At 70.5% G+C, this 57,462-nt stretch carries 47 protein-coding genes and 1 tRNA gene (2 of these 48 only partly in view); 23 read left to right on the top strand and 25 right to left on the bottom strand.

The annotated features are described in order from the left end of the window. A protein-coding gene (locus tag ACFQVD_RS37790) for a class I SAM-dependent methyltransferase (protein WP_343977859.1) crosses the window boundary here: on the top strand, positions 1-669 show its 3' portion. It extends 60 nt beyond the left edge of the window; only the last 669 of its 729 coding nucleotides appear in the window; its start codon lies beyond the left edge, outside the window; its stop codon occupies positions 667-669. Positions 670-769: 100 nt separating this feature from the next. Then, positions 770-1,999, top strand: coding sequence for an adenylyl-sulfate kinase (gene cysC / locus ACFQVD_RS37785; protein ID WP_343977862.1), 1,230 nt, complete (start codon positions 770-772; stop codon positions 1,997-1,999). Between the two features lie 30 nt (positions 2,000-2,029). Here cysC and ACFQVD_RS37780 read toward each other — a convergent pair whose 3' ends face one another. Continuing rightward, positions 2,030-3,205, bottom strand: coding sequence for a glycoside hydrolase family 26 protein (locus tag ACFQVD_RS37780; RefSeq protein ID WP_343977865.1), 1,176 nt, complete (start codon positions 3,203-3,205; stop codon positions 2,030-2,032). A gap of 310 nt (positions 3,206-3,515) precedes the next feature. Here ACFQVD_RS37780 and ACFQVD_RS37775 point away from each other — a divergent pair, with 310 nt between their 5' ends. The 7 genes from ACFQVD_RS37775 (at position 3,516) to ACFQVD_RS37745 (ending at position 11,865) form a co-directional block, all read left to right on the top strand. Then, entirely contained in the window at positions 3,516-4,736 is a 1,221-nt protein-coding gene (locus ACFQVD_RS37775; RefSeq protein ID WP_343977868.1) for a YveK family protein, read from the top strand. After that, positions 4,733-6,037 (top strand): O-antigen ligase family protein, encoded by a 1,305-nt coding sequence (locus ACFQVD_RS37770; RefSeq protein WP_343977871.1) that lies wholly within the window; start codon positions 4,733-4,735, stop codon positions 6,035-6,037. The genes ACFQVD_RS37775 and ACFQVD_RS37770 overlap by 4 nt, the downstream gene beginning before the upstream one ends. Before the next feature lie 313 nt (positions 6,038-6,350). After that, a complete protein-coding gene (iscB, locus tag ACFQVD_RS37765) occupies positions 6,351-7,709 on the top strand; it encodes an RNA-guided endonuclease IscB (protein WP_343977874.1) in 1,359 nt (452 codons plus the stop codon). Then, positions 7,706-8,719, top strand: coding sequence for a hypothetical protein (locus ACFQVD_RS37760; protein WP_343977877.1), 1,014 nt, complete (start codon positions 7,706-7,708; stop codon positions 8,717-8,719). The genes iscB (ACFQVD_RS37765) and ACFQVD_RS37760 overlap by 4 nt, the downstream gene beginning before the upstream one ends. A gap of 82 nt (positions 8,720-8,801) precedes the next feature. Further along, positions 8,802-9,659, top strand: coding sequence for a sulfotransferase (locus ACFQVD_RS37755; protein WP_343977880.1), 858 nt, complete (start codon positions 8,802-8,804; stop codon positions 9,657-9,659). Next, positions 9,647-10,945: a lipopolysaccharide biosynthesis protein gene (locus ACFQVD_RS37750; protein WP_343977883.1), complete on the top strand. Its 1,299-nt coding sequence runs from the start codon at positions 9,647-9,649 to the stop codon at positions 10,943-10,945. The genes ACFQVD_RS37755 and ACFQVD_RS37750 overlap by 13 nt, the downstream gene beginning before the upstream one ends. 17 nt (positions 10,946-10,962) lie before the next feature. Then, a complete protein-coding gene (locus tag ACFQVD_RS37745; protein ID WP_343977900.1) occupies positions 10,963-11,865 on the top strand; it encodes a sulfotransferase in 903 nt (300 codons plus the stop codon). Between the two features lie 27 nt (positions 11,866-11,892). Here the strand turns inward: ACFQVD_RS37745 and ACFQVD_RS37740 are convergent, their stop codons facing one another. From ACFQVD_RS37740 to ACFQVD_RS37720, 5 genes are all read right to left on the bottom strand, one after another. Continuing rightward, complete coding sequence (locus ACFQVD_RS37740) at positions 11,893-13,149, bottom strand: WecB/TagA/CpsF family glycosyltransferase (protein WP_386368787.1); 1,257 nt, start codon at positions 13,147-13,149, stop codon at positions 11,893-11,895. A gap of 26 nt (positions 13,150-13,175) precedes the next feature. Continuing rightward, a complete protein-coding gene (locus ACFQVD_RS37735; RefSeq protein WP_343962563.1) occupies positions 13,176-14,117 on the bottom strand; it encodes a glycosyltransferase family 2 protein in 942 nt (313 codons plus the stop codon). After that, positions 14,114-15,046 (bottom strand): sulfotransferase, encoded by a 933-nt coding sequence (locus ACFQVD_RS37730; protein ID WP_364223656.1) that lies wholly within the window; start codon positions 15,044-15,046, stop codon positions 14,114-14,116. Before ACFQVD_RS37730 ends, ACFQVD_RS37735 begins: the two co-directional genes overlap by 4 nt. Positions 15,047-15,264: 218 nt before the next feature. Then, complete coding sequence (locus tag ACFQVD_RS37725) at positions 15,265-16,353, bottom strand: Vgb family protein (RefSeq protein ID WP_343962567.1); 1,089 nt, start codon at positions 16,351-16,353, stop codon at positions 15,265-15,267. Positions 16,354-16,802: 449 nt separating this feature from the next. Beyond that, complete coding sequence (locus ACFQVD_RS37720; RefSeq protein ID WP_343962570.1) at positions 16,803-17,372, bottom strand: hypothetical protein; 570 nt, start codon at positions 17,370-17,372, stop codon at positions 16,803-16,805. A 496-nt stretch (positions 17,373-17,868) separates the two neighbouring features. On the opposite strand from ACFQVD_RS37720, the gene ACFQVD_RS37715 reads away from it, so the two are divergent. Together ACFQVD_RS37715 and ACFQVD_RS37710 are read left to right on the top strand one after the other, a co-directional pair. After that, entirely contained in the window at positions 17,869-18,393 is a 525-nt protein-coding gene (locus tag ACFQVD_RS37715; RefSeq protein ID WP_343962572.1) for a hypothetical protein, read from the top strand. Next, on the top strand, positions 18,386-19,447 hold the full coding sequence (locus tag ACFQVD_RS37710) for a hypothetical protein (RefSeq protein WP_343962574.1): 1,062 nt from the start codon (positions 18,386-18,388) through the stop codon (positions 19,445-19,447). The genes ACFQVD_RS37715 and ACFQVD_RS37710 overlap by 8 nt, the downstream gene beginning before the upstream one ends. A gap of 137 nt (positions 19,448-19,584) precedes the next feature. Here the strand turns inward: ACFQVD_RS37710 and cysN are convergent, their stop codons facing one another. The 4 genes from cysN to ACFQVD_RS37690 all read right to left on the bottom strand — a co-directional run bounded on the left by cysN (position 19,585) and on the right by ACFQVD_RS37690 (position 24,013). Continuing rightward, positions 19,585-20,847, bottom strand: coding sequence for a sulfate adenylyltransferase subunit CysN (gene cysN / locus ACFQVD_RS37705; protein WP_386368784.1), 1,263 nt, complete (start codon positions 20,845-20,847; stop codon positions 19,585-19,587). A gap of 79 nt (positions 20,848-20,926) precedes the next feature. Further along, the gene (gene cysD / locus ACFQVD_RS37700; RefSeq protein WP_343962578.1) at positions 20,927-21,841 is read right to left on the bottom strand and encodes a sulfate adenylyltransferase subunit CysD; all 915 of its coding nucleotides are present in this window, start codon (positions 21,839-21,841) and stop codon (positions 20,927-20,929) included. 19 nt (positions 21,842-21,860) lie between these two features. Next, entirely contained in the window at positions 21,861-22,628 is a 768-nt protein-coding gene (locus ACFQVD_RS37695; protein WP_343962580.1) for a 3'(2'),5'-bisphosphate nucleotidase CysQ, read from the bottom strand. Then, a complete protein-coding gene (locus ACFQVD_RS37690) occupies positions 22,628-24,013 on the bottom strand; it encodes a sugar transferase (protein ID WP_343962632.1) in 1,386 nt (461 codons plus the stop codon). The genes ACFQVD_RS37695 and ACFQVD_RS37690 overlap by 1 nt, the downstream gene beginning before the upstream one ends. A 198-nt stretch (positions 24,014-24,211) precedes the next feature. Here ACFQVD_RS37690 and ACFQVD_RS37685 point away from each other — a divergent pair, with 198 nt between their 5' ends. Further along, the gene (locus ACFQVD_RS37685) at positions 24,212-24,751 is read left to right on the top strand and encodes a 3'-5' exoribonuclease domain-containing protein (protein WP_343962582.1); all 540 of its coding nucleotides are present in this window, start codon (positions 24,212-24,214) and stop codon (positions 24,749-24,751) included. A 127-nt stretch (positions 24,752-24,878) separates the two neighbouring features. On the opposite strand, the gene pth is transcribed toward ACFQVD_RS37685, so the two are convergent. The 5 genes from pth to ACFQVD_RS37660 form a co-directional block, all read right to left on the bottom strand. Next, positions 24,879-25,475, bottom strand: coding sequence for an aminoacyl-tRNA hydrolase (pth, locus tag ACFQVD_RS37680; protein ID WP_343962585.1), 597 nt, complete (start codon positions 25,473-25,475; stop codon positions 24,879-24,881). A 64-nt stretch (positions 25,476-25,539) separates the two neighbouring features. Beyond that, on the bottom strand, positions 25,540-26,145 hold the full coding sequence (locus tag ACFQVD_RS37675) for a 50S ribosomal protein L25/general stress protein Ctc (protein ID WP_343962588.1): 606 nt from the start codon (positions 26,143-26,145) through the stop codon (positions 25,540-25,542). A gap of 319 nt (positions 26,146-26,464) precedes the next feature. Beyond that, complete coding sequence (locus ACFQVD_RS37670) at positions 26,465-27,442, bottom strand: ribose-phosphate diphosphokinase (protein ID WP_343962590.1); 978 nt, start codon at positions 27,440-27,442, stop codon at positions 26,465-26,467. Positions 27,443-27,515: 73 nt separating this feature from the next. Next, positions 27,516-28,967, bottom strand: coding sequence for a bifunctional UDP-N-acetylglucosamine diphosphorylase/glucosamine-1-phosphate N-acetyltransferase GlmU (glmU, locus tag ACFQVD_RS37665; RefSeq protein ID WP_343962592.1), 1,452 nt, complete (start codon positions 28,965-28,967; stop codon positions 27,516-27,518). Positions 28,968-29,133: 166 nt separating this feature from the next. Then, positions 29,134-29,205 (bottom strand) — tRNA-Gln (locus ACFQVD_RS37660). Between the two features lie 310 nt (positions 29,206-29,515). Here ACFQVD_RS37660 and ACFQVD_RS37655 point away from each other — a divergent pair. From ACFQVD_RS37655 to ACFQVD_RS37640, 4 genes are all read left to right on the top strand, one after another. Beyond that, on the top strand, positions 29,516-30,457 hold the full coding sequence (locus tag ACFQVD_RS37655; protein WP_343962594.1) for an acyl-CoA desaturase: 942 nt from the start codon (positions 29,516-29,518) through the stop codon (positions 30,455-30,457). 369 nt (positions 30,458-30,826) lie between these two features. Continuing rightward, positions 30,827-31,906, top strand: coding sequence for a TetR family transcriptional regulator (locus ACFQVD_RS37650; protein WP_343962596.1), 1,080 nt, complete (start codon positions 30,827-30,829; stop codon positions 31,904-31,906). 62 nt (positions 31,907-31,968) lie between these two features. Further along, on the top strand, positions 31,969-34,032 hold the full coding sequence (locus tag ACFQVD_RS37645; RefSeq protein ID WP_343962598.1) for an RNA degradosome polyphosphate kinase: 2,064 nt from the start codon (positions 31,969-31,971) through the stop codon (positions 34,030-34,032). Further along, positions 34,025-34,903, top strand: coding sequence for an NUDIX hydrolase (locus ACFQVD_RS37640; RefSeq protein ID WP_343962600.1), 879 nt, complete (start codon positions 34,025-34,027; stop codon positions 34,901-34,903). Before ACFQVD_RS37645 ends, ACFQVD_RS37640 begins: the two co-directional genes overlap by 8 nt. Before the next feature lie 55 nt (positions 34,904-34,958). On the opposite strand, the gene ACFQVD_RS37635 is transcribed toward ACFQVD_RS37640, so the two are convergent. Next, positions 34,959-36,437: a CYTH and CHAD domain-containing protein gene (locus ACFQVD_RS37635; protein WP_343962602.1), complete on the bottom strand. Its 1,479-nt coding sequence runs from the start codon at positions 36,435-36,437 to the stop codon at positions 34,959-34,961. Between the two features lie 117 nt (positions 36,438-36,554). Beyond that, complete coding sequence (locus ACFQVD_RS37630) at positions 36,555-37,319, bottom strand: trans-aconitate 2-methyltransferase (protein WP_343962605.1); 765 nt, start codon at positions 37,317-37,319, stop codon at positions 36,555-36,557. Between the two features lie 56 nt (positions 37,320-37,375). Here ACFQVD_RS37630 and ACFQVD_RS37625 point away from each other — a divergent pair, with 56 nt between their 5' ends. Then, positions 37,376-37,927, top strand: coding sequence for a MarR family winged helix-turn-helix transcriptional regulator (locus tag ACFQVD_RS37625; protein WP_343962607.1), 552 nt, complete (start codon positions 37,376-37,378; stop codon positions 37,925-37,927). Between the two features lie 74 nt (positions 37,928-38,001). Here the strand turns inward: ACFQVD_RS37625 and ACFQVD_RS37620 are convergent, their stop codons facing one another. The 3 genes from ACFQVD_RS37620 to rsmA form a co-directional block, all read right to left on the bottom strand. Beyond that, on the bottom strand, positions 38,002-39,813 hold the full coding sequence (locus ACFQVD_RS37620) for an ABC-F family ATP-binding cassette domain-containing protein (RefSeq protein WP_343962609.1): 1,812 nt from the start codon (positions 39,811-39,813) through the stop codon (positions 38,002-38,004). 144 nt (positions 39,814-39,957) lie between these two features. Next, positions 39,958-40,860: a 4-(cytidine 5'-diphospho)-2-C-methyl-D-erythritol kinase gene (locus ACFQVD_RS37615; protein WP_343962611.1), complete on the bottom strand. Its 903-nt coding sequence runs from the start codon at positions 40,858-40,860 to the stop codon at positions 39,958-39,960. Between the two features lie 90 nt (positions 40,861-40,950). After that, complete coding sequence (gene rsmA, locus ACFQVD_RS37610; RefSeq protein ID WP_343962613.1) at positions 40,951-41,811, bottom strand: 16S rRNA (adenine(1518)-N(6)/adenine(1519)-N(6))-dimethyltransferase RsmA; 861 nt, start codon at positions 41,809-41,811, stop codon at positions 40,951-40,953. Positions 41,812-42,339: 528 nt separating this feature from the next. On the opposite strand from rsmA, the gene iscB (ACFQVD_RS37605) reads away from it, so the two are divergent. From iscB (ACFQVD_RS37605) to ACFQVD_RS37595, 3 genes are all read left to right on the top strand, one after another. Continuing rightward, positions 42,340-43,683 (top strand): RNA-guided endonuclease IscB, encoded by a 1,344-nt coding sequence (iscB, locus tag ACFQVD_RS37605; RefSeq protein ID WP_343962615.1) that lies wholly within the window; start codon positions 42,340-42,342, stop codon positions 43,681-43,683. Positions 43,684-43,875: 192 nt separating this feature from the next. Next, on the top strand, positions 43,876-45,612 hold the full coding sequence (locus tag ACFQVD_RS37600; RefSeq protein WP_343962617.1) for a serine/threonine-protein kinase: 1,737 nt from the start codon (positions 43,876-43,878) through the stop codon (positions 45,610-45,612). After that, complete coding sequence (locus tag ACFQVD_RS37595) at positions 45,609-46,994, top strand: hypothetical protein (RefSeq protein WP_343962619.1); 1,386 nt, start codon at positions 45,609-45,611, stop codon at positions 46,992-46,994. Before ACFQVD_RS37600 ends, ACFQVD_RS37595 begins: the two co-directional genes overlap by 4 nt. A 5-nt stretch (positions 46,995-46,999) precedes the next feature. Here ACFQVD_RS37595 and ACFQVD_RS37590 read toward each other — a convergent pair whose 3' ends face one another. The 3 genes from ACFQVD_RS37590 to ACFQVD_RS37580 form a co-directional block, all read right to left on the bottom strand. Beyond that, the gene (locus ACFQVD_RS37590) at positions 47,000-47,860 is read right to left on the bottom strand and encodes a TatD family hydrolase (RefSeq protein WP_343962621.1); all 861 of its coding nucleotides are present in this window, start codon (positions 47,858-47,860) and stop codon (positions 47,000-47,002) included. A gap of 290 nt (positions 47,861-48,150) precedes the next feature. After that, positions 48,151-49,932, bottom strand: a complete 1,782-nt coding sequence (metG, locus tag ACFQVD_RS37585; protein WP_343962625.1) for a methionine--tRNA ligase — start codon at positions 49,930-49,932, stop codon at positions 48,151-48,153. A gap of 25 nt (positions 49,933-49,957) precedes the next feature. Then, positions 49,958-51,214, bottom strand: a complete 1,257-nt coding sequence (locus ACFQVD_RS37580) for a glycosyltransferase (protein ID WP_343962627.1) — start codon at positions 51,212-51,214, stop codon at positions 49,958-49,960. 101 nt (positions 51,215-51,315) lie between these two features. Here ACFQVD_RS37580 and ACFQVD_RS37575 point away from each other — a divergent pair, with 101 nt between their 5' ends. Beyond that, positions 51,316-52,881: a hypothetical protein gene (locus tag ACFQVD_RS37575; protein WP_343962630.1), complete on the top strand. Its 1,566-nt coding sequence runs from the start codon at positions 51,316-51,318 to the stop codon at positions 52,879-52,881. Here ACFQVD_RS37575 and ACFQVD_RS37570 read toward each other — a convergent pair. After that, positions 52,829-54,358, bottom strand: a complete 1,530-nt coding sequence (locus ACFQVD_RS37570; RefSeq protein ID WP_386273387.1) for a dolichyl-phosphate-mannose--protein mannosyltransferase — start codon at positions 54,356-54,358, stop codon at positions 52,829-52,831. The genes ACFQVD_RS37575 and ACFQVD_RS37570 overlap by 53 nt on opposite strands. A gap of 54 nt (positions 54,359-54,412) precedes the next feature. After that, entirely contained in the window at positions 54,413-55,267 is an 855-nt protein-coding gene (gene rsmI, locus ACFQVD_RS37565; RefSeq protein ID WP_343976334.1) for a 16S rRNA (cytidine(1402)-2'-O)-methyltransferase, read from the bottom strand. Positions 55,268-55,464: 197 nt separating this feature from the next. Between rsmI and ACFQVD_RS37560 the strand changes: the two genes are divergently transcribed. Together ACFQVD_RS37560 and ACFQVD_RS37555 are read left to right on the top strand one after the other, a co-directional pair. Continuing rightward, positions 55,465-56,982, top strand: a complete 1,518-nt coding sequence (locus ACFQVD_RS37560) for a dolichyl-phosphate-mannose--protein mannosyltransferase (protein ID WP_386274433.1) — start codon at positions 55,465-55,467, stop codon at positions 56,980-56,982. Positions 56,983-57,092: 110 nt separating this feature from the next. After that, positions 57,093-57,462 carry the 5' end (the start) of a hypothetical protein gene (locus ACFQVD_RS37555; protein ID WP_343981332.1) on the top strand. It continues 845 nt past the right edge of the window, so only the first 370 of its 1,215 coding nucleotides appear in the window; the start codon lies at positions 57,093-57,095; the stop codon falls past the right edge of the window.

Raw genomic sequence — 57,462 nt, 5'->3', positions numbered from 1 at the left:
CAGTGGACCAGCCAGCTCGGTCGGCGGCTCGATGTCCTGATCGCCGGGTGCGGATGGCCGGAACCGCTCGACCTGGGGCAGGCGGAGGCCAGGGTCATCGGGATCGACGAGGACCTGCCCGCGTTGCGTAAGAGCACGTCCGCCCGCAAGGACCTGGACTCGTGGGCGCTGGGCGACCTGCGCTCCGTTCCGGTGCCGCCGCGGGCGTTCGACGTCGTCTACGTGCCGTTCCTGCTTGAGCGGATCGAACACTCCGAGCTGGTGCTCGACCGGCTGCTCACCGGTCTGCGCCCCGGCGGGCTGCTGCTGGTCAGAATGCGCGATCGTGCCTCGGCGTACGGAGCCTGCGACCGGCTGGCGCCGTCGAGGCTGCGGCGGATGCTGTGGCGCAGGTTCGTCCCCTCGGGAACGGTGGGCCCGCTGCCCGCCGTCTACGAGCAGATCGCCTCGCGCGAGGGGATGCACTCCTTCTGCCTGGTGCGCGGGCTGATGGTGACCGAGGACATCTCCGCCAGCAGCGGGCCCGCGCTCAACGGACCTCTCGGTAAGCTTGCCCGCGCCGCCTGCTCGGTGGTGGAGGTCCTCTCCAGGGGACGCCGGCCCGCGTCTCACGACGAGATAACCATGGTGATCCGCAATCCCCAGAGCCATTTCGCCCGGCTGATCTGAGATCCGCCGGAGCGGTGGAGCCGGGGTCGCCGGACGGGGCGCCCATCCTGAGCAGGCGGGACCGGAAAGTCCGACGATCAGGATTGTGGAGCGGGAGCAGATGACGGCGCCTTTCGAGTGGACCCCCGACGCCCGTGAGCTGGCCGACCTCGAACTGCTGCTCTCCGGCGCCCTCAGCCCGCTGACCGGCTTTCTGAGCTCGGCCGACGCGCACTCCGTGGACGAGCACGGCACGCTCGCCGACGGCACGCCGTGGCCCGCGCCGGTCACCCTCACGCTGCCCGACGACCACCCCGCCGCCCCCGGCGACCGGATCACCCTGCGCGACCCCGAGGGCGCGGCGCTGGCCGTGCTGACCGTCACCGGGCGCGAGGACGGCTTCGTCGCCGGTCCCGTGGAGGCTCTGGACGCCCCCGAGCACGGGCCGTTCGCCCGGCTCCGCCACACTCCGGCGCGGGTCCGCGAGGAGGTGGGCGAGCAGGAGGCGGTCCTGGCCGTCACCATGCGCGGGCCGTTGGGCGATCTCGACGAGATCGTGGCGACCGCGCAGGAGCTGAAGGCGTCGATCCTGCTTCTCCCGCTGGCGTACGGCGAGGGTGGTCCCGCGGTGGTCCGCGCCGCGCTCAAGGCCCGTGACGCGCTGCCGGAGGGCACGCTCGTGGCGGTGGTGCCGCTGGCGCCCAGGGAGCCCGCCATCGACCTGGAGCTGCGCGAGCGCGTGGCCGAGGCCTACGGCGCGACCGAGCACCTGGCGGGCCCGGAACCCGTGACGATTCCCGGGCCCCCGCACCGACGGGGGCTGGTGATCTTCTTCACCGGCCTGTCGGGCTCCGGCAAGTCGACCGTCGCCCGAGGGCTGCGCGACGCGCTGCTTGAGCGTGGCAGCCGCACGGTGACCTACCTCGACGGCGACGTGGTGCGCCACCTGCTGTCGGCGGGGCTGACCTTCTCCAAGGAGGACCGCGACCTCAACATCCGCCGCATCGGCTTCGTCGCCGCCGAGGCCGCCAGGCACGGCGGCCTGGCGATCTGCGCCCCCATAGCGCCCTACGCCGCCACCCGCGAGGAGGTGCGCGCGATGGTCGAGGCCGTCGGCGCCGACTTCCTGCTGGTCCACGTCTCCACCCCGCTGGCGGAGTGCGAGCGCCGCGACCGCAAGGGGCTCTACGCCAAGGCCCGCGCGGGGCTCATTCCCGGGTTCACCGGCGTCTCCGACCCGTACGAGGAGCCGGACGACGCCGACCTGGAGATCGACACCACGGGCATCAGTGTGGACCGGGCCGTGCACCAGGTGCTCGACCCGCTGATCCAGGGCGGCTGGATCCGCTGACGGATCCCGGTCCCGTGACCCGCGTCGACGTCAGGATCGGCCCGCGGGGACGGCGGCGTCGAGGTACGGGTCGCGGGCGAGTTCGGCGAAACTCCGCCGGCCGCCGGGGGTGGTGTCGAAGCGGGTGTCGCCCCGGGGGGCGCGTGGCGAGTCGAAGTAGACCAGGGCTTTGATCCGCGGGTAGTCGCGGATCTCCTCGCGTACCGAGGCGAAGAACCACTCCTTGAACCCGGGCCGGTCGTGGCGCTCGAAGACGCCCCACTCGGCGAGCATGACGGGCTTTCCCGGGAAGCGCCCACTCATCCAGCGGTAGAACCCGGGCCACCGGGGGAAGTCGGGCCGGGTCTTGTTGACCAGCCCGTCGAAGCTGTGCACCCGGTGGTCGACGTAGGGGTCCATCCCCACCCAGTCGACCACGTCGTCACCGGGGTAGAGCTTCTCGAACCAGGGCTCCGACGCCCAGTTGGGCGCCCCCATGTAGGTCATCACGGTGACGGCGTTGGTCACACCCCCGTGCCGCAGGCGCCGCACCACGTGCCGGAACATCGCCGCGTAGTCGGCCGCGGACATACCCGCGCCGCGGGCCTCCCGTACGTCGTTCTCCGGCTCGTGGTGGACCGTGAGGAAGAACTTCTCCGGGAAGGTCCGCACGATGTGGGCGGCCAGCCGGTCGATCCGCTCGTCCAGCGCGCCGTGCGCGATCTGCTCCCAGGTGTGCTCCAGGGAGGGCTTCCAGTTGATCAGCAGGAGCCTGCGGCCGTCCGGATCGCGGGCGATGGCACGCTCCGCGGAGGTCGGGAAGAGCTCGTCCCCCCGGTGGTAGACGTGCATGATGTCGGCCGGGCGGCCCATGCGCCGCTCGGCTCTGGCCAGCGCCCGCTCGGGAGGCCTCCCGGTGAAGATCTCCGGTGCGACGCCCCACCAGGCTCCGCAGGAGGGGACGAGCCTGCCGGTGACCTCGCAGGCGGCCCGTGGGCGCTCGCCCGCCGGATCCGGTACGCGCGCGGACGTCCGAGGCTCCCGGGACGCACCGGGACTCTCCGCCCCCGGTGTGCCCGGCGTACTCGGCGCCTGCCGGGCACCCGCGGCATCGGAGGTCTTCGAGGCGCTGGAGGTCCGGCCGAGCCCGCTCAGCCCCGCCATGCCCAGTCCGAGAGTGCCCAGTCCCAGCACCAGGATGACAGCCGAACCGGCAATTCTTACCATACGTGGAATTATGTCCATAGTGGCATTTTTCCGATGCACCGGTTCCTCACAGCCGTCGCGCGCACGCATTCTTCGACCATCACCGGAAACACCTTCCCACCGCCTGGACGTGCCTCGCCCCCGACTTTACCGGCCCGTGCCGGAGCCCCGGAGCAGCCGGTGGGAAATGTCGGATAAATAGCTGTTATCTCATCGTGATTAGCGGGATCGACGCGAAGAAAATCTTGTGTATTGGTTCGGGGAAATGGGCGGCCGACCTATAGTTCCTAGGGTTCCCAGCGTCTGTTCGCCGGAGAGGCACTCGCGAGACATGAGCCCGTCACCGGACGCCCCCGGCCGCCGCGCAGGCGGAGACCTGGCGGACTACGCGTCGTTCCTCCGCCGCCGATGGCTGATCATCTGCTCCCTGCTCCTCACCGGAGCCGGTGCCGGCGCAGTCCTGCTACGGCTCGTCCCGCCCTCCTACACCGCCTCCGCTCAGGTCCTGGTGACCGCCACCGGTTCGCCGGAACAGACCAACCAGGTCACCAACCGCCAGCGCGAACCGCTCAACCTCGACACCGAGGCCCAGGTCGCCCGGTCCGCGGTGGTCGCGGCGAAGGCCCACGAGCTGTCCGGCGCTCCCGGCTGTCCCGCCGTGGTCTCCGTGCCGCCCAACACCTCGGTCCTGGAGATCTCCTGCACCGCCGCCGACCCGAAGGCGGCCGCCTCGGGCGCGAGCGCCTACGCCCTCGCCTACCTGGCCCAGCGCCGGGAGTCGTCCACCCAGATGCTCACGGCCCAGCTCAAGGCCGTGCTGGTCAAGCTGAGGCAGGTCAACGCGGGCCTCGCCAAGGTCGCCACCACGCTCCCCCTGCTGAGCAGGGGCACCACGGAGCGAGCCCTCGCCCTCCAGCGGCAGGACATCCTCGGCCGCCAGGCCCAAACCCTCACCGCCAGGTACGACGCCCTCAAGACCATCGCCGTCACCCCCGGATCGGTGATCAGCAAGGCGGTGGCGCCCACCGCCCCCAGCGCCCCCCGCCCGCCCCTCTACCTGGGCAGCGGCCTCATGGCGGGACTGCTCTGCGGGGTCGGAGTCGCCTGGCTCCGTGACCGCCTCGACACCACCCTGCGGACCACCGCCGACGTCAGGCGTCTGACCGGTCTCGACGCCCTCGGCGGCGAGGAGATCCGCGGCCTGGCGGGTGCGGTGCTCGTGATCGCCGTGCCCGGCACCTCCTCACGCGAGGTGCGGGACGCCGTACGGACCCTGAACGACCGCGGAGTCCGAGTGATCGGCGCCTTCGTCGGCCGCGGTGACGCCCCACCGCCCGATCTCCCGTCCGGCCCCGCGCGGACCCCGCACATCTCGTCCGCGGCACAGCCCGGCGCGGCCCGCCCCAGGAGAACCGAACGGCCCCTCGCGGGCCTGGCGGGCGGTGACCGGGCCGCACCGGACTCGCCGGGCACCGGAGTCGCACCCGGAACATCCGGGAACCTCCCATCCGGACGGCAGGCCACGGCCGGGCGGAGGGGACATCGGCTGTGAGGAGGCTGCGTCCGGCCGCCTGGCCGATCGCCGCGCTCCTGGTGGGATATCCAGTCTGGTGGGCGCTCGGTTTCGGCGGCCTGTCGGTGGTCGTGACGGCCCCGGCGATGGCCCTGATCCTGCTGCGGAGGCGGCCGATCAGGGCGCCGCGCGGATTCGGGCTCTGGCTGCTGCTCCTGGCGGGCTACCTGATCAGCGCGCTGATGCTCGGCGAGATGCCGCCGGGCACCTACGGCGAGTTCGGCGCCGGGCGGCTCGCCGGCTACCTGATACGCCTCTGCCTCTACCTGTCACTGACGATCATGGTGCTCTACCTCGGCAACCTGACGGAGGAGGAGCTGCCCCAGCTCACCCTGGTGCGCATGCTCGGCGCGCTGTTCGTCACGACCGTGGCGGGCGGCCTGCTGGGCGTGTTCGCCCCGCGCGCCGAGTTCACCTCACCGGTCGAGCTGATCCTCCCCGGCTGGATCAGCGGCAACCCCTTCGTCCACAACCTGATCCATCCCACCGCCGCCCAGGTGCAGAAGGTCCTCGGCCACGCCTCCCCCCGCCCGGAGGCGCCTTTCGAGTGGGCCAACGCCTGGGGCGGCAACATCTCGGTGCTGCTCGTCTGGTTCGTGATCGGCTGGTGGGTGTACGGCGGCCCGCGCAGGCGCCTGGCCATGATCCCGCTGACCGCGCTGGCCGCGATCCCCGTCGTCTACTCGCTCAACCGCGGCCTGTGGATCGGGCTCGGCGTCGCCGCCGCGTACGTCCTGGTGCGCCTGAACGCGCGGGCCCGCATCGCGGCCTGCTCGGCTCTGGTCGCGGGGGCACTGGTGTTCGCCCTCAGCCCGCTGCAGACGATGGTGGCCCAGCGGCTGGACAGCCCGCACAGCAACGACATCCGCGCCTTCACCGTGTCGGCGACCGTCGCCGCCGCGGGCACCTCACCGCTCATCGGCTACGGCAACACCAGGAACGCCACGGGCAACCACCGGACGATCACCACCGGCAGGAGCGGCTGGTGTCCCACCTGCGGCCACCCACCGCTGGGGAGCGACGGCCAGCTCTGGTACCTGATGATCACGCAGGGCTTCACCGGGGCCGTGCTCTACGTGGCGTTCTTCGCCGGGGCCGTCCGCCGCCACTGGCGCGACCGGAGCCCGATCGGCATGGCGGGGGTTCTCGTGATGATCCTCACCCTGCTCTACATGTTCGTCTACGACGGGCTGTTCACACCACTCAGCCTGTACCTGATCTCCTTCGCGCTGCTCTGGAGGAACTCGGTCAACGACCCCCTCCTGAGGGAGGGGGCTTGAGGCGCGGTGATGCGCTTCGAAGCCCCGCGTTGACCAGCCCTGGCCGTCATGAACTGGAGGTGTGATCCAGATGGCTACGTTGAACACAAGATCGCAGACCGACCTTGGGGTGCTTCCTCAGCTCCAAGCTCTCGAATCCGTGGGAGCAGACACGCCCGAGGGTGGGCACGAAACGGCTCACGGACACCGCCTGGCGGCGGTATCTGGTGTTCAACCTGGGCGAGGGGAGACCGGTCCGGCCGCACCGCCGCACCGGCGTCACCCCGAGGACGCTTCGGCATCCGAGGGAGCGAACCGTGAGGTTCATCCGGCCGTGTTCGTCCTGGACGCCCACGGCCACCCGCTCGACCCCTGCCATCCCGCCCGTGCCCGTCGCCTACTGGCGGCCGGGCGGGCGGTGGTTCACCGTCACACCCCGTTCGTCATCCGTCTTAAGGACCGGTCGGTGGCCGACTCCGTCGTGACAGGCGTGCAGGTCGGTATCGACCCCGGTTCCAAGCACACCGGCCTGGCGGTGTTCACCGACCACAACGGGAGCCGGAACGGGAGGTATGCGATCCAGCTCGACCACCGAGGCGCGCTGATCCGCGACAGGCTCGCCTCGCGGGCCGCACTGCGCCGGGGCCGCCGTTCCCGGAACCTGCGCCACCGCGCGCCCCGGTTCCTCAACCGCACCAAACCGAAAGGGTGGCTCGCGCCGTCGCTGCGACACCGCGTCGAGACCACCATGTCGTGGGTGGCGCGGCTGACCCGGTGGGCGCCCGTCACCACCGTCCACGTGGAGAAGGTCTCCTTCGACACCCACGCCCTCTCGGCGGGCAAGCCGTTGGAAGGGGTGGAATACCAGCAGGGCACCCTCGCCGGGTACGAGGTCCGCGAATACCTGCTGGCCAAATGGGGCCGGGCATGCGCCTACTGCGGCGCGAGCGGCGTACCACTCAACCTCGACCACATCCACCCGCGTTCCCGGGGCGGCTCCGACCGGATCAGCAACCTCACCCTGGCCTGCATCGGCTGTAACCAGACCAAGAACGCCACCCCTGTGCAGGAGTTCCTCAAGGACAGGCCCGCCCTCCTGACGAGGGTCCTTCGGCAGGCGAAGGCTCCGCTGCGCGACGCCGCCGCCGTCAATGCCACCCGCTGGGCACTGTGGCAGGCACTGAAGGCCATCGGCCTGCCCGTTCACACCGCCTCCGGCGGGCGCACCAAATGGAACCGCTCCCGCACCGGCGCCGCCAAGTCCCACACCTTGGACGCGCTACACGTCGGCGACCTCGACACCGTGACCACTTGGCCGTCCACCGTGCTCGTGGCCAAGGCGACCGGGCGTGGCACTTACGCCCGCACCCGCCCCGACCGCTACGGCTTCCCCCGGCTACGACTGCCCCGGACCAAGCACGTCAAGGGGTTCGCCACCGGCGACCTGGTCCGCGCCACCGTCCCGACCGGCAAGAACACCGGAGTCCACACCGGACGGGTCGCGGTCCGCACCACCGGCAGCTTCAACATCACCACCCGGCACGGCACCGTGCAGGGAATCCACCACCGCCACGTCCGCCTGCTCCAACGAGCCGACGGCTACGGCTACACCACCCACCCGGAAACACGGCACCGCGCCGCGTTTCCTCCCCCGCCTGAAGGCGGGGGTCTCCACGCTGAAGGTATTCGATGAACGACGCGCGCGCCCGCCTGCGCTACCTCGACGAGACCATCGACCTGCTGTTCCCCGGTCCCGGCGCCCCGAGGCCCTACACCCTGCTCCCCCACCGGCTGCTCCCCCGCAGGCTGGTCCCCCGCGCCTGGTGGCATCCCGGCGGGAGGCTCATCGTGCCGTCCGGGCAGGACGGCATCGAGAACCACCTGAGCGAGGTGTTCGACACCCCCGTCCGCGTCACGCTGCGCGTGCGCCCCGCACTGCGCGCCAACCGCAAGCCGATCCTGGAGGCGCGCGGCCCCGACGGGCCGATCGCCTTCGTGAAGGTCGGCGACACCGACCTGACCAGGGAGCTCGTCGCGCACGAGGCGCGGACGCTCGACCTGCTCGCCGGCGTGCCGCTGAAGACGGTCGTCCCACCCGCCGTGCTGCACCACGGATCCTGGCGCGGCCTGTCCGTACTGGCGCTGACCCCGCTCCCGGTACGGCGGGGACGGATCCCCTGCGGCGTCCTCACCGACGCGATCGCCGAGATCGCCCGCGTCCCCGCGGAGCCGGTCCCGGACCGCGCGCCTTCCAAAGACCCCGGCTGCCCGGACCCGGACCCGGCGGGGCGTGCCCTCGGAGACCGCGCTCGGGCCACCGGGACGGAGCCTCGCACCGGACGAGAGTTCGCCTGGCACGGTGACCTGACGCCCTGGAACATCTCTCGGGGCCCCGACGGGCGGCTGCTGGTCTGGGACTGGGAGCGGTTCGGCACCGGGGTACCGCTCGGCTTCGACGCCGTCCACCACTTCTTCCAGCGGGCCCTGCGCCGCGACGCCCCGGCCACCGCCGCCAGAGCCTGTGTGGCGCGGGCCCTGCGGATCCTGGCCCCGTTCGGGCTGTCGGCTGCCGAATCCCGGCTGACCGCCATCCGCTACCTGATCGCGCTCGCCGACCGGCACGCGGCCGACGGCCACGCGCCCCTCGGGCCGCCGGAACTCTGGCTCAACCCCGTCGTCGACTCCCAGGAGGCTCTGCTGTGAAACCCGCACCGAAACGCTCGCTCCACGCGGCCACCTGGGGCACCCGGATCGCCCCCGCCACCGACCCCCAGGAGGCCCTGCCGTGAAACCCGCGCTGAAGCGCTCGCTCCACGCGGCCACCTGGGGCATGGGACGCCTCACCTCGGGGAGCCGAGTGCTGCCCTCCTTCCTCATCGTCGGGGCGCAGCGCTGCGGCACCACCTCGCTGTACCGCGCCCTGTCCCAGCACCCGCTCATCCTCAAACCGGTGCTGCGCAAGGGCGTGCACTACTTCGACATGGCGTACGACCGGGGCCTGTCCTGGTACCGGGCGCACTTTCCGCTGCGGGTGTCGGCCTCCGCACTGGCACGCAGGTACGGTTGCCGGCCCCAGGCCTTCGAGTCGTCGCCCTACTACCTGTTCCACCCCCTGGCCGGCCCCCGTATCGCCCGCGACCTGCCGGGTACCAGGCTGATCGTACTGGTCCGCGACCCCGTCGAGCGGGCCTACTCCGCGCACGCCCACGAACTGGCCAGGGGGTTCGAGACGGAGCCGTCCTTCGCCAGGGCCGTGGAACTGGAGGAGGAGCGGCTGGCCGGGGCGGTGCGGGCCCTGCGCGACTCGCCGCACTCGACGAACCTGTCCCACCGCCACCACGCCTACCTGGCCAGGGGCCGCTACGCCGAGCAGCTCGCCCGGCTGGAGCCACTGGTCGGCAGGGACCGCCTGCTCGTCATCGACAGCGGCCGGTTCTTCGCCGAACCGGAGCTCGTCTACGACCGCGTGCTGGCCTTCCTGGGGCTGCCGCACCTCGGCGATCCGGTGTTCGAACGGCACAACTCCCGGACCAGACCCGCTCCGATGCCCCGCAGGCTCCGTCGCGAGCTGGCCGGCCGCTTCGAGGAGCAGGACACCCTGCTGACCTCGTGGCTGGGCGGGGAGCCGTCGTGGCGCCGCTGAGCCCCACCCGTCTGGCGGGTCTGACCGGGGCCGCGCGGAGCGGGGTGGCGGGGCTGCTGGGGGCGGGTGCCGGGGCCGCCGCTCAGTTCCTGACCGTCGTACTGGTCGCCAGGGGGGTGGGCCAGGAGACGGCGGGTGCCTTCTTCTCGGTGACCGCCCTGTGCCTGGCGGTCGCCACGGTCCTGCGACTGGACGCGGGGAACGGGCTCGTCTACTTCGTCGCCAGGTCCCGTCCTTTCGACCACCGCCGCACCTCCGGCTACGTCCGCGCGGCGCTCGTCCCGGTCGCGGCACTCTCGCTGGCGGCCGCCTGTGCGATCATCCTCAGCACCTCCGACCCCGCGCTGCGGGTACTGGCGACGGCCCTGCCCGCGGTGACGTGCTCGGGCGTCATGGTGAGCGCGACCCGGGGGTTCGGTTCGATGCGGCCGACCGTGCTGCTGGACGGCGTGCTCCAGCCGTCGGCCCAGCTCGCCCTGGTCGGGACCGTGGTGCTCGCGGGCCGCGACTCGGTGCCGCTGCTCGCCGCGGCCTGGGCACTGCCGTACCTGCCGGTGCTGCTGCTGGCCTCGGTCTGGTTGCACCGGCGGCTGCCTCGGACGTCCTACCTGCCGGGCACCGCGCACGACCTGTGGCGCCACACCTGGCCCCGATCGCTGGCGGCCGGAATCCAGGCGGTGTTCCAGCGGCTGGACATCGTGATCGTGGCGTTGCTGGCCGGGCCGGCCGAGGCCGCCGTCTACACCGCCGCCACCCGTTTCAAGATCGTGGGCCAGCTGGCCGGCCAGGGCCTGGCGCAGGCCACCCAACCGAGGCTGGTGCGGGCCCTGGCCGAAGGCGACCTGCCACGTGCCCGGGAGCTGTACCAGTCGGCCACCCTCTGGCTGGTCCTGCTGACCTGGCCGGTCTGGCTCGGGTACGCGGCACTCGCTCCGTGGCTGCTCGGAGCCGTCTTCGGGGACGGCTACGCCTCCGGCGCACCGGTGGCGATCGTGCTGGCCGTGACGATGACGCTCGCCACCGCGTGCGGGATGGCCGACGTGGTGCTGACCGCCGCCGGACACACCGGCGCCAGCCTGGCCAACCTGGCCGCCGCCGTCGCCACGACCGTGCTGCTCGACCTGCTGCTGATCCCCTCCCTGGGCTCGCTCGGCGCCGCCCTCGGCTGGGCGGGGGGCACGATGGTCAAGAACCTGCTGCCGCTCTGGCACATCCACCGCCGGTACGGTCTGCGGCCCTTCGGCGCGCACAGCCTGGCCGCCCTGAGCCCGTGGCGGGCATCCTGATGGGCGCTGTGCCCCCCATGCCCCCCGTGCTGGTCACCGGGCTGCCCAGGACCGGGACGAGTTGGACGGGCAGGATGCTCGCGGCGAGCGGGGAACTGGTCTACGTCAACGAACCGCTCAACCCCGAGCATCCGCCTGGCGGCTCCCCCGGCGTCCTCGACTCCGTGGTCGGCCACCGCTTCCAGTACATCTGCACCGACAACGAGCGGGGCTGGCTGCCCGCCTTCACCCGCACCGTCGCGCTGCGCTACGGGTTTTGGGCCGAACTGCGCCGCAACCGCTCACCGTACGACCTGGCGCGGATGGTCCGGTACGGCACCGCGTTCACGCTGGGGCGGCTGCGTGGCCGCCGGGCGCTGCTCGATGACCCGTTCGCGCTGTTCTCCGCCGGATGGTTCGCCGACCGGCTCGGATGTCGGGTGATCATCCTGCTCCGCGACCCGGTGGCCTTCGTCGGTAGCTGGCAACGGCTCGGCTGGACCGTCTACTTCCACGAACTACTCGAACAGCCGCTGCTGATGCGCGACCAGCCCCACCTGGAGGCGCTGCGCCCGCTGGTCGGCTCCCAGGACCGCATCGCCAAGGCCGTGGCCCTGTGGCGGGCGGCCGGGATCACCGCCGCCGACCTGGCCGGACGGCATCCTCGGATAACCCTGGCCCGCTACGAGGACCTGGCCCGCGACCCGCTGACGGAGTTTCGCCGCCTGTACGAACGGACCGGCCTGACCTGGTCGGCCCGCGCCGAGGGGCGCGTTCGCCACGCGTGCACCGCCGCGTCCGGCGCGAGTGGCGACGGCTTCGCCTGGAGCGGCCTGTCCCGTACGGCCTACCGGCCGATGGACTCGCGCCGCGCCCTCGCCGAGGCCGACGCCAGGCTGAGCCCGCAGGAGGCCCTCCGGGTCAGGGAGCTGGCCTCCTGACGGACGGCGTTCTCTCAGGAGGGTCTTTCAGGAGAAGAGCCCGCGCAGCAGGGATACCGCGAGGAGCCTGAGGGCGTACGGCAGGTCGTCGACCAGATAGCGGCGAGCCAGCCTGCCAGGCTCCCGGGTCAGCCGGAAGAGCCACTCCAGGCCGCCCCCGCGCATCCACGCCGGAGCCCGCCGGACGGTGCCCGCGGCGAAGGCGATCGCCGAGCCACAGCCGACGAACCAGGTGCCCGGCAGGTCCCGGCGGAGCGAGGCGATGAGCCGCTCCTGCTTGGGGAAGCCGAGCCCGACGAAGACCAGCCGGGGTGCCGCGGCGATCACGGCGTCGCGTACCCGGGCATAGCTCTCCGGATCGTCCTCGAACCCGTACGGCGGGGCGTCGACTCCGGCGATCATCAGCTTCGGGTGGCGGCCCACCAGCTCGCAGGCCGCCTGCACGGCCGCACCCGCGGGGCCGCCCAGCAGGTACACGGGGTGGCGGTAGAAGGCGGCGGCCTCCGACAGGGACCAGATCAGGTCGGCACCGGCGACCCGGCCGGGCAGGGGGGTGCCGAGCAGTCTCGCCGCCCAGACCAACGGCATGCCGTCCGCCACCGCGAGGTCGGCGCCTTCGACGAAGCCGCGGGCCCGCTCGTCGCGGGCGACGATCCGGCTGATGTCGATGTTCGGGGTGACGAGGTGGCCGCCCTCACCGCGTTTCAGCGCGGCGACCACGTGGTCGACCACCTCGCCCTCGGTCATCGGATCGATCGCGACGCCCGCCACCCGCACGCGCCTGCGCAGGCGTCTGCGGGTGGCCTTGTCCGGCCTGGGCCGCCGGCGGGGGGCGACCTGCGTCGCCCCCCGCCTGGCGGCCGGCGTCCCGGCCCGCCCGGCGACGGCGGGCAGGCCGGGCACCGGACCATACCCGGTGGTCGCGGACCGGTGGTCGGTGACGGGCGGGATCGACATCACGGCGTGAACGGCCTTGCCCGTCGCGAACGGGGCGATCTGCGGGTCGTAGCGAGATGGCGCCAAAGGATGCCCGGTGACCTGCCCCATCACGGCGGGAACCACCGGCAGGCCGTAGCGGGCGGACGCGCGCGGACGATCGGCGGTCCGCCCCACCTCCGACGGAGCGGCGAGCAGATCATGGCGAGCGGTCATTGACGGGCGCTCGGCGCCCCGCCCCGGCAGGAGCGGGACGACCTGCACGCCGTGGCGCGCGAGCACCGGCAGGCGTTCGACGGCCTGACCGGCCGAGGGCGGGGCGACCTGCGGGCCATAGCGGACCGTCACCCGCGGACGCTCGGTGATGGGCGCCATCAGATGCCGTGCCCTCGGTGGTGCAGGACGCTGAGCAGGGTCCGCGCGGGGACCAGGCCGGCCGCCACCGCGAGCGCGATGGGTGCCCGGGGCTCGCCGTGGCGTGCGGTGAACGCCCGCCAGGCCCAGCGGCCCGCCTCCCGCCGCTGGCCGAGGGCCGCGTGGTGGAAGGCGAGCTGACCGTAGACCCGCGCCGCGCCGCGCGGATCCACGGCCAGATCAGGGTGCCGGGCGAGCATCCACTGCAGCCCGGCGATCCGGTCGGCCCAGCGGGCCACGTACGAGGAGCCTCCCCAGCGCACCCGGACCAGAGGCCGGTCGACGTGCACGATGGGGTGCTGGGCCGCGGCGCGCAGCGCCAGGTCCCAGTCCTCGTTCTGGCCCTTGGGGGCGCTCTCGTCCACCCAGAGCCCGCCGCGCCGGAACACGAACGTCGAGGAGTGCACCATCACCATGCGCGAGCGCACCAGGTGACGGTAGGTGACGCGACTGGTCCCCGCCAGGCGGGGAATGCGGCGCGAGCCGTACTCGACCTCGATGGCGCAACTGGAGAAGCGGGCGTCCGGCTCCGCCTCAAGCGCGGCGACCTGGGCGGCGACCTTACCGGGCAGCCACTGGTCGTCGTCGTCGCAGAAGGCGACGAGATCGGTGCCGAGGGCCGCGATGCCGGTGTTGCGGGCACCTGGCAGGCCCGGGGTGAGCCGGTTGGCCATCACCCGCACTCCCCGCGAGGGCGCCCCGCGCCGGCCGGGTGCCAGTGCCCTGCTGGCCAGGAGGTCGGCCACCTGGTCGGCGACCCAGGCCGGATCTCCGCCGTCCACGACCACCACCACCTCGACGGGACCGGAGTGGTCCTGACCGAGCACCGCGAGCGTGGCCGCGCGCAGCTGGTCGGGCCGGTGTCCCCGGGTGGGGATGACGACACCCACCGATGTGTTCACGCGAGTCTCCTGTGATAGCCATACTTGATCATGAGCGGCCAGGTCAGCGCGGTGACCAGGCGCAGCTGCCGGGACCCCGCGGCGGCACGCCAGCCGTCGTCCCTGGTCAGCTCGGTACGGCCGACCGTGAAGCGGATGGGGTTGCCCGAGGCGGTGTGCGCCGTCGAGAGCTCCGCCCAGCTGCCCGAGAGGAAGTCGAGGCGGCAGGAGAGGCCGATCCCGGCGACCAGGCGCCTGAGCGTGTCGGCGGGGGCGCCGAGCAGGTCCTCATAGCGGACCCGGGTGACCGGGACACCCCTGCGGGCGAGGAGTCCGAGGCCGAGGTTCTCGCTCAGCCAGTGCAGCGAGGTGCGGGAAGGTGACCAGTGGGTCATCGGACGCCCGTCCTCCGGGCGCTCGACCCGCCTGCGCCAGGAGTGCGCGACCGCGCGGGGGTCGCGGACCACGTGCACGACATGGACGTCGACCCCGGCCGCCGCCAGGCAGAAGGCCAGCGAGGCGTGCTTGCTCGAATCGATCACGACCGGGCAGTCGGCGACCTCCCCCGCCGCGTCGTACAGATCGCGGTGGACGGCGACATACTCGTCCAGCTCGGCGGTTCCGGGTGTCGGCCACCTGCCGTTTCCCGCCCGCTCCTCGGCCAGCATCCTGGCCAGGGTCGGGATGCGCCGGGTGCGGTCGACGCGGGCCCTGAGCGCGATCATCCGGCGGGCCAGGTCCGCGGACCAGCCTCCGAACGCGCGCATCCCGACCTTGTCCCAGAAGGGGCACGTCCCGAAGGGCTCGCCGCATCCGCAGGCCTCGTCCGCGAGCACACTCCTGGCCCAGAGGTGGACGACCTCGCCGAGCGGCACGATACCGGGGACCTCCCCGAGCAGGCGCTCCAGCAGCGTGGTCCCGCTGCGGCCGAGGCCGCCCAGGAAAACCACCCGAGCAGGTGACGGACTATCAGACACAGGCACGAATCCTTACCCGATGGATACGGAACGTGCCGAGGCTAGCGCGGAGCGTAACGGAGAGGTCAGAGAACGGACAAAGGATCTACCCAGTGAACGCGGCACCGTCCGCCGGTGCCGCGTTCCCACGATGAGGGCCGACCCGGGTGCGGGACCTGGAGCATCCCGTACCCGGTCGCCGGCCGGCGTGCTCAGGGAGTCACGACGGCGATCTTGTCGACGTAGTCCTCGGTGACCCAGAGGTTGTCGTCGGGTCCGGCCGTGATGTCGAACGGCCCGGAGATGACGGTCGGCAGCGAGGTCTCGGTGATCGTCCCCGAGGTGGTGACGCTGGCGACGTTGTTGGCGCACTGTTCGACGAACCACAGGTTGTTGTCCGATCCGACGGTGATGCCCCACGGGCAGCTGTCGGGATCGGTGAGCGGGTACTCGGTGAAGGTGCCCGCGGTGGTCATGGAGCTGACCTTGCCGTTGGCGTCGGTGTACCACAGGTTGCCGTCCGGTCCCGTGGTGATCCCGATGGGGACCGCGCCGGAGGACGGGACGGCGAATTCGGTGATCGTTCCGCCGGTGGTGATCCGCCCGATGTTGCCCACGAGCGCCTCGGTGAACCACAGGGCGCCGTCCGGGCCGGTGGTGATCCGCCAGGGGTAGGCGCCCGCGGTGGGCAGCGGGTACTCGGTGATCGTCCCCGAGGTGGTGATCCGCCCGATCTTGTTGCCTTCCACCTCGATGAACCACAGAGCGCCGTCCGGACCCGCGGTGATCCCCCAGGGGTAGGCGCCCGCGGTGGGCAGCGCGTATTCGGTGATCGTCCCCGAGGTGGTGATCCGCCCGATCTTGTTGCCCACCGCCTCGGTGAACCACAGAGCACCGTCCGAACCCGCGGTGAGGTGCCCCGGCTGGGAGTCGGTGGTGGGGATGGCGTACGAGGTGAACACGCCCGCCGTGGTGACGCGCCCGATCCTGTTGCCGTAGTTCTCCGCGAACCACACCGCGCCGTCCGGCCCGGTGGCGATCCCGATGGGGGTCGACGGGCTGGTCGGTATCGACAGCTCATTGATCGTCGGTGTCCGCAGGATCTGTGCCGTGCGCCCGGCCTCCGTGGCGAACCGGGGCCGGGACGCGGGCGGGAAGTGACAGCGGATGCGCCGATGCTGTGGCATCTGCTTGAGCTTGAGGCAGATCTTCACCCATGGACGCGGAAGGGAGGGCCGGTGTGGCGGGGCACCGGAGGCGGACACGGGCATGGGGATGCTCGCCGCCAGGATCAGAGCCATGACCACGAGCGGATATCCCAGGCGCCTTGAGTAGCGATGCATGACGTCCCTTCGAAAAAAGAAAGCCCAAAAGGAAGGCGGGTGGACCGCCGGGTGTATTCGAGCGATGTGAGATCCGCGGCGTCGGAGCGCTGTGAGCGAGAATCTGCGGGCATCGGCACGAACACCCTGCACGAACACCCTGAAGGCCCGCTCCGGACGATGTTCGTCACCGCTGTCCGGCCTCGGCGATCCCAATATCCCGCTCGGCCGCCGTTCGTCGTCGATCATCTGCGTCCGTGGCTGGTCATGGAAGCGCCAACTCATCGGCGGCGACCAGGGGCGCGTCCGGTTCCGTCGGCGGGCGGTCTCAGACGCGTCGGACGCGCGGACTCCGGGTGGTCCCCGCGGGCGGCAGAGCGGCTCGATCGGCCGGCGTCATCGTCCTGCGCCGGACAGCGGACCGCCGCTCAGGCGACCGAGTGGGTGATGACACCGCGGTAGACACCCGTGGCGGTGGCGGCCGAGACGGTGACGACGAGCGTCGGCGCCCAACTCGTGGAGGTGGGCAGAGATATCGTCTTGCGTCCGGTGAAGGCGGTCACCGATGTGGACAGGGGAACAGCCTGGGCCGCGGTGGCCTGCCCGGGAGTGCGGCTGCCGCCACCCGATGAATCGGTGACTGTGCCGGACCAGTAGGAGATGTTGGCTTTTGTGATGGTCTGCGCTGGCGATCCGCCACCGGTGGTGAAGTCCGTGGCCGACACGGTCGCCGTCCAGGGGGGAACTCCGCTCCGGGAGTCGACCACGGTCACCGTACCCAGAGAGGCGCTGATCGTGCCGCCCGCGGCGCCGCTGCCCAGATTCGCCGAGGTGGGCACGGTGATCGTCAGCGTGTCGGCGCGCCAGGCGACCGTCGCGCCAGCCACGGCTCCGGAGGTCGGAGCCGCGGGAGCGCCGAGGGCCAGCGGCAGGACGATCGACGCAACCAGTGACAAGGGGGTCCGCGCGACGAAGCCGCCGGCCCGGCTCTTCCTCATGGCGATTCCTCACATGTGAGTCGTGGGCGATGCACGTGGAGCATCCGTTCGGTGACGCACGGAAACCGATGGCAGCCTAGATCACACGATTCGGGGGACGTTCTCCAAACTCGTCCGTGGGCGGTAAGTCCCCGGCAAAGGCATCGCGGGAAACCTCGCGCCGACGCAGCCGGGCAGGTCGGCCGGTACCGGTGAAAGACCAGCCCCGGCGAGAGAGGTGGCGAGAGGGTCCGCCTGGTCCAGTCACCCGGCCGGTTCGTCCGCACGCCCTTTCCGACGATCAGGTCACCGATCCGACAATTACCGGTAGTCATCATGTGATCACCAAATGTTTCCAGATGCCTCCGGAGACGGCTCTCGAAAACCGATCGCCACGCAAGATGTGATCACGTAAGAACGGCCCGGCCCAGCGGCGAGAGTCCGGCGGAGGAGATCAGCAGTGTCCAGAAACCGTCTTTGCATTCCTCTGGCAGGTATCGCCGGAGTGGTGGCGGCCATGATGACGGCTCCGTCCTCCCAGGCCGACACCTGCCCCGCGTCGACCACCTGTTCCACCACGGTGACCTTCACGGTGACCGCCCCGAACGGGCTGACGATCACCGTTCCCAATGGCCCGGTCAGCGTTGGAAGCGGCACGCCGGGCAACCAGATCAGCGGGCAGCTCGGCTCGATCACGGTGTCCGACCAGCGTGCCGCGCTCACCGCGACCTGGATCGCGACGGTCATCGCGGCCTCGGGGGGCTTCACCACGGGAGGCGGCACGGCCGCCGAGACCATTGCCACCGCCAACGTCTCCTACTGGTCCGGCCCCGCGACCGCCACCACCGGCACCGGCACCTTCGCTCCCGGCCAGGCCAACGCGGCGGCCGCGCAGACGCTGAGCGCGTCGCGCACCGCCTTCAGCAAGACGACCGGCTCCGGCAACAACTCCGCCACCTGGAACCCGACCATCGTCATCAGCGTTCCCGCCCAGGCCGTGACCGGCACCTACACCGGCACGGTGAGCCACTCCGTTGCCTAGCCCACTGCTACGGCGGCTCGTCTCGGCGGCGCTGCTCGCGCTCCTGTCGCACACGATGATCGGTGCTCCGGCGAGCGCGGGCACCGGGCACCGGGAGGCGCGTCCGGCCGACGAGGCATTCCTCGGCATCAGGTTGCTGGAGATTCCCGCCAACCGGATGGACGATCCGCGATCACATGCCTTCATCGTCGACCATGTCAATCCCGGCACCACCTTCACCCGGCGTTTCGAGGTCTACAGCACCTCGGCCAAGCCCCAGCACGTGCGGCTGTATGCCGGCGCGGCCGATATCCGCGGCGCCCGCTTCACCTTCGCACCGGGCCGCACCCCCAATGAGCTGAGCTCATGGATCACGCTCAACCGCCCCGCGGCCGACCTGCCGGCACACGGCAGCGCACCGGTCAAGGCCACCATCGCCGTGCCGGCGTGGGCGACCAAGGCGGAGCGGTACGCCGTCATCTGGGCAGAGGTCTCCTCGGCCGGCCCGGACCCGAGAGGCAACGTCGCACTCGTCAACCGCGTCGGGATCCGCGTCTATCTCGACGTCGGTCCGGGCGGTGAACCGCCCTCGGACTTCCGGATCGGCGGGATAGTCCCGCAGCGAACCGGAGACGGGCAGCCGAAGGTCGTGGCAACCGTCGCCAACACCGGACGACGCGCCATCGACGTCGAGGGACAGCTGACCCTGTCAGCAGGGCCCAGCTCGCTGAGCGCCGGCCCCTTCCCGACCGACCGCGACACGACCCTGGCGCCCGGCGAGCAGGGAGAGGTCACCGTACTGCTGGGCAAGGTCCTCCCCGACGGACCGTGGAAGTTCCGCCTCGCCCTCCGCGGCGGCCGGATCGGGCACACCGCGACCGGAACGCTCACCTTCCCCGCCAAGCCCGGCAGCTGGGGCCCACCGGCGTCGTTGGACTCCCCACTGACGCTGGCCCTCTCGCTCGCCGGGCTGGTGGCCCTTGTCGCCGCGGTGATCCTCCTCATCGGCCTCCGTCGTCTCCGCGCACGTCAGCGGATCCCGGCCGCCGGTCATCTCCGCGGCGACCTCGTCTGACGTCGGCCGACGTACCGCGCCGACGGCCGGACGACAATGACCGGTCCCGAAGACACGGAACCGCCCGCGGCCCGGGCCGGGTCTCTCCCGTGACGTACGAGGAAGGAGACCACGGCGCCGGGCGCGGGCGGTGGCAGCTACTTGGCGTCGACGATCATGCCGGCACCGACGGTGTTGTTGGTGGCCTCGTCCACGAGGATGAAACCACCGGTGAGGCGGTTGCGGGCGTAGTCGTCCACGAACAGGGGCTGGGTGACGCGGAGCGAGACGCGTCCGATCTCGTTGAGACCGAGCGAGGAGGCGGTCTCGTCCCGGTGCAGGGTGTTGACGTCCAGCCGGTAGTGCAGGTCCTTGACCAGGACGCGGGCCGTACGGGTGGTGTGCTTGATGGTCAGCTTGGCGCGCGGGGCCAGCTTGCTGGAATCCGTCATCCAGCAGATCATCGCCTCCAGCTCCTGGGAGACGTGCGGCTGGTTGTTCGGGCGGCAGATCATGTCGCCGCGCGAGATGTCGATGTCGTCCTCCAGCCGGAGGGTCACCGACATCGGCGGGAACGCCTCGTCGACCGGTCCGTCGAAGGTGTCGATCGACGCGATGCGCGTGGCCAGGCCCGAAGGCAGGTGCATGACCTCGTCCCCCGGCTTCAGCACGCCTCCGGCGACCTGGCCGGCGTAGCCTCGGTAGTCGTGGAAGGCCGGGTCGGTGGCCCGCTGCGGGCGGATGACGTACTGCACGGGGAAGCGCACGTCGACCAGGTTGCGGTCGGAGGCGATGTGCACGTGCTCCAGGTGGTGCAGGAGCGAGGACCCGTTGTACCAGGGGGTGTTCTCCGAGCGTGCCACCACGTTGTCACCGTGCAGCGCCGAGATCGGGATGAACGTCAGGTCCGGCGCGTTCAGCTTGGAGGCGAAGGCGGTGAACTCCTCGCGGATCTCCTCGAACCGCTCCTGCGAGTAGTCGACCAGGTCCATCTTGTCGACGGCCAGGACCAGGTGCGGCACCCGCAGCAGCGTGGTGAGGAAGGCGTGCCGCCGCGACTGCTCCAGCACGCCCTTGCGCGCGTCGATCAGGACGATCGCCAGGTCGGCGGTGGAGGCACCGGTGACCATGTTGCGGGTGTACTGGATGTGCCCGGGGGTGTCGGCGATGATGAACTTGCGCTTGGGAGTGGCGAAGTAGCGGTAGGCCACGTCGATGGTGATGCCCTGCTCCCGCTCGGCCCGCAGGCCGTCGGTGAGCAGCGACAGGTCGGTGTACTCGGTGCCGCGGTCCCGGGAGGTGCGCTCGACGGCCTCCAGCTGGTCCTCGAAGATCGCCTTGGAGTCGAAGAGCAACCGCCCGATGAGCGTCGACTTTCCGTCGTCGACGCTTCCCGCCGTGGCAAAGCGAAGGATGTCCATCAGAGGTGCTCTCCAGAGGTCGTACGGCTCGCGGCGCGGGACCGCGCGGGAAGAAGGGAGACGGGAGGGTGGGTGAGCACTAGAAGTAGCCCTCCCGCTTGCGGTCCTCCATGGACGCCTCGGAGGCGCGGTCGTCGGCGCGGGTGGCGCCGCGCTCGGTGATCCGGCTCACCGCGATCTCCTCGATGATCGCCTCGACCGTCGCGGCACCCGACTGGACCGCGCCGGTGCAGGTCACGTCGCCGACCGTGCGGTAGCGGACCGTCATCTCCTGGAGCGGCTCGTCCTCATCGCGGATGATGAACTCACTGTCGGCCAGCAGCATGCCGTCGCGCTCGAACACCTTGCGGGTGTGGGCGTAGTAGATCGAGGGGATCTCGATGCCCTCGCGCCGGATGTAGTCCCAGATGTCGAGCTCGGTCCAGTTGGACAGCGGGAACACCCGGATGTGCTCGCCCTTGCGGATCCTGGCGTTGTAGAGGTTCCACAGCTCGGGACGCTGGTTCTTGGGGTCCCACTGGCCGAAGTCGTCGCGGAAGGAGAACACCCGCTCCTTGGCGCGGGCCTTCTCCTCGTCGCGGCGGGCACCGCCGAACACGGCGTCGTACTCGTTCTCCTCGATCGCGTCCAGCAGCGTCGTGGTCTGCAGCCGGTTGCGCGAGGCCCTGCGGCCGGTCTCCTCGACGACGCGCCCGGCGTCGATGGAGACCTGGACGCTGGCGACGACCAGGCGCGCGCCCAGCTGCGCGGCGCGGCGGTCCCGGAACTCGATGACCTCTGTGAAGTTGTGGCCGGTGTCGACGTGCATCAGTGGGAAGGGAATCGGCGCGGGCCAGAACGCCTTCTCCGCGATGCGGAGCATGACGATGGAGTCCTTACCACCGGAGAAGAGCAGACAGGGACGCTCGAACTCGGCCGCGACCTCACGCATGATGTGGATCGCCTCTGCCTCGAGGACGTCGAGCTGCGACGTGGTGTAGTCGCGCTGAAGCATCAAACTCTCCTAGCGGGGATTAGCGGTGCAGATCCCGGATTCCAGCGAGCAACGTCGGCGCCAGTCCCGGTAGGGATACAAGGATATCCGGCAATGAGGGGTCGGGCTGGTTGTAGGTCAGCTGCGAGCCGTCGATGCGGCTGGCGTGGGCCCCCGCGGCGAGGGCCACCGCGACGGGCGCGGCGGAATCCCACTCGTACTGGCCTCCGGCGTGCACGTAGGCCTCGACCGCTCCGGTGAGCACCGCGGAGATCTTGGCACCGGCCGACCCGATCGGTACCAGGTCCGCGCCGACGAGAGCCGCCAGCTTCTGGACGAACTCCGGCGGGCGGGTCCTGCTGACCGCGATCCGCGGCCTGGCGCCCGCCTCGGAGGCGGGCCGCACCGGAGGTTCGGCGGTGGAGAGTGTACGGCCCTGGGCCGGTAGCGCGACGGCACCGGCCGTCAGCGTGCCACGCTCCCAGAGCGCCACGTGGACCGCCCAGTCCGCACGGCCCTCCTCGGCGAACTCTCGGGTGCCGTCCAGCGGGTCGACGATCCAGACCCGCTCGGCACGGAGCCTGCGCGGGTCGAGCCGCTCCTCGCTGGTCGCCTCCTCGGACAGCACGCTGTCGTCCGGGCGCAGCCGCGCCAGGGCCTCCATCAGGAACAGGTGAGAGGCGATGTCACCCTCCTTGCGCAGTTCGGAGGGGTTGTCGAAACCCCGCTCCGCGCGCAGGGCCGCCAGCTTCTCGCCGGCCGTCGTCGCCAACTCCGCGGCGAGTGTGTGATCGTCGCGAACGGTCATCAGTATGCTCCAGTTCCTCGCGCGACAGCCGACCAGGTCTTCCACAGGATCTGCAGGTCCAGCATGAGAGACCAGCTCTCCACGTAACGTAGGTCCAACCGTACCGATTCCTCCCAGGACAGGTCAGAGCGACCGCTCACCTGCCACAGACCGGTCATGCCCGGCTTGACCAGCAACCGGCGGCGGACATCGTCACCGTACCCCGCCACCTCCTCCGGTAGTGGCGGCCGGGGGCCCACCAGGGACATGTGTCCCAGCAGCACGTTGATCAGCTGGGGCAGCTCGTCCAGCGAATGGCGGCGCAGCCGGGCACCCAGCGGGGTCACCCTCGGATCGTTCTTGATCTTGAAGAGCGGGCCCTGCCCGTCGCTGGACAGGGTGATCTTCCGGTGCTCGGCGTCGGCGCGCATCGTCCGGAACTTGTAGATCGTGAACTCCGCGCCGTCGCGGCCCACCCTCGTCTGCCGGAAGAACGCCGGCCCCGGCCCGGAGGCCCGCACCGCCGCCGCCACCGCCACCAGCAGCGGGAGCAGCACCGCCAGCAGCACCCCGGCGCCGATCCGGTCGAACAGGTTCTTGACCACCTGGCGCAGGCCGGAGATCTCGGGGTGGTCCACGTGCAGCAGCGGCAGCCCCGCCGCCGGACGGATGGTGATCCGCGGCCCGGCCACCTCCATCAGCGCGGGGGCCACGACCAGGTCCGTGTCGGTCTTCTCCAGCCGCCAGGCCAGTCGCCGCAGCGCCACCCCGTCCATCTCCGGGCAGGCGAGCACGGCCACGGTGTCGGCGTGGACCTGCCCGACCGCGAGCGCGACGTCGGAGAGGTCACCGAGAACCGGTACGCCCTCCACGTCGCCCATCCCGTCGCGCGGAGCACAGGCCCCGACGACCTCCATGCCGTGGTAGCGCTCCCGGCGGAACCTGCGGACCAGCTCGCTGATCGCCACCCGATGGCCCACCGCCACCACCCGCCGCATGCACCTGCCCCGGGCCCGCCTGCGGTGCAGGGAGCGGCGCAGCCCGTACCGCGTCAGGAGGGTGAGCAGCGTCGTCAGCGGGAGTGCCAGCACCACGTAGCCGCGGGCCACATCGGTCTTGGTGAGGTAGGCGCCGACGGCGAGGGCTGCGGTGAGCATGAAGCCGCACTGGAGGATCCGCTGGAACTCCTCCGAGCCCAGGCCGATGAGCCGAGGCTCGTAGGCGCGGTTCAGCGCGACCACGCAGACCCAGACGGCGGGCAGGGCGGCGCTCAGCATGACGTACGGGAGAACGTAGGCGGTAACCTCGCCGAATCGAACGAGCAGCGCGAGAGCTCCGGCCAGGGCGGCGCAGACGGTGTCGGCGGCGAGGGCCATCGCGCGGTGCCCCCGCACCCAGTCCGGCATCTGACGGCGCGAGACCGGCACGGCTCCGGACCCGGCCTGGACTGCGGTCACGTCGCGCACGCGCTCCCCCTGCGTAACCGTTCACGGACAGACAGTTATGTAATGGTAGCGGCGACAAGAGAGGCCCGAAGGTTGAAGACCGAAACGTACATCTCTGTGGATGTCGAGGCCGATGGCCCCATTCCGGGACCGTATTCAATGGTCAGCTTTGGTATGGCGGTGGCCGGGCGGATGACCGGAAAGGTCTTCGAACCGGTCGATCCGCAGACCCGTACGTTCTACGCGGAGCTGCGGCCGATCAGCGACGACCATGTGCCCGAGGCGCTCGCGGTGAGCGGGCTTGACCGGGAGACGCTGATCCGCGAGGGCCGCGACCCGGCCGAAGCGATGCGGGAGGCCGCCGCGTGGATCCGCGACGCGTGCGGGAACAGCACACCGGTACTGGCGGCCTACCCGCTCTCCTACGACTGGATGTGGATTTATTGGTACTTCATGCGATTCGCCGGTGCCTCACCGTTCGGGCACTCGCGCTGCATCGACATGAAGACGCTGTACGCGGCCAAGGCGGGAGTGCCGATCGGCTGGGCGACCAAGCGGCAGATGCCCAGGCACCTGCTCTCCCAGCGGCCGCACACGCACAACGCCCTGGACGACGCGATCGAGCAGGCCGAACTCCTCCAGAACCTGATGGCCTTCCCACCATCCCCCCATGAGGACGCACCTGTGCTCCCCCTTTAAGGGACTCCCGTGAGGCCGCGCCGGGGACTGGACTGAGGAGAGCGGGGTCGTGAGGAACGAACGACCCCGGTCGACGAGGGAAGGAGCCGGGTAAGAGCGGCCGAACCGCGACGCGTTAGCGTCGCCATTAACTAGAGATGTTCAGGTCGCCGGCGTGGAAGGCGTTCTGGGTCGGCTCCAGGCCGACCCTGATCAGCGACTCCACCACGTCGGCCGCACGGTCGACCAGGAACCCGAGATCCTTGCGCTCGGCGGTGGCGAAGTCACGCAGGACATAGGTCGCGGCGTCCATCCGGCCCGGCGGGCGGCCGATGCCGAACCGGACCCGCAGGTAGTCCTTGGTGGCCAGCGACTTGGTGATCGACTTCAGCCCGTTGTGACCGTTGTCACCGCCGCCCAGCTTGGCCCTCAGCGCGCCGTACGGGATGTCCAGCTCGTCGTGGACCACGATCACGCGGGCCGGGTCGACCTTGTAGAAGTCGGCCAGGGCCTTGACCGGTCCGCCGGACAGGTTCATGAAGGACAGCGGCTTGGCCAGCACCGCGGGGACACCCGCCAGGCGGCCCTCCAGCACCTCCGAGCGCGACCTGTGCGCCTTGAAGCGCCCGCCGGCGCGCGCGGCCAGCTCGTCCAGGACCATGAACCCCGCGTTGTGCCGGTTTCCTACGTACTCCGGCCCGGGGTTTCCCAGGCCCACGACCAGCCAGCGGTCCACGATCGGCATCCCCTTCATACGCGCGTCAGGGCGGCCCGGGAACGGGCCGCCCTGACAGATCTAGCAGAGAAAACTACTCGGCGCTCTCGGCGCTCTCGCCCTCGGCCGGAGCGGCCTCGACGGCCTCGCCCTCGGCCGCGGGCTCGGCGGTCGGGGCCGCGGAGACGATCAGGACCAGCACCTCAGGGTCGGCGGCGAGGCTCGTGCCCTTGGGCAGCTTCAGGTCGGCGGCGGTGATCTGGGCGCCGACCTCCAGGCCCTCGACGTCGACCTCGACGCCCTCGGGGATGTGGGTGGCCTCGGTCTCGACCGAGACGGAGACGAGCTGCTGGTCGAGGATGCCGTCGGCGACCTCGCCGGTCACGACGACGGGAATGTCGACGGTGACCTTCTCGCCGCGCCTGACGAGCAGGAGGTCGACGTGCTCGAGGAAGCCCTTGATCGGGTCGCGCTGGACACCCTTGGGCAGCGCGAGCTCGTCGACCGCACCCTCAAGGCGGATCAGCACGTTCGGCGTACGCAGGGCGAGCAGCAGCTCGTGACCCGGCAGGGACAGGTGCCTCGGCTCGGAGCCGTGTCCGTAGAGGACGACGGGGACCTTGTCCTCGCGACGGATCTTGCGGGCGGCGCCCTTGCCGAACCTGTCGCGGAGCTCGGTGGTGATTACCACTTCGGACATGCTGATCTCCTAGGGATCTCAAGAATCGGAAGATGCGCTCCCCCTCACCCGCCCTAGCGGAAGGCGTTACGAACGCAACTTGACAACCCTACCGTGCTTATTGCGACGCTAACGCGTCGCGGTTCGGCCGCTCTTACCCGGCTCCTTCCCTCGTCGAGGGAGGCCGCTCGTTCCTCGCGACCTCCCTCTCCTCGGTCCAGTCGCCGGCGCGGCCTCACAGGGAGTCCCTCAGGGACGGAGCACGGACACGTCCCCAGGGTGGGTGGACGGCACGTCCCCGAGGGGGAAGGTGATGTTCGGCGGGGAAGGTGACGAGTAACTAGCTGTCGCCTTCGAAGAGGCTGGTCACCGAGCCGTCGCTGAAGACCTCGTTGATCGCGCGGGCGATCAGCGGGGCGATCGACAGGACCGTGAGCTTGTCGAACCTCTTCTCCTCGGGGAGCGGCAACGTGTTGGTGACGATGACCTCGGAGACCCTGGAGTTCTTCAGCCGGTCGACCGCGGGGTCGGAGAAGACCGCGTGGGTGGCCGCCACGACCACGTTGGTGGCGCCCTGCTCGTAGAGGGCGTCGGCCGCCTTGCAGATCGTGCCCGCAGTGTCGATCATGTCGTCGATCAGCACACAGGTCCGGCCCTTCACCCGGCCGACGACCTCGCTCACCTTCACCTGGTTGGCCACGTCGAGGTCGCGGCGCTTGTGGATGAAGGCCAGCGGGGTGCCCAGCGTGTCGGCCCAGCGCTCCGAGAGCCGCACCCGCCCGGTGTCGGGTGAGACGATCGTGGTCGTCTCCAGGTCGAGCTTGTCCTTGAGGTAGTTGACCAGGACGGGCATGGCGAACAGGTGGTCCACCGGGCCGTCGAAGAAGCCCTGGATCTGGGAGGTGTGCAAGTCGATCGACATCAGCCGGTCGGCGCCGGCCGTCTTGAACATGTCGGCCATCAGGCGGGCGGTGATGGGCTCGCGGCCCCGGCCCTTCTTGTCCTGGCGGGCGTAGCCGTAGAACGGCATGATCACGGTGATCCGCTTGGCGGAGGCGCGCTTGAGCGCGTCCACCATGATCAGCTGCTCCATGATCCACTGGTTGATCGGCAGAGTGTGGCTCTGCATGACGAACGCGTCACAGCCACGGACCGACTCCTGGTAACGGGCGTAGATCTCCCCGTTGGCGAAGTCACGCAGCGTGGTCGGCGTCTCCACGATGCCTAGGTGGCTCGCCACCTCGGCTGCCAGCTCCGGATGCGCCCTGCCGGAGAAGAACATCATGTTCTTCTCACCGGTCTTCTTGATGCTGCTCATGCCGTCCCCCCCGCCGGAGAGCACATCGATGTCCGCGCGACGCCGCGCCCACCGGGCCGCTCGCTCCGCTCACTCACGTCTGGCTCCCCTGCTGTTTCCCCGACTCGGCGGCTTTCCGCGCCGCCTGAGCCGATCTGGTGCCCGCGCGCCTGCGCACGACCCACCCTTCGATATTGCGTTGCCGCCCGCGGGCCACCCCGATGCTCCCTGCCGGGACATCTCCGTCGATGACCGAACCCGCGGCCGTATATGCGCCGTCGCCGATGTTGACCGGCGCGACGAGCATGGTGTCGCATCCGACGAAGGCGTGCTCGCCCACCGTCGTGTGATGCTTGTTGACCCCGTCATAGTTGACGAAGATCGCCGAGGCGCCGATGTTGGCGCCCGCACCGATCGTCGCGTCACCCACATAGCTCAGGTGCGGCACCTTCGCACCCTCTCCGACCTGGGCGTTCTTCATCTCGACGTACGTTCCGGCCTTGGCCTTGCGCGCCAGCACGGTGCCGGGGCGCAAATAGGCGTACGGCCCGACCAGGGCCTCGGGGCCGATCACGGCCTCGGTGCAGACGGCGTTGCGCACCAGCGCCCCCTCGCCGACGACGGTGTCGGTCAGCGTGCTGGCGGGACCGACCTCGGCGCCCTCGGCGACCGCCGTACGGCCGTGCAGCTGGGTGCCGGGGTGGATCACCACGTCCCGTTCGAGGGTGACGTCCACATCGATCCAGGTGCTGGCCGGGTCGACCACGGTCACCCCGGCCCGCATGTGCGTCTCCAGCAGGCGCGCGTTGAGGACCTGACGGGCGAAGGCGAGCTGTACACGGTCGTTGACGCCCTCCACCTCCACGTAGTCGGCCGCGACGTGGGCGCCGACCCGGTGGCCGTCCTGGCGCAGGATCGCGAGGACGTCCGTGAGGTACTCCTCGCCCTGGGCGTTGGAGGTGGACACCCGCTTGACCGCGTCGGCCAGCAGGGACCCGTCGAAGGCGTAGACGCCGGAGTTCATCTCCTTGATCGCCCGTTGCGCGGGGTCGGCGTCCTTCTCCTCGACGATCTCCAGGACCGCCCCCGAGGCGTCGCGGATGATCCGGCCGTAGCCGTACGGGTCGGGCACCTCGGCCGTCAGCACGGTGACGGCGTTGCCGTCCTCGCCGTGCCGTTCGAGCAGGGCCGCGAGGGTCTCGGTGCGCAGCAGCGGCGTATCGCCGTAGGTCACCAGGACGGTGCCGCTGATGGTGCCCACCGTCTCCAGGACGGTACGGACGGCGTGGCCGGTACCCCTCTGCTCGGCCTGCACGACGACCCGCGCGTCAGGGGCGGTGCCGGCCAGGTGTGCCTGGACCCGCTCCCGTTCGTGGCCGATGACAACGATGAGCCGCTCGGGTTCGAGCCCTCTTGCGGCGGCGAGCATATGGTCGACCAGGGTACGGCCGCACAGTTCATGAAGGATCTTCGGTGTTCTCGACTTCATCCGGGTGCCCTCGCCTGCGGCAAGGACAATGACGGCGGCCGGGCGCGGCACACTCACGGACGAGGCTCCCTCGGCGTCGCGGCTGAGACATGACGGAGCACGACGACGGATATCCACCCCCAGGGCATGGCACCGTCACCTGCTCGACAACGTGAGGATACCTTCCCGTTCGGGAACCCACCCAGCCGACTAGCCGAGCCAATAAAGCAGACATAAGAGACGGCTCCGGCACCAGGACTCGAACCTGGACAACAAGGACCAAAACCTTGCGGGCTGCCAATTACCCAATGCCGGATCGGCCAGACAGCGGGGACGACCCCGTACGCCTGGCACCCCTACGATACAGAGCCCGCGGTGTCGAACGCGCGCCGTTTGGGAGCCGTCCTGTCCGCAAAGTCGAGCGGCCCCGGCAACGAGCCTGGGGAACCCGTCGTTTGGCAGGTCAGACACGGGTAGAACAGATTACGAAGCCGCTGCGGCACCAGCCCCGGCGGCCCATCTTCCACACACTTGGTGCTTAGGGATTCCTAACTTACGATGGCGTAGGTTACGGTGGCGTAGCCGCACGTGAATCCTTGCCTTTCCGAGCCACCGCGAGGTAGCGCATGACCGTCATCGAAGAACGCCCTGCTCCGGGCCCCAAACCAGACGTAGACCCAGAGCGGAAGACACTGCCGGAGATCATCACCTTCGGGGTGGTCGTCGGTGCCCCGCTGATCGCCCTGGCCATGGCCGTCCCGTTCGCCTGGGGCTGGGGACTCGGCTGGTCCGACATCGCGATCGCGGCGGTCTTCTACGTGGTCACCGGGCTGGGGGTCACCGTCGGCCTGCACCGCCACTTCACGCACGGCTCGTTCAAGGCCAAGCGTCCGCTGAAGATCGCGCTGGGCATCGCGGGCAGCCTCTCGATGGAGATGTCGGTGCTCGACTGGGTGGCCACCCATCGCAAGCACCACAAGTTCTCCGACAAGGACGGCGACCCGCACTCGCCGTGGCGCTTCGGCACCGGCTTCGTGGCCGTGTCCAAGGGCCTGCTCTGGGCGCACATGGGCTGGCTGTTCGAGGCCGATCGGGCCAACCGTGAGAAGTACGCCCCCGACCTGGTCAAGGACCCGGACATCATCAGGCTGCACAAGTTCTTCCCGGTCCTGGCGATCACCACGATGGTCATGCCCGCCCTGCTGGGCGGCCTGCTGACCTGGTCGTGGTGGGGCATGGTCACCGGTTTCTTCTGGGGCACGCTGGTCCGGATCGGCCTGCTGCACCACGTGACCTGGTCGATCAACTCCATCTGCCACGTCTTCGGCGAGGAGTCCTTCGAATCACGCGACAAGTCCCGCAACGTGTGGTGGCTGGCCATCCCCTCCTTCGGCGAGTCCTGGCACAACCTGCACCACTCCGACCCCACCTGTGCCCGGCACGGCGTGCTGAAGGGGCAGATCGACCTCAGCGCGGGTGTCATCCGCTGGTTCGAGAAGGCAGGCTGGGCCCACGACGTCCGCTGGCCCACCCCCGAACGCATCGCCGCCAAACGCATCGCCGCCTGACCTCCTACTTCTCCTCTCGTCTCCCACGGAGAGGTGCCTCTTCCCCAGAGACACTCCGCCATGAGGCCGCGCCCGGCCACACCCCGAGAGACTCCCCTGAGGACGTGCCTGAGACACCCTCCTTGAGGGACTACCCGTGAGGCCGCGCCGGCGACTGGACTGAGGAGAGGAAGGTTGCGAGGAACGAGCGACCTTCCTTGACGAGGGAAGGAGCCGGACAAGAGCGGCCGAACCGCGACGCGTTAGCGTCGCCGGCAACTCGCGAGGTACGAGCGACCTGCCTCGACGAGGGAAGGAGCCGGGTAAGAGCGGCCTCACCGCGACGCGCTAGCGTCGCAATCAACACAGTGGAGCAGCATTATTAGAACCGTGAGCGAACCCCGACGGCGGATGTCAGGCAAGGAACGCCGGGAACAGTTGATCCAGATCAGCAGGACCCTGTTCGCGGAGAAAGGGTTCGACGGCACATCGGTCGAGGAGATCGCGGCGACCGCCAACGTCTCCAAGCCGGTGGTCTACGAGCACTTCGGCGGCAAGGAGGGCGTGTACGCGGTCGTCATCGACCGGGAGATGCAGAAGCTATTGATCATGGTAACCGAGGCCCTGTCCGCCTCGCACTCGCTGATCAAGCTGGAGCGGGCGGCCCTGGCCCTGCTGGCCTACGTGGAGGAGAACAGCGAGGGTTTCCGCATCCTCGTTCGTGACTCGCACGCCGCCTCGGGGACCGGGACGTTCGCCAGCCTGATCAACGACATCGCCAGCCAGGTCGAGGACGTCATGGTCGACGAGTTCGTCGAACGGGGCTATGACCCCAAACTGGCCCCCATGTACGCCCAGATGCTGGTCGGCATGGTCGCACTGACCGGCCAGTGGTGGCTGGACGTGCGCAGACCGTCGCGCGAGGAGGTCGCCGCACATCTGGTCAACCTGGCTTGGAACGGTCTGACCGGGCTGGACCCGAGCCCTCGGCTCACCGCCTCCTCTCGCGGCCTGGGGCAGCGGCTGGTCCAGGCGCACCAGCGTCCGGCCGACGCCGACCACCATCCACCGGGATCGCGCCCGCAACCCCACCCCGCTGCATCGCGCTCGCCCGCGCCCCAGCCGCCCACGCCCCTGACCGAAAAGGAGCTCCGGGAGCTGGAGAAGGCCCGCGAGCGGGAGCAGAAGGAACAGGAGAAGCTACGCGAGCGCGAACAACGCGAGGCCGAGAAGCTGGCCAGGGAGCAGGAGAAGGCACGGCTCCGCGAGCAGCGGGAGCTGGAGAAGGCCCGCGAGCGGGAGCAGCGGGAGCAGCAGCGGCTGCTGAGGGAGCAGGAGCGGGCCCGCGAGCGGGAGCAGAAGGAGCTGGAGAAGGCGATGCTCCGTGAGGCCAAGGCCGCCGAGCGCGAGGCCGTCAAGCGAGCGAAACTCGTTGGTGAAGAGCAGGAAAAGCTTGAGCCAAGTGAGTAAACAACAACGCCCGTTGAGCCGAAATTAACGTTCCGTTCAACAAAAGCGGGCATTCTGGTCATATGTCCGCTGAACCCGCTCGTTCCACCCCCGACGGACTTCCTCTCCCGCAAGAGCGCTTCCTCAACCGGGAGGAGAGCTGGCTCCAGTTCAACCAACGGGTTCTGGAGATGGCGGAGGATCCGTCTCTGCCGCTGCTGGAGAGAGTACGGTTCCTTGCCATCTTCGCCAGCAACCTGGACGAGTTCTTCCGGGTACGGGTGGCCGGGCTGAAACGGCGGATGGCCACCGGCCTCCTGCTCCGCACGAAGAGCGGGCTGAAGCCCCGCGAGGAACTGTCCAGGATCGCGGCGATCGCCAACGACCTCGCGCTGCGGCAGTCGGCCTGCTTCTACGAACGGATCAGGCCGCAGCTGAGCGCCGAGGGCATCGAGATCGTGCGCTGGGACGACCTCGGCCGCGACGAGCGCACCGAGATGCGCAGGCTCTTCAGGGAGCGGATCAGGCCGGTGCTGACGCCGCTGGCCGTCGACCCGGCCCACCCCTTCCCGTACATCTCGGGACTCTCACTGAACCTGGCCGTCACCGTCCGCAATCCCTCGACCGGCAACACGGTCTTCGCCCGGGTCAAGGTGCCCAGCCGGCTTCCCCGCTTCGTCGCGGCGTCCGTGAATCGTTTCGTCCCGCTGGAAGATGTCATCGCCGCTCACCTGGGGCAGCTTTTCAAAGGTATGGAGATCGTCGAACACCACGCCTTCCGGGTGACCCGCAACGAGGACCTGGACGTCGACGAGGACGTCACCGAGAACCTCATGCAGGCCCTGGAGCGCGAGCTCCTCAAGCGCCGCTTCGGCCCTCCGGTCCGGCTGGAGGTCGAGGACACCATCACACCCGAGGTGCTCGACCTGCTGGTGGACGAGCTGGGGGTGGCCGAGCACGAGATCTGCCGGCTGCCGGGGCCGCTGGACCTGACCGGGCTGCACGCGATCGCCGACCTCGACCGGGGCGAGCTGACCTTCCGCCCGTTCGTGCCCGCGGAGGTGGTGCACGTCGAGGACGACATCTTCGCGGTGCTGCGCGAGCGGGACGTGCTGCTGCACCACCCGTACGACTCGTTCTCCACGAGCGTGCAGCGGTTCATCGAGCAGGCCGCCGCCGACCCGAACGTGCTGGCCATCAAGCAGACGCTCTACCGCACCAGCGGCGACTCACCGATCGTGGACGCGCTGATCGACGCCGCCGAGGCGGGCAAGCAGGTGGTCGTGGTCGTGGAGATCAAGGCCAGGTTCGACGAGCACGCCAACATCAGCTGGGCGCGCAAGCTGGAACGGGCCGGCTGCCACGTGGTCTACGGCGTCGTGGGGCTGAAGACCCACTGCAAGCTGGCCCTGGTGGTGCGCCAGGAAGCCTCGGGCGAGCTGCGCAGCTACTGCCACATCGGCACGGGCAACTACAACCCCAAGACCGCCAGGTTGTACGAGGATCTGGGTCTGCTCACCGCCGACCGGCTGGTCGGCGAGGATGTCACGGACCTGTTCATCCACCTGACCGGCTACTCCAACCACTCGGCCTACCGGCGGCTGCTGGTCGCCCCGCACTCCCTGCGCGGCGGGCTGCTGGCCAGGATCGAGCGGGAGATCGCCCATCAGGAGGCGGGCCGCCCCGCAGGCATCAGGATGAAGACGAACTCCCTGGTCGACGAGCCCATCATCGACGCCCTCTACCGGGCATCGCAGGCCGGCGTACCGGTGGATCTGTGGGTGCGGGGGGTCTGCACGCTCCGCCCCGGCGTACCGGGGCTGTCGGAGAACATCCGGGTCAGAAGCGTGCTGGGCCGTTTCCTCGAACACTCGCGGATCTACGAGTTCGGCCACGGCCGGCGCCCGGAGGTCTGGATCGGCAGCGGTGACATGATGCGCCGCAACATCGAGCGCCGGGTGGAGGTACTGGTCAAGGTCGCCAGCCAGCAGCAGCGGAACTACCTCAGCGGCCTGCTGGACCGGGCCATGTCCGACGACACCGCGACCTGGTGGCTCAACCCGGACGGGACCTGGGTCCGGCATCCCGGTAACGACCTGCAGACCTATCTGCTCGGCACCCGTAGGTGGAGGTCCGTCGATGGCTGAGCACACCACCCATCCGGATGGCGTGATCCGCGCGGCCGGGGCGGTCGTCTGGCGCGGTTCACCGGGCGCGCCGGAGGTCGCCCTCGTCCACCGGCCCAGGTACGACGACTGGTCGTTCCCCAAGGGGAAGCTGAGGAACGGCGAGCACCCCATCGCCGGCGCGCTGCGCGAGGTGGCCGAGGAGACGGGGATCACCGTGGAGCTCGGCCGGTCGCTGTCGCCGAGCCACTACACGAAGGACGGCCGGCCCAAGCGCGTCGACTACTGGGTGGCCAGGATGCTCTCCGAGAAGCGCCGTACCGACACGCGTGAGGTCGACGACGTGGTCTGGCTCCCTGTCGAGGAGGCCGCACGGCGCCTGACCTACGACTGGGACGCCGGGCTGCTCCGCGCGCTCGGCGCGGCATCGCTCGCGACCACCCCGCTCGTGCTGGTACGGCACGCCCTGGCGGGGAGCCGGCAGGACTGGAAGGGCGACGACGACGACCGGCCGCTCGACGAGAACGGCCTGAGGCAGGCCGAGGTGCTCGCGAGGGTGCTGGACGCCTTCGGCCCCGCGGAGCTGGTCAGCTCCCCCAGCAGGCGGTGCGTGCAGACCCTGGAACCGTACGCCGAACGGGCCGGCCTGCCGGTCCGGCTCGAACCCGTCCTGTCGGAGACCCACTACGACTTCCAGGGCTCCCTGCTCCTGGTCAAGGAGGCCCTGGCCGCGAACCGGCCCGCGGTCTTCTGCGGCCACGGCAAGACCCTGCCCGACCTGATCTCCGAATTCGGTGGCCGGTCCGGCGACACGCGGCCGGCCAAGGGCGCGTTCACGGTGCTGCACCACAACGGCGGCCGTGTCGTGGCCGTGGACCGTTACACCGTCTGACGCGATCTCCAGCGGGTTCCTCACCTGTCCCGGGTACGTGGCGGTCGAGAGGACGTCAGAGAAGCTTCGCGACGGCGTTCTCGGTGTCGGCCCAGAGCCGGGGGAACTCCTCGGCGGCGCGTTCGGCCCCGGCCCGCTCCACGCCGGTCAGCACGCCGTAGGTGTAGGTGTCCTCCCCCGCCAGGCGGGCGTTCGCGGCCTCGGCGGCCAGCCGCTCCTGCGCGACGACGCCGTCCATGTGGGTGCCCAGCGCCTCCTGTATCGCCTCCGCCCGCTTGGCCAGCTTCTTCATACCGAGCACCTCCGCGGTGTACCGGGCCCGCTTGGCCGCCTTGCGCACTTCGTGCATGGCGGACTCGTGCTCGGCGGGGTTCTCGATGGACAGCGCGGTGTCGTAGGCCCTGGCGACCCGGCGCCAGCCCTTGGCCGCGACGGCCTTCAGACTCTCCGCGGGCCTGCCCGCGGCCTTGGTGAGCACGGGGGTGGCGATCAGGTCGTCGAGGGCGTCGAGCAGGGCGAAGTAGCGCTCCCCGCTGAGGGCGTCCCTGATCCGGTCGAGGGCCTCGTGCTCGTCGTCCAGCAGGTCGGAGCTGAGGCGCGCCCTGATCGGACCCACGATCAGGGCGCTGTCCAGGCTGTCGAGCCTGCTCGCGAACCGCTCGCGGATGACCTCCAGGTCGCGTGCCTCACCGAGGACCGCGCCGAGCCACTTGAGCTCGTCCTGGACACTCCCGGTGCCCCCGACGACCGTCCTGAACGACTTCATCGCGCTGCGGAGCCGCCGGGCGGCGACGCGCATCCGGTGCACGGCGTCCTCCTCGGCCTTACGGACCCGGGGGTCCTGCGCGAGCAACGCGCCGACCTGGGCGGTGAGATAACCGACGGCGACCTCACCCGCGGAACCCGGGGCCGTCCTGGCAGGCGGCTGCCTGTGGGTCGCTCCGGCGCCGTCGAGCAGGCGAGCGAGCTTGCTCGCCGACTCGGCGGGACCGGCACCGGCCTTGCGCAGCCGCTTTCCGACCTTCTTCAGCAGCCTCTCGTCGCCATGGAGGATCTCCGCCTCGACCTCGTGCCAGCGTTCGACGTGGGGCTCGTCACCGAGCACCGTGCCCTTGACCCGGTCGTCGGCGATCTCGACCAGCCTCACCCCGGCGCCGTTGACCAGCGTGGTGACGGCACGGCGGGTGTCCAGCTCGGCGACGGGCGCCAGCGGGGCACCCCGGGTGTAGGCGAGCACCAGATCCGCCAGCTCGGCAGGAACGATCTTGATGCTCCGGGTCAGCGGGTGGGTGATCTCCTGCCGTACGCCCTTGGCCTTGGGAAGCTTGAGGTGCCAGCCTGGATCGGTGCCGCCCCTGCGCCTTCTCAGGGTGATCCCCCGCGCGGCGAGCCTCAGATCGGGCGTGTCGAAGTAGAGGGCCACCAGCCGATGGGTCTTCGGACCCACGACCTCCCCGACGCCCGGAAGTCCGGTGAGATCCGGCAGCTGGTAATCCTCCGGCACGTCGAACTTATCCTCGATCTCTATTGCCACAGGTCATCCCCTAATTTGCCCATATATCCATTCATGCCCGGTTGTTTGGCCAGAAACCCGCTCCTGAGATCAGCGGTCCACCGGCACCCGCCGGGCGGGCGGCGGCGCGTCACCCGGTCACCTCCCGGCGACCACGAAGATCCTGCGGAAGGGGAAGACCGTGCCGTACGGCCCGCGGGGATAGGCCTCGCGGAGCAGGGCGGCGCAGTCGGCGAGGAAACCGGCGGCCTCGGCGGGGTCCAGTCGGCCGAGCATGGGGCGCAGGGCGGTACCGGTGATCCAGGAGAGCACGGCGTCGTCGCCGGGGAGCACGTGCAGATAGGTGGTCTCCCACGCGTCCACCCGGCAGCCCAGTCGAGCGAGCAGGTCGTGATAGCCGGCCGGGTCGTCGACCGGGGAGGGACGGGCCAGGTCGCCCAGCCGGTCGCGCCACCTCGTCCGGCAGAGCTCGCGGACCAGGGCGTGGCTGGGAGCGTCGAAGTTGCCGGGGACCTGGAAGGCGAGCCGGCCGCCGGGGGCGAGGGCCTCCACCCAGCGCGGCAGCAGTTCGCGGTGGCCGGGCACCCAGTGCAGGACGGCATTGGACACGATCACGTCGACCGGCCGCTCAGGGCGCCAGCGCGTGACGTCGTCGACGGAGAAGGAGAGCGAACCGCCCGCCGGCGCCTTCTCGATCATGGCGGGCGAGGAGTCGAAGCCGTGGACCCGGGCGTCCGGCCAGCGCCTGGCGAGCTCGGCGGTGAGCTCGCCGGTGCCACAGCCCGCGTCGACCACGTAGCCGGGGTCCGCCACGGCTATCCTGGAGACAAGATCGAAGAAGGGGCGCGAGCGCTCGTCGGCGTAGCGGCCGTAGATCACGGGGTCCCAAATATATCTCGACATCAAGACAATTGATATCCGGCGAGATATCTCGATGTCAAGACAGATAGACTCCTGACATGACCCTGCACCACGCGGACCATGACTCCGGCCGTTCGGCCGGAGCGAAGGACGAGGTCGACCTGCTGGTCGCCGCCTGGAACCAGGAACGCCCGGATCTCGACGTGGAGCCGCTCCAGGTGCTCAGCCGAGTCTCCCGGCTGGCCCGCCATCTCGACCGCGCCCGCCGGGCCGCCTTCGCCGAGCACGACCTGGAGACCTGGGAGTTCGACGTGCTCACCGCCCTGCGCCGGGCCGGGGAGCCGTACCAGATGAGCCCGGGAGCCCTGCTCCGCGCGACGCTGGTGACGTCGGGCACGATGACCAACCGGATCGACCGGCTGGCCGCGGCCGGGCTGGTCAGGCGGCGCCCCGACCCCGAGGACCGGCGCGGCGTCCTGGTCTCCCTGACCGACGCCGGGCGGACCCGGGTGGACAACGCCTTCGCCGACCTGCTGCGCCGCGAACGCGAGCTCCTGGCCAGCCTGCAGGAACGCGAACAGCAGGCCCTTTCGGACCTGCTGCGCACGCTACTCGTCCCTTTTGACGCGACCGACACCGGAGCGCACTGACCCTCCCCTGCCCGAGAGCGGCGGGATAAACCCGGCGCGTCCCGAAGGCGTGTTCCCGGCCACCCTCGCGGGACTCACTCGCCCAGGCGGTCGGCCAGCTCCAGCCACTCGCCCTCGATCGAGTCCTTCTCCGCGAGGATCTCCTTCAGCTGCGCGTCGAGCGAGGCCAGCCGCTCGTAGTCGGCGGCGGCGTCGGCCATCGACTCGTGCAGCTTCGTCTCGCGGCCGCTCAACTTGTCGAGCTGGCGTTCCAGGCGGGAGAGCTCCTTGCGGAGATCGCGCTCCTCACGCGCCGACAGACCGGCCGTCGTCTCCTTCGGGACCGTGGCCGAGGTGGCGGAGGCCGCACCGGAGACCGCACCGGACGCCGCGCGCGCGGACAGCGCCGCCCCCGAGGCCCGCCGGGACAGGTACTCGTCCACTCCGCCGGGGAGCATCGACAGCCTGTGGTCACCGAGCAGGGCGACGGTCCTGTCGGTGACCCGCTCCAGGAAGTAGCGGTCGTGACTGACCAGGATCAGCGTGCCCGGCCAGCCGTCGAGCAGGTCCTCCAGCTCGTTGAGCGTCTCGATGTCGAGGTCGTTGGTCGGCTCGTCGAGCAGCAGCACGTTGGGGTCGTCCATCAGGAGGCGGAGCAGCTGCAGGCGGCGCCGCTCGCCACCGGACAGGTCACCGACGACCTTCCACTGCGCGTCCCCCTTGAAACCGAGGCGCTCCAGCAGCTGGGAGGCGGTCCACTCCTTCTTGCCGACCTGCACGAACTTGCGGACCTCCTCGACGGTCTCCAGTACCCGGCGCTCAGGGTCGAGCTCGCCCAGCTCCTGCGACAGGTGCGCCAGGCGGACCGTCTTGCCGCGTACCAGCCTGCCCGAGTCGGGGTGCACGGTACCGGCGAGCAGGCGGAGCAGCGAGGACTTGCCGGAGCCGTTCACCCCGATCAGGCCGATCCGGTCGCCGGGGCCGAACTGCCAGGTCGAGTGGTCGAGGACCAGCGGCCCCTGGCCGGGTCCCCCGGCGTGCAGCGTGACGTCCTCAAGATCGTAGACCGTGCGCCCCAGCCGGGCCGCGGCGAACTTGACCAGTTCGACGCTCTCCCTGGCCGGCGGCTCGTCGGCGATCAACGCCTGGGCGGCGTCGATGCGGAACTTGGGCTTGGAGGTGCGGGCGGGCGGACCCCGGCGCAGCCAGGCGATCTCCTTGCGCATCAGGTTCTGGCGGCGGGCCTCCGCGGAGGCGGCGATCCGGGCACGCTCGGCCTTGGCCAGCACGTACGCGGCGTACCCGCCCTCGTAGCGCTCGACCGCGCCGTCCACGACCTCCCACGTCCTGGTGGAGACCGCGTCCAGGAACCACCGGTCGTGGGTCACGACCACCAGCGCGGTCCTGCGGCCGGCCAGGTGTCTGGCGAGCCAGTCGATCGCCTCGATGTCGAGGTGGTTGGTGGGCTCGTCCAGGATGATCAGGTCGTGCTCGTCGATGAGCAGCTTGGCCAGGGCCGTGCGGCGCCGTTCACCTCCCGACAGGCTCCCGGCGAGCGCGGTCAGGTCGATGTCGCCGAGCAGGTTGGCGAGGATCTCGCGGATGCCCGCGTCACCCGCCCATTCATGCTCGGATCTGTCGCCGAGGACGATCTCGCTCACTGAGCGCGCCGGGTCGAGGTCGTCGCCCTGCGACAGCGACCCCACCTGGAGCCCCCGGTTATGGGTGACCCGTCCGCTGTTCGGCTTGAGGTCACCGGCTATCACCGAGATGAGGGTGGTCTTGCCACCGCCGTTGCGGCCGACCACGCCGATGCGGTCGCCCGCCTCGATGCCGAGTGAGACGTCGTTGAGCAGGGGCTTGGGACCGTAGGAGTGGGAGACCGACTCAAGATTGACCAGATTCATCGCCAGACAAGCGTATCCGCTCCCGGCCCACCCGGCCCCCGTCGCGAGAACCGTCCCGTCCAGGACGGCGCCTCCATCGGATGACCGCCCCGACCGGCGAGACGGCCGGTCGTGCGCCCACGGGGGACGGGTGACCGGGAGAGCCTAGACGACCGCCGGGCCGGGCACGGGGCCGTGGGCGGTGATGACGTCGCGCGCCACGCCGGCGTCCTTCAGGCCGGCCGCCAGCTCGCCCGCGTGGGCCGCCGACCGGGCGAGGAAGGCGCAGGTGGGCCCGGAGCCGGAGACCAGCGAGCCGAGCGCGCCCTGCTTTCGCCCCGCGTCCAGGGTGTGGGCCAGCGAGCCGCGCAGCGCCACGGCGGCGGGCTGCAGGTCGTTGCCGAGCTGGGCGCCGAGGGCCTCCGCGTCTCCCTCGCGGAGTGCGGCCAGCAGTGCCCCGGCTGCCTGGGGCCAGGCCACCAGCTCGCCACTCGCCTGGCGGAGGCGGTCGCACTCGGCGTAGACCGCGGCCGTGGACAGGCCGCCGTCGGCCAGCGCGAACACCCAGTGGAAGGTACCCGCGACGTCCAGCGAGGTCAGCCGCTCCCCCCTGCCGGTGCCGATCGCCGTACCGCCGAGCAGGGCGAAGGGGACGTCGCTGCCGATGTCGGCGGCGATCTCCATCAGGTCCTCGCGCGGCAGGCCGAGACCCCACAGCTCGTTGCAGGCCACCAGGGCCGCGGCGGCGTCGGCGCTGCCGCCCGCCATGCCGCCCGCCACCGGGATCGACTTGCGGATGAGCAGGTTCACCCCGTACGGGCGGCCCGCGTGCCCGGCCAGCGCGATGGCCGCCCGGATCGCGAGGTTGTCGCCGTCCTCGGGCACCTGGTCCGCGGACTCGCCCTCCACCCGGACGCTCATCCCGGTCTCCGCGGTGGCCGTGACCTCGTCGAAGATCGAGACGGCGTGGAAGACGTTGACGAGGTCGTGGTAGCCGTCATCCCGGAGCGGTCCGACGGCAAGTTGCAGGTTGACCTTCGCTGGTACGCGGACGGTCACGGAGTTCATGCGTCCCCCATGGGGGCTCGCTCACTGGTCACGACGTCAGATCGTAACGGGATCCCTCCCCCCCGCACGCAAACGAACCGGCAAATCACACTATGTACTGCTTTCAGACGTACGGTTCTCGGCGATCCGCGCGAAATCCTCGACCGTGAGCTGCTCGCCGCGCGCGCCGGGATCGATCCCGGCGGCCCGCAGCGCCCGCTCCGCGGCGGGGGCCGTACCGGCCCAGGAGGCGAGGGCGGCACGCAGGGTCTTGCGGCGCTGGGCGAAGGCTGCGTCCACCACCGCGAAGACCTCCTCGCGAGTGGCCACCGTCGTGGGCGGCTCCCGCCTGACCATCGCGACCAGGCCGGAGTCGACGTTGGGAACCGGCCAGAAGACGGTGCGGCCGACGGGACCGGCCCGGCGGACATCGGCGTACCAGGCGGCCTTGACCGAGGGGATGCCGTAGACCTTGGAACCGGGGACGGCGGCCAGCCGGTCGGCGACCTCGGCCTGAACCATGATCAGGACCTTGCGCAGCGACGGCTGCGTCTCCAGCAGGTGAAGCAGCACCGGGACCGACACGTTGTAGGGAAGGTTGGCGACCAGCGCGCTCGGCCGCTCCTCGGGCAGATCCTCGGGCAGCACGCGCATGGCGTCGGCGAGCACCACGGTGAGCCGGTCGGCGAGCTCCGGGGCGTGCCGGTCGATCGTCAGCGGCAGCTGGGCGGCGAGAACGGGATCGATCTCCACCGCGATCACGCCGCGGACCTCGGGAAGCAGCGCGAGCGTGAGCGACCCCAGCCCTGGACCGACCTCGATGACCACGTCGTCGGGCTCAAGCTCGGCCACCCTCACGATCTTGCGGACCGTGCCCGCGTCGATCACGAAGTTCTGGCCGAGCTTCTTCGTAGGACGAATATTGAGCTTGTTCGCCAAAATACGTATTTCCGCTGGACCAAGAAGGCTCATGCTGGTCCCTTACGCAGTGGCCCGGATTCCACGCCCGCCGGACCGCTGTGCTCTCCCATTTGCCTGCCTCGATCACCCAAGGTCGCTCTCCCATGTCATTCGACAAGTTTCCCGCACCAAAGCACATGCGAGGACGCTGGATGAAGCGCGAGAGGTTCCCTTGTGGATAACGTTGCCATACGGGGGACCGACTGCGAGTAAAGGGAACCTTCCCGGTCAACGACCCCCTCCTGAAGGAGGGGGCTTGAGGTGCAGCGATGCGCTTGACAAGCCCCGCGTTGACCAGCCCTAGCCGTCAGCTCAGAGAGGTGCGTTGTGATGGCTACGTTGAACACAAGATCGCAGACCCACCGGCGGGTGCTTCCTCAGCCTGCCGCTCTGGAATCCGTGGGAGCAGACACGCCCGAGGGTGGGCACGAAACGGCTCACGGACACCGCCTCGCGGCGGTACCTGGTGTTCAACCTGGGCGAGGGGAGACCGAGCGGACCGGCACCCGGTCTGCTCGGCGTCACCCCGAGGACGCTTCGGTGTCCGAGGGAGCGAACCGTGAGGTTCACCCGGCCGTGTTCGTCCTGGACGCCCGCGGCCACCCGCTCGACCCCTGCCACCCCGCCCGCGCCCGCCGCCTGCTCGCGGCCGGGCGGGCGGTCGTGGTGCGTCACACCCCGTTCGTCATCCGTCTCAAGGACCGCGACGCGGCGACCTCGACCGTCGAAGGCGTGCAGGTCGGTATCGACCCCGGCTCCAAGCACACCGGCCTGGCCGTGTTCACCGGCCACGACGGGAGCCGGACAGGGAGGTATGCGATCCGGCTCGACCACCGGGGCGCGGCGATCCGCGACAGGCTCACCGCCCGCTCCCGGTATCGACGACGACGCCGTGGCGCGAACCTGCGCTACCGATCCCCCCGATTCCTCAACCGCACCAAACCGCAGGGATGGCTCGCGCCGTCCCTGCGACACCGTGTGGACACCACCATGTCGTGGGTGGCGCGGCTGACCCGGTGGGCGCCCGTGACCGCCGTGCACGTGGAGCGGGTCTCCTTCGACACGCACGCCCTGTCGGCCGGGCGGCCGCTCGAAGGGGTGGAGTACCAGCAGGGCACCCTCGCCGGGTACGAGGTCCGCGAATACCTGCTCACCAAGTGGGGGCGCGCCTGCGCGTACTGCGGCAAGCAGGACGTGCCGTTGAACATCGATCACATCCACCCGCGTTCCCGGGGCGGCTCGGACCGGATCAGCAACCTCACCCTGGCCTGCATCGGCTGTAACCAGGCCAAGAACGCCACCCCGGTGGAGGAGTTCCTCAAGGACAAGCCCGTCCTCCTGGCGAAGATCCTCCGGCAGGCGAAGGCTCCGCTGTGGGATGCCGCCGCCGTCAACGCCACCAGGTGGGCGCTGTGGCGGGCCCTGGAAGCGACCGGCCTGCCCGTTCACACCGCCTCGGGCGGTCGTACGAAGTGGAACCGGTCGCGTACCGGCGCCGCCAAGTCGCACACGTTGGACGCGTTGCACGTCGGCGAACTGGAGAGTGTGACCGCCTGGCCGTCCACACTTCTGGTGGTCACGGCGGCCGGTCGCGGCACCTATGCCCGCACCATTCCTGACCGGTACGGGTTCCCCCGTCTTGTCCGGCCACGGAGCAAACGGCACCACGGCTTCCAGACCGGCGACCTGGTCCGGGCGAACGTCCCGGCGGGCAAGAAGGCCGGGATTCACCTCGGGCGAGTCCTGGTCCGCTCTTCTGGCTCGTTCGACATCACCACCCGGCACGGCCGCGTCACCGGGATCAACCACCGCCATGTCCGTCACCTTCAGCGCGCGGACGGCTACGGCTACAAGACCCGGAAAGAAGCCGATCGACATGACTGATCGGTCAGGGCACGCTCGGGCCTTGACGGCCCTCCCGCTCCCGGCTCCTCCCCGGCCTGAAGGACTCTGTTGCTTAATTGCCGCCGGTCGACGTCTGGCGTCGTTATCCGGTTCCGGGCACGCAGGTCGCGGAGATCGAAAACGAATTGGGCAACTGAGTCCTGAAGGCCGGGGCATCCTCGGGAGGTTGCGGTGAACCAGCCCGGTGTCGAAGGACTGCGATCCGGCGACCCCGAGCGCATCGGGGCCTACCGCCTGCTCGGGCGCCTTGGCGAGGGCGGGATGGGGACCGTCTACCTGGCACTGGCGCCGGCGGGACGGCCGGTCGCGCTCAAGGTGGTGAAAGCGGAGGTCGCGGTCGAGGACGGCTTCGCCGCGAGATTCCACGCGGAGGTCGAGAACGCCCGGCGGGTGGCCTCGTTCTGCACGGCGCAGGTGCTGGACAACGGCACCGGCGACGACAACCGGCCGTACATGGTCACCGAGTACATCGCGGGCACGCCGCTGTCCCGCCAGATCTCCGAGCACGGCGCGCTGGAGCCCGGAACGCTGCACGGCGTGGCCCTGGGGGTGGCGGCGGCGCTGGCCGCGATCCACGTCGCCGGCCTGGTGCACCGCGACCTCAAACCCGCCAACGTGATCCTGTCCATGTCCGGGCCCCGTGTGATCGACTTCGGCATCGCCAGGGCCCTCGACTCCACGCACAGCTTCACCCGCTCGGGCGAGGTGCTCGGCAGCCCCGGCTGGTGGGCCCCCGAGCAGGTCCGGGGCCTGGACATCACGCCGGCCGCGGACATCTTCGCCTGGGGCTGCCTGGTCGCGTACGCGGGCAACGGCCGCCACCCCTACGGGCGGGGCGACCTGATAACGATGGCCACCCGGCTGCTCAACAGCCCGCCCGACCTGGGCGCGCTCCCCGCCCCGCTGAACGACCTGGCCCGCCGCGCGACCGCGATGGACCCCTACCAGCGGCCCACCGCCCAGGACCTGCTGATCGCCCTGGTCGGCGGTGGGATCGCCGCCCCGTCCTCACCGGCCCCCACCCGGGCCGATCCGCCCACGCTGATAGCCAGCGATCTGCTCCACGAGTCCTGGCAGCCGCCCGCCAACGTGGAACCCGACTCCACCCAGACGCTCAGCGCGCTGAACCTGGGGGCGCGGTTCCCCGCTTCGTCACCGACCCAGGAGCCCGCGGACCCGGCCACCGCCCCCGCCACGCCCGCGCCGCCCGGCCCTTCCACGGCACCGGCGCCTGTGGACTCCCCCTCGCCCTCGCGGCCCGAACCCACGACATCGCCGTCACAACCGTTCACCGGCCCCGTCCCGGCCGGGACATCGCCCGGCTTCCGGCTTCCCGCGGGATCGGACGCGCCGGGCGCCGAGGGGACGGCACCCCGGCGGCGCTGGCTGTTCGCCGGGCTGGCCGTGCTCGCGGCACTGGCCGTCACGGTCGTCGTGCTGCTGAACCTGCGTGGCCCGGACCAGGGTGGCCGGGGGGAGCCTCGGGCGGGCAGTACCGGCGGCACCGGCGGTATCGTCGGCGACGGCGCCACCGACGTGGGCCGCCGGGTCACGACAGGCTCCTTCCTTGAGGATCCACAGCTGATCATCCCGCGCGTCCCGGCGTGCGGGCTCACCGTCTACGAGAACGCCACCCCGGTACGCGGCAGGCTCTGCGCGATCCCGTGGACGCTGGTCAACACCGGCGCGGAGGCGGCCCGGCTCAGCCGCACCCCGCTCACCCTGCTCGACGACACCGGCACGGCGCACACCGCCGAGAGCGCGTCGACGGAACTTCCGGCCACCCTGCCCCCCGGGGCGAAGGTGGACGGCGTCCTGGTCTACGACCTGCCCCCGTCCCGCAAACCCGCGAAGCTGACCGGAACGGTGATCGAGGGCGGCGGGGAGATAGAGGTGAGGGTGTCATGAGGCTGCTGCTCTCTCTCGTGGCCGCGGCCGCGGTCGTGTGGTCGTCCACCGGGTCCGCCTGGTCCGATGCCGCTTCCGCCCCGGCCGCCGACTGCACCGGAACGGCCACCGGCGACTTCGACGGCGACGGGGTGGACGACATCGCGGCCGGTGACCCGTTCGCCGATCCCGGCGGGCTGGCCGGCGCGGGGGCCGTGCACGTGCTGTTCGGCCGGGGGGAGGACGGGAAGGCCGTGACCGTCGCCGAGACCGAGGCGGGCGACGGCTTCGGGTGGTCGGTGCGGCTGGCCAGGATCGACGGCGACGGCTGCGCCGACCTGCTCATCGGCGCCCCGTACGCGGACGTGGCGGGCTACCGGGACGCGGGCGCGGTCTACGTGGTGCACGGCGGCCCCGACCCCAGGACGATCCGCCTGGTCTCTCCCTCACCCGAGGCCGACGCCCACTTCGGCTGGTCCCTGGCCTCCGGCGGGACACTGGTGGCGGTCGGCGCCCCGCACGAGAACGCCGACGGTGTCGCCGACTCCGGCGCGGTCTATTTGTTCGACACCGAGGCGTCCGGCGAGGGCCGGCGGATCTCCCAGGAGTCCAAGGGCGTCACGGGCAACGGCGAGGCCGGCGACATGTTCGGCTGGTCGCTGGCGATCGGCGAACTGGGTGGTACCCCTGGCCAACCGGATCTCGCGGTCGGGTCGCCGTACGAGAACGACGACGGAACGGGGCCCCAGGCCGGCGGGGGCGAACCGGACGCGGGGGCGCTCACAGTGATCTTCGACGTACGCGGGTCCCGGAGCGAGTACCGGAGCAGGAAGTGGGAGCTCCGCGAGATCGTCGACGCCGGCGCGGGCGACCGGTTCGGTTACGCGATGGCCTATGCCGAGGAGGGCGACGTCGGCTATCTCGCGGTGAGCGCCCCGCTCGGCGACCGCGTGGGCGTGCGGGACTCCGGTCTCGTCCAGTTGTTCCGGGCCTCAAGCACCCTGGAGATCACCCCTGCCGCCACCTTCGACCAGGGCTCCGAGGGGGCGGCGGGCGAGGGGTACGGGTTCTCGCTGGCGTTCACCGCCTCCGGAGGGGTCAGGCTCGCCGTGGGCGTGCCCTTCGACGGCCCCGACCGGCGCGGCGGCGTGCGGCTGGTGCCGGTGGACGACCCGGCGGGGAGTCGGCTGATCACCCAGAGCCAGGCCGGCGACCACTTCGGCTGGTCCGTCGGGTTCAGCGGCAACCGGCTGGTCGTCGGCGCCCCCGACCAGGCGGGCACCGGAACGGTCATCCTGCTGGGCCGCAACGACGCCCAGGGCGTCCCGCTCTCGCCGGGCACCGGAAAGGTCCCCGCCCTGGACGGCGGCGTCTCCGCCGACTTCGGCGCCGCGGTGGGCTGAACCCGTCACCAGGAGCCGAAGACGGTCTCTCCGTTGGCGCTGACGGCGGCGGCGAGGTCGGCGAGGCCGATCTCCTTGACCTCCGCGAGGCAGCGCAGCGTGAGCGGGATGAGGTAGGGCGCGTTGGGCTTGCCCCGGTGCGGCGTGGGCGGGAGGTAGGGCGCGTCGGTCTCGACGAGGATCAGCTCGCTCGGCGCGACCCTCGCGGCCTCGCGGAGGTATCCGGCGTTCTTGTAGGTGACCGGCCCAGAAAATGACATGAAATATCCGGCATTGACGCACTGCTTGGCCATCTCGGCGTCGCCCGAGAAGCTGTGGAAGACCACCACCTCCGGGGCGCCCTGCTCGGCCAGCACGCGCAGCACGTCGTCGTGGGCCTCGCGGTCATGGATCACCAGGGCCTTGCCGGTCCGCTTGGCGATCTCGATGTGCGCCCGGAAACTGGCGTGCTGGTCCTCTTTCGACGCCCAGTCGCGGTAGTAGTCGAGCCCGGTCTCCCCCACCGCCCTGACCTGCGGCAGGCGGGCCAGCCGCTCGATCTCGGCGAGGGTCTCCGGCGTCGAGGCGTGCGCCTCGTTGGGATGGACGGCCACCCCGGCGTAGACATCGGGGTGGAGCGCGGCCGTCTCGGCGTTCCAGCGCGAGGACGGCAGGTCGTAGCCGATCGTGACGAGCCGCGTCACGCCGACGGCGCGGGCCTCGTCGAGGATGCCCTGGACGCTCGCCTGAGCCGCCTGCGCGGCCTGCGCGACCGGGTCGCCCGAGGACGCCTGGCGGTTGCCCACCATGATGTCCAGGTGACAGTGGCTGTCGAACACCTCTGCCGGCAGGGGCTCGGGGGCGGCGGGAAGCTTCTGCGTGCTCACGCCGTCCAACCTACCGAGGAGCCGGCCCGGCCCGCGCCCGGCGCCCCCGCGCGGACCGGCTCGTTCCCAGGCCCTCGTTCCCAGGCCCTCGTTCCCAAGCTCGGGACCGGGCCGTGGCCCCGCGCGCACCGGCCCGCCCGCCCGCGTACCTGACACCGGCCGGGCAGTGACTGGGCACAGACCGGCGGCTTTCGCACAGGGCCGGGCACCGGCCCGGCGGCTCCGAACATCCGCCGGGCAGGCGCGGACCGGGTGAGACCGGCCCGCTCCCGAGCCCGGGGCCTTCGCCGCTACTCGCCCAGACGGGCCAGTTCCTCGTCGACGATCTTCGGGTCGAGCTTGACGAAGAGCGGGGTCGGCGGGGAGAGCGGGGTGCCCACCCGGATCGGGACGGATTCCCAGCGCGCGGCGCCGTCGTAGCGGCCGGTGATGATCGGGTAGCTCCGGCCGTCCTCGTCGGTGACCTCCTGGATCTCCGGCATGCCCGCCCAGACCCCGGTGCCGCCGAGCATCGCGTAGATCTTGTTGGAGGAGTTGGGCAGCACCGGGGTCAGCAGGGTCTTGGCGTCGTCCACCACCTGCAGGGCGACGTGCAGGATGGTCTTCACCCGCTCGGGGTTGTCCTTGATCTTCCAGGGCTCCTGCTCGGCCAGGTACCTGTTGGCCTCGCGGATGACCTCGAACGCCTCGTTCGTCGCGTTCTTGAACCGGCACTGCTCGAACTCGGCCGCGACCTTCGGGAAGGCCGAGCGGCTCCGCTCCAGCATGGCGCGGTCGACATCGGTGAGGTCGCCCGCCTCGGGGATGACCCCGAAGTTCTTGGCGGCCATCGAGATCGAGCGGTTCACCAGGTTGCCCCAGGCCGCCACCAGCTCGCCGTTGTTCCGGTTGAGGAACTCCGACCAGGTGAAGTCGGTGTCCTGGTTCTCCGGGCCCGCCACCGCGATGTAGTAGCGCAGCGCGTCGGCGTCGTAGCGCTCCAGGAAGTCACGCACGTAGATGACGACCTGGCGGGAGGAGGAGAACTTGCGCCCCTCCATGGTCAGGAACTCGCTGGAGACGACCTCGGCGGGCAGGTTCAGCGCGCCGAGCGAGCCCGGCTCGCCGTCGCGGGCGCCCTGGCCGTTGTAGCCGAGCAGCATCGCCGGCCAGATCTCCGCGTGGAAGACGATGTTGTCCTTGCCCATGAAGTAGTAGCCGAGGGCCTCAGGGTCCTGCCACCAGCGGCGCCAGGCCTCCGGGTCGCCGGAGCGGCGCGCCCACTCGATGGAGGCGCTGAGGTAGCCCACGACCGCGTCGAACCAGACGTAGAGCCGCTTGTTGGCCTGGTCGCTCCAGCCCTCCAGCGGGATCGGCACGCCCCAGTCGAGGTCGCGGCTGATCGCGCGGGGGTGCATGTCGCCGAGCATGTTGAGAGCGAACTTCAGCACGTTGGGCCGCCAGTCGCCCTCCTTGGAGCGCAGCCACGATGCCAGAACCTCGGCGAACGCGGGCAGGTCGAGCATGAAGTGCTCGGTCTCCACGAAGACCGGCGTCTCGCCGTTGACCTTGCTCACCGGGTTGATCAGCTGGACCGGGTCGAGCTGGTTGCCGCAGTTGTCGCACTGGTCGCCACGGGCGCCCTGGTAGCCGCAGATGGGGCAGGTGCCCTCGATGTAGCGGTCGGGCAGGGTGCGCCCGGTGGAGGGCGAGATGGCGCCCATCGTGGTCTGGGGGAAGATATAGCCGTTGGCGTGGAGCCCCTTGAAGATCTCCTGCGCCACCGCGTAGTGGTTCACGGTAGTGGTCCGGGTGAACAGGTCGTAGGACAGGCCGAGCGCCTGGAGATCCTCGACGATCACCCTGTTGTAGCGGTCGGCGAGTTCGCGGGCGCTCAGGCCCTCCTTGTCGGCCTGCACCTGGATCGGGGTGCCGTGCTCGTCGGTCCCGCTCACCATGAGCACCATGTTGCCCGCCATCCGCTGATAGCGGCTGAAGACGTCGGATGGCACGCCGAATCCGGAGACGTGCCCGATGTGGCGGGGGCCGTTGGCGTAGGGCCAGGCGACCGCGGTCAGGATGTGCTGGGACATGGTGCCCAGCCTAAGGGACGCGGGCTCAGGCCTTGGTGCTCTCCCTGCCGGTAGTGGCACTCGCGGCCGCCTCCCCGGCGCGGTTGACGGCTTCGGCGGCCTCCTCCGCCGCGGAGGCGGCCACGTCGATGGGCGTCTCCTTGGTGCGGCGGATGCCGAGGATGCTGATGAACAGCGCGGCGAAAATCGTCTGGAAACTCACGATCAGCGCGGTGGCCGAGGGCACGACGAGGCGCAGCGACTCCGAAGGGATCAGCGGGCCGAAGCTGCGGGTCTGCCAGTGGACCAGGGAGGCGACCAGGCCGCCCAGACCGCCCAGGGCCAGCAGCCCGCCGACGACCAGCCCCTTCTCCAGGGAGACGATGTCGATGAGCTTGCGCACCCGCCTGTCTTCCGGCAGGAAGCCCTCCTCGGCCGCGTACACCTTGGTGAACAGCGCGAACAGCACCGCCTGGAAGCCGATCACCACCATGGCGGAGGCGCCGACCAGGGTGTCGACGTCGAAGGCGAGCTTTCCGATGTAGACCGGGCCGAAGGTCAGGGCGGCGCCCGCGACCAGGCCGAGGGTCATCAGCACCAGGCCGGGGATGAAGAACAGCCAGCGCGGGCTGTAGAGCATCAGGAAGCGCAGGTGGCGCCAGCCGTCACGCCAGGAGCGCAGGTGCGGCGGGCGGGAGCGGCCGTCGGGCGAGAGCGTGGTGGGCACCTCGCGTACGTCCAGACCGGACAGGGTCGAGCGGACCACCATCTCGCTGGCGAACTCCATGCCGCCGGTCTGCAGGCCGAGCTTGAGGATGGAGTCGCGCCGGAACCCGCGCAGGCCGCAGTGGAAGTCACCGATCGCGCTGGGGAAGAAGAGGCGCCCGATGAAGGAGAGCACCGGGTTGCCCAGGTAGCGGTGGAGCGGGGGCATGGCGCCCGGCGCGATGCCGCCCTTGAACCGGTTGCCCATTACCAGGTCGGCGCCGTCACGGAGCTGCTCGACGAACGGCAGCAGCGCCGTGAAGTCGTAGGAGTCGTCCGCGTCGCCCATGATGACGTAGCGGCCGCGCGCGGCGCGGATGCCGCCCATCAGGGCGTTGCCGTACCCCTTGGCGTCAACGTGCACGACCCGGGCCCCGGCCTCGCGCGCGAGCTGCTGTGAGCCGTCGGTGCTGCCGTTGTCGGCGATCAGCACTTCCCCGTCGATCCCGTGCTCCCGCATGCAGGCGAGTGCCTTGCGTACGCAGGTCTCCACGGTCTCCGCCTCGTTCAAACAAGGCATGACCACGGTCAGTTCCACGTCTCAACCCTTCGCTCACGGCACAAGCCAATCTCACCATGATGCCCTCTGAAGCCCCTTGCCCGGGTCAACTCCCTGAAACGGCTGGCATCCTGTATTGCATGGTGACCGTCGCCGACCGCCCTCGCCTGGACGTGCCTCCGCCCGACCGGGTCACTCGCCTGCGAGCGTTCCTGCACCGGCATCGCCTCTTCGTGGCCGCCCTCGTGCTGGCGTTCCTGCTGCGTGTGGTCACCATGCTCGGCTACGGCCCGGCCCTGTGGTTCAACGACTCCTACGAGTACGTCTCCGGGGCGGTGAACCCCGACCGGCCCAGTGCGCTGCGCCCGAACGGCTACTCCTTCCTGCTCCTGGCGCTGCGGCCGCTGCACAGCTTCGGCCTGGTGGTCTTCGTACAGCACCTGATGGGCCTGGGCATCGCGGTGCTGATCTACACCCTGTTGCGCGGCAGGTTCGGCCTGCCCGGCTGGGGGGCGACGCTGGCCGCGGTGCCGGTGCTGTTCGACGCCTACCAGATCCAGCTCGAACACCTGGTCATGTCCGACGCGATGTTCATGCTGCTGGTCGTGGCCGTGATCACGCTGGTGCTCTGGCACCGGCGGATGTCCTGGCGGATCGGCGCGGTGATCGGGCTGCTGCTGGCCCTCACCGCGCTCACCCGGTCGATCGGCCTGCCGATCCTCGCGCTGGTCGTGGCCTACCTGCTGGTCAAGCGCACGGCCTGGAAGACGATCGCGGCGATGATCACCGCGTGCGCGCTCCCCGTGGTCGGCTACATGGCCTGGTTCGCCTCCGCGCACGGCAACTTCGCGATGACCAACAGCGACGGGGCGATCCTCTACATGCGGACGGCGCTCTTCGCCGACTGCGAGAAGATGCGGGTCGACCCCCGCAAGGAGCTGGAGCTGGCGCTGCTGTGCATCAGCGCGCCGCCGGGCCAGCGCGGCTTCTCCGGGCAGAAGTACCTCTGGTGGGCGCAGAACGGCCAGCGCTTCCACGCCTTCGGGGTGGGCAGCACGTTCACCCCGGAGACGAACAAGACGGCGAGCGCGTTCGCCCAGCGGGCCATCCTGTCCCAGCCGCTCGACTATCTGAGCCTGGTGGCCGGCGACTTCTTCCGCGCCTTCCACTGGGACCGGCCGCGCTTCCCGGATTTCAACACCTACCGGCAGTACGAGTTCCTGCCGGAGAACAAGATCCTTCCGGCCTGGAGCTCCTATCGGGGCAGCACCGATACCGACGCGCAGAAGTACGATCCGGGCCTGCGGACCGCGCAGATCCAGGGCAAGCTGCGCGTGATCGGCACCGACGTCCACGACCCGTGGGCGGGCTTCATGCAGGGCTACCAGCGGATCGTCCGGCTGCCCGGCCTCGTGATCGGCGTGCTGCTGCTGATCGGCCTGGCCGGGGTGGCGGTGCGCTGGCGCAGGCTGGGCGGCCCCGTGCTGCTGCCGTGGCTGGCCGCCTTCGGCCTCATCCTGGCCCCGGCCGCGACCGCCGAGTTCGACTATCGCTACCTGCTGCCCGCGGTGCCGCTGGCCTGCCTGGCGGCCGCGATCTCGCTGCGCCACGGGCTCTCCCGGCCCGCCGCCTCCGGCGCACCTGCCACACCCGTCACGCCCAGCTCCGGAACAGCATCCGCGCCCACCACTGGGAGTGCGGGATGACCTCGGCGGCCAGCACCGGGTGGAGCCACCAGAAGTTGACCAGCGCCAGCAGGGTGAAGGCCCCGACGACCGCCGCCCCGAGCGCCCTGCGGTTGGGCGCGGCGTCGGCCCGACCGACGATCAGCCCGGCCGCCATGGTCAGCGCGAGGATCATGAAGGGGACCATGGCGATCGCGTAGAACAGGTACATGGTCCGGTTGTCGGCGAGGGCGTAGTAGAACCAGGGGAGCCAGCCCGCGGCGTAGCCGAGGAGCACGGCCCCGGCGCGCCAGTCGCGGGTGGCGACGTACCAGGCGACCATGGCGATGAGGGCGGCCAGGCCGCCGTACCAGATGACCGGGGTGCCGACGCCGAGCACCGCCTCGGCGCACTCGTCGGCGCCGCACCCGGTGCCGGGGGTCTGGTAGTGGAACGCCACCGGGCGCGAGAGGATGGGCCAGGTCCAGGGGGTGGACTGGTAGGTGTGCCCCTCGCTCAGCCCGGTGTGGAAGCTCAGCACCTGGAAGTGGTAGCTCAGCCAGGAGCGCAGCGAGTCGAAGACGAAGAACCCGGGACCCTGCGAGGTCGCCTGTGCCCAGTTGCGGCCCCAGCCGAGCGACGAGGCGAACCAGCCCGCCCAGGAGGCGATGTAGGTGAGGGCCGGCAGCAGGGCCAGCGCCGACAGGACGCCGGTCAGGTCCCGGTTGACCACTCCCAGGTACGGTCTGCGCAGGCCGATGGCCCGGCGGGCCCCGGCGTCCCAGACCAGGGACATGACCGCGAAGGCGATCAGGAAGAAGATCCCCGACCACTTGACCGCGCAGGCCGCGCCCAGGCAGAGCCCGGCCGCGATCCGCCATGGCCGCAGTCCCAGCCAGGGGCCCTGATCACTGAGCGGCGAGGTCTCGTACCAGTCGGCCAGCCTCCCGCGCGCCCAGTCGCGGTCGGCCACCAGGCAGGCGAACCCGGCCAGCACCCAGAACATCAGGAAGATGTCCAGCAGCGCGGTACGCGACAGCACGTAGTGCAGGCCGTCGACCGCGAGCAGCAGCCCGGCCAGGCAGCCCAGCAGGGTCGATCGGGTCATCCGGCGGGCCACCCTGGCCAGGATCAGGATCGACAGCACGCCGACGACCGCTCCGGCGAACCGCCAGCCGTAGGGGGTCATGCCGAAGAACTGCTCGCCCAGGCCGATCATCCACTTGCCCAGCGGCGGATGGGCCACGTAGAGCGGGCAGGGGTCGGCCTCCGGCGGGGTGCACTTGACCAGGAAGTCGGTGTTCCCCTGGATGATCATTCTGTCCGCGACGGGGTCCTTCACGGTGCCGAGCGAGGCTCGCTCCACCCCGTGGTTGATCAGCGCCCAGGCGTCCTTGGCGTAGTACGTCTCGTCGAACATGACCGCGTTCGGCCGCCCGAGACCGGTGAAGCGCAGGATCCCCCCGAAGACCGCGACCAGCAGCGGGCCCAGCCAGCCCCACAGGGGGTTTCCCGGCATAGGCGGCAAGAGACGATCCCGTGTTGATCCCATTCAGGGAATTATGGTGATAAGTCAGCCTCGATGGACAGCTTGATAAAGATCCCGTTTGGGAATTCCCGCCGCTTTCGCCACATCCACGATCGCCTGCTTCCTCGGCACCCCCGTCTCCTCGCGGCGCGCGACCTCGTCCACCAGGTCCTCGATCACCGGCGGCAGGGCCTGCCCGGCGTGCCCGGCGACCACGATGGTGATCTCTCCCCTGACGCCCCCGGCCGCCCATTCGGCCAGCTCGCCGAGGCCGCCCCGCCGCACCTCCTCGTAGGTCTTGGTGAGCTCGCGGCAGACCGCCGCCCGGCGGTCGGCGCCGAACGCCTCCGCCATCGCCGCCAGCGCGGCACCGAGCCGGTGCGGCGCCTCGAAGAACACCATCGTGCGTTCCTCCTCCGCGAGGGCCGAGAGCCTGCGGGAGCGCTCACCGGACTTGCGCGGCGGGAAGCCCTCGAAGCAGAACCGGTCGCTGGGCAGCCCCGAGACGGCCAGCGCCGTGGTCACCGCCGACGGCCCCGGCAGCGAGGTGACCGCGATCCCGGCCTCGACCGCCAGGTGGGTCAGCCGGTAGCCGGGGTCGGAGACGCCGGGCATGCCGGCGTCGGTGATGACCAGCACCGTCTTGCCGTCCTGGAGCGCGCCGAGGAGCTCGGCGGCCCGCCCGGCCTCGTTGGCGTCGTAGTAGGAGACGACCCGGCCGCCGATCTCGGCGCCCAGTTCCCCGGCCAGGCGCCGCAGCCGCCGGGTGTCCTCCGCCGCGACCACGTCCGCGCTCTCCAGCGCCAGCCGCAGCCGGGGGGAGGCGTCGCCCGCCTGCCCGATCGGAGCCCCTGCCAGCACAAGCCTGCCGTTGTCCGTCACCGCTCCATCCTCCCGCATTTCGGATGACCGCTCAGCGCGGGGAGAAGTTAACCATTTAGTCCTGTAGTGAGGTGTTTCCTGGGCTAGCGGCGGTAAGGGGACCGTACGATGTCCGGGTGGCCGTGACCGACTTCCCCAACCAGGCGCCAGAGCAGCCGGAGCCCCAGCCCGACGGCGGGCCCTCGGGTTCCGCTCGTGACCGCCTGGTGCCGCCGATGCCGGGAAACCCCCTGTGGGGCTGGCTGGGGCCGCTGCTGGTCACGGTGTTCGGGGCGATCCTGCGCTTCACCAACCTCGGTCACCCGAACGCGGTCATGTTCGACGAGACGTACTACGCCAAGGACGCCTGGGCACTGATCAACTTCGGTGCCGAGCACAACGTCGTCAAGGACGCCGACAAGATCCTGATGCGGGGCGGCACCGAGATCTGGCAGCAGTGCGCGCCCGCGGAGGTCGACAAGTGCGCCTCCTATGTGGTCCATCCGCCGCTGGGCAAGTGGATGATCGGCCTGGGCGAGCAGTTCTTCGGCATGACCCCCTACGGCTGGCGGTTCGCCGGAGCGGTCGTCGGCGTGCTGTCGATCCTGATCCTGGCCAGGGTGGCCCGCCGGATGACCCGATCGACCCTGCTGGGCTGCCTGGCCGGGCTGCTGCTCGCGGTCGACGGCCTGCACTACGTGCTGTCGCGTACCGCGCTGCTGGACATCTTCCTGATGTTCTGGGTGCTGGCCGGGTTCGCCTGCCTGGTGGCCGACCGCGACTGGGCGCGCGGGAGGCTGGCCGACTGGTACGAGACCTCGCCGCTCAGTGATCAGGGCCCCTGGCTGGGACTGCGGCCATGGCGGATCGCGGCCGGGCTCTGCCTGGGCGCGGCCTGCGCGGTCAAGTGGTCGGGGATCTTCTTCCTGATCGCCTTCGCGGTCATGTCCCTGGTCTGGGACGCCGGGGCCCGCCGGGCCATCGGCCTGCGCAGACCGTACGGCGGGGTCTTCGGCAAGGACCTGCCGAGCGCCCTGCCCGCGCTGGCCCTGCTGCCGGCCCTCACCTACATCGCCTCCTGGGCGGGCTGGTTCGCCTCGCCCGGCGGCTGGGGCCGCAACTGGGCGCAGGCGACCTCGCAGGGCCCGGTGTTCTTCGTCTTCGACTCCTTCCGCTCCTGGCTGAGCTACCACTTCCAGGTGCTGAGCTTCCACACCGGGCTGGCGACCCCGCACAACTACCAGTCGGATCCCTGGTCCTGGCCGCTGCTGCTCCGCCCCGTGGCGTTCTTCTACGAGAGCCCCAAGGGCGCCTGCGGCACCGACAGCTGCTCACAGGCGGTCCTGGGCGTCGGCACCCCGGTCATCTGGTACGGCGGCCTGGCCGCCCTCATCGCCATGGTCGCCTGGTACGTCGCCACCCGCGACTGGCGCGCCGGGGCCGTGCTCCTCGGCTACGCCGCGGGCTGGCTCCCCTGGTTCTACTGGGCGATCGCCGACAACCGGACCATGTTCCTGTTCTACGCGATCCCCATGGTCCCGTTCATGATCCTGGCGATCGTGCTCGCCGCCGGAATGATCATCGGTCCGTCCGGTGCCCCACCCGGGCGGCGGATGGCCGGTGCCGCGATCGTGGGGGCCTTCACCCTGCTGGCGCTGGTCAACTTCTGGTGGCTCCACCCGGTGCTCACCGCCGAGATCATCCCCTACGCCGAGTGGAGCTCACGAATGCTTTTCAAGAAAGGCTGGATCTGACAGCTCGCATATGAGCCACTTAGAAGACATTTCCTAGGGTAGGCACCGTGCAGGATCCATTACGTCACGTTCATCGTCAGAGCAGGCCCGCATACGGCAGACTTCGAGGCATGCCTGCACCGGACGTGGCCGCACTCCTGTCGGAGCTGGAGCGTTCCGAGCCCGCCTCCGCCGAGCACGCGCGCAGCGCGATCGACTGGCTGACCGGTGGCGAGCCACTGGAGACGATCACCGAGCTCAACGTGTGCGAGTTCCTCTGGTACACGTTGCCCGCCAAGGTCACCGGGGACCGCACCGTGATCGCCCACGCGCTGGGCCGGCTGCTGCGGCTGGGCGGCCTGGAGCGCTACGCCGCCCTCTGCTCCTCCCCCACGACCGCCCACATCCTGCGCACCTACGCCCGCCTGGGCGAGGACGCGGGCATGGCGGCCTACCAGAGCGCCCTGGACGCCACGGGCGTGCTTCCGCCCGACGTTCCCG

Source organism: Streptosporangium amethystogenes subsp. fukuiense, from assembly GCF_042665875.1.
In the GTDB taxonomy this organism is placed as follows: Bacteria; Actinomycetota; Actinomycetes; order Streptosporangiales; family Streptosporangiaceae; genus Streptosporangium; species Streptosporangium fukuiense.
The sequence above is the reverse complement of the archived record's forward strand: the minus strand, read 5'-3'. Positions and strand labels throughout refer to the sequence as shown.

Bases quoted from the DNA above. Each gene is read 5' to 3' on its own strand.
- ACFQVD_RS37620 (WP_343962609.1), bottom strand. From the start codon at position 39,813: ATGAATCTGGTCAATCTTGAGTCGGTCTCCCACTCCTACGGTCCCAAG.
- metG (WP_343962625.1), bottom strand. From the start codon at position 49,932: ATGTCCCAGCACATCCTGACCGCGGTCGCCTGGCCCTACGCCAACGGC.
- cysN (WP_386368784.1), bottom strand. From the start codon at position 20,847: ATGGACATCCTTCGCTTTGCCACGGCGGGAAGCGTCGACGACGGAAAG.
- ACFQVD_RS37775 (WP_343977868.1), top strand. From the start codon at position 3,516: ATGAGCCCGTCACCGGACGCCCCCGGCCGCCGCGCAGGCGGAGACCTG.
- ACFQVD_RS37695 (WP_343962580.1), bottom strand. From the start codon at position 22,628: ATGACCGTTCGCGACGATCACACACTCGCCGCGGAGTTGGCGACGACG.
- ACFQVD_RS37670 (WP_343962590.1), bottom strand. From the start codon at position 27,442: ATGAGCAGCATCAAGAAGACCGGTGAGAAGAACATGATGTTCTTCTCC.
- cysD (WP_343962578.1), bottom strand. From the start codon at position 21,841: ATGCTTCAGCGCGACTACACCACGTCGCAGCTCGACGTCCTCGAGGCA.
- ACFQVD_RS37690 (WP_343962632.1), bottom strand. From the start codon at position 24,013: ATGCCGGACTGGGTGCGGGGGCACCGCGCGATGGCCCTCGCCGCCGAC.
- rsmI (WP_343976334.1), bottom strand. From the start codon at position 55,267: ATGCGGGAGGATGGAGCGGTGACGGACAACGGCAGGCTTGTGCTGGCA.
- ACFQVD_RS37685 (WP_343962582.1), top strand. From the start codon at position 24,212: ATGGTCAGCTTTGGTATGGCGGTGGCCGGGCGGATGACCGGAAAGGTC.
- ACFQVD_RS37625 (WP_343962607.1), top strand. From the start codon at position 37,376: ATGACCCTGCACCACGCGGACCATGACTCCGGCCGTTCGGCCGGAGCG.
- ACFQVD_RS37575 (WP_343962630.1), top strand. From the start codon at position 51,316: ATGGTGACCGTCGCCGACCGCCCTCGCCTGGACGTGCCTCCGCCCGAC.
- ACFQVD_RS37560 (WP_386274433.1), top strand. From the start codon at position 55,465: ATGCCGGGAAACCCCCTGTGGGGCTGGCTGGGGCCGCTGCTGGTCACG.
- cysC (WP_343977862.1), top strand. From the start codon at position 770: ATGACGGCGCCTTTCGAGTGGACCCCCGACGCCCGTGAGCTGGCCGAC.
- pth (WP_343962585.1), bottom strand. From the start codon at position 25,475: ATGCCGATCGTGGACCGCTGGCTGGTCGTGGGCCTGGGAAACCCCGGG.
- rsmA (WP_343962613.1), bottom strand. From the start codon at position 41,811: ATGAGCCTTCTTGGTCCAGCGGAAATACGTATTTTGGCGAACAAGCTC.
- ACFQVD_RS37715 (WP_343962572.1), top strand. From the start codon at position 17,869: ATGATGACGGCTCCGTCCTCCCAGGCCGACACCTGCCCCGCGTCGACC.
- ACFQVD_RS37720 (WP_343962570.1), bottom strand. From the start codon at position 17,372: ATGAGGAAGAGCCGGGCCGGCGGCTTCGTCGCGCGGACCCCCTTGTCA.
- ACFQVD_RS37725 (WP_343962567.1), bottom strand. From the start codon at position 16,353: ATGGCTCTGATCCTGGCGGCGAGCATCCCCATGCCCGTGTCCGCCTCC.
- ACFQVD_RS37640 (WP_343962600.1), top strand. From the start codon at position 34,025: ATGGCTGAGCACACCACCCATCCGGATGGCGTGATCCGCGCGGCCGGG.
- ACFQVD_RS37630 (WP_343962605.1), bottom strand. From the start codon at position 37,319: ATGTCGAGATATATTTGGGACCCCGTGATCTACGGCCGCTACGCCGAC.
- ACFQVD_RS37645 (WP_343962598.1), top strand. From the start codon at position 31,969: ATGTCCGCTGAACCCGCTCGTTCCACCCCCGACGGACTTCCTCTCCCG.
- ACFQVD_RS37570 (WP_386273387.1), bottom strand. From the start codon at position 54,358: ATGCCGGGAAACCCCCTGTGGGGCTGGCTGGGCCCGCTGCTGGTCGCG.
- ACFQVD_RS37595 (WP_343962619.1), top strand. From the start codon at position 45,609: ATGAGGCTGCTGCTCTCTCTCGTGGCCGCGGCCGCGGTCGTGTGGTCG.
- ACFQVD_RS37760 (WP_343977877.1), top strand. From the start codon at position 7,706: ATGAACGACGCGCGCGCCCGCCTGCGCTACCTCGACGAGACCATCGAC.
- ACFQVD_RS37655 (WP_343962594.1), top strand. From the start codon at position 29,516: ATGACCGTCATCGAAGAACGCCCTGCTCCGGGCCCCAAACCAGACGTA.
- ACFQVD_RS37745 (WP_343977900.1), top strand. From the start codon at position 10,963: ATGCCCCCCGTGCTGGTCACCGGGCTGCCCAGGACCGGGACGAGTTGG.
- ACFQVD_RS37675 (WP_343962588.1), bottom strand. From the start codon at position 26,145: ATGTCCGAAGTGGTAATCACCACCGAGCTCCGCGACAGGTTCGGCAAG.
- ACFQVD_RS37780 (WP_343977865.1), bottom strand. From the start codon at position 3,205: ATGGTAAGAATTGCCGGTTCGGCTGTCATCCTGGTGCTGGGACTGGGC.
- ACFQVD_RS37615 (WP_343962611.1), bottom strand. From the start codon at position 40,860: ATGAACTCCGTGACCGTCCGCGTACCAGCGAAGGTCAACCTGCAACTT.